General features: G+C 46.0%; 56 protein-coding genes, 1 riboswitch and 1 other annotated feature (1 of these 58 running past the window's edge). Of the genes, 21 read left to right on the top strand and 35 right to left on the bottom strand.

Annotation, left to right across the window (positions count from 1 at the left end; translation table 11 throughout):
- Positions 1-181 precede the first annotated feature (181 nt).
- Together J3A84_RS06295 and J3A84_RS06300 are read left to right on the top strand one after the other, a co-directional pair.
- Positions 182-1,156 carry a DUF1002 domain-containing protein gene (locus tag J3A84_RS06295; protein WP_207599153.1) on the top strand — a complete coding sequence of 325 codons (975 nt, stop codon included), beginning with the start codon at positions 182-184 and terminating at the stop codon, positions 1,154-1,156.
- Positions 1,157-1,366: 210 nt separating this feature from the next.
- Entirely contained in the window at positions 1,367-1,612 is a 246-nt protein-coding gene (locus J3A84_RS06300) for a hypothetical protein (RefSeq protein WP_207599154.1), read from the top strand.
- Positions 1,613-1,712: 100 nt separating this feature from the next.
- Here J3A84_RS06300 and J3A84_RS06305 read toward each other — a convergent pair whose 3' ends face one another.
- The 3 genes from J3A84_RS06305 to J3A84_RS06315 form a co-directional block, all read right to left on the bottom strand.
- On the bottom strand, positions 1,713-2,186 hold the full coding sequence (locus tag J3A84_RS06305) for a gamma-glutamylcyclotransferase family protein (RefSeq protein WP_207599155.1): 474 nt from the start codon (positions 2,184-2,186) through the stop codon (positions 1,713-1,715).
- Positions 2,187-2,352: 166 nt separating this feature from the next.
- The gene (locus J3A84_RS06310; protein WP_207599156.1) at positions 2,353-2,664 is read right to left on the bottom strand and encodes a YbjQ family protein; all 312 of its coding nucleotides are present in this window, start codon (positions 2,662-2,664) and stop codon (positions 2,353-2,355) included.
- Positions 2,645-2,878, bottom strand: a complete 234-nt coding sequence (locus tag J3A84_RS06315) for a hypothetical protein (protein WP_207599157.1) — start codon at positions 2,876-2,878, stop codon at positions 2,645-2,647. The genes J3A84_RS06310 and J3A84_RS06315 overlap by 20 nt, the downstream gene beginning before the upstream one ends.
- A 262-nt stretch (positions 2,879-3,140) precedes the next feature.
- On the opposite strand from J3A84_RS06315, the gene J3A84_RS06320 reads away from it, so the two are divergent.
- On the top strand, positions 3,141-4,025 hold the full coding sequence (locus tag J3A84_RS06320; protein ID WP_207599158.1) for a GNAT family N-acetyltransferase: 885 nt from the start codon (positions 3,141-3,143) through the stop codon (positions 4,023-4,025).
- 299 nt (positions 4,026-4,324) lie between these two features.
- Positions 4,325-5,812, top strand: a complete 1,488-nt coding sequence (locus J3A84_RS06325) for a flotillin family protein (RefSeq protein WP_242694053.1) — start codon at positions 4,325-4,327, stop codon at positions 5,810-5,812.
- A 282-nt stretch (positions 5,813-6,094) separates the two neighbouring features.
- Here the strand turns inward: J3A84_RS06325 and J3A84_RS06330 are convergent, their stop codons facing one another.
- The 9 genes from J3A84_RS06330 to groES all read right to left on the bottom strand — a co-directional run bounded on the left by J3A84_RS06330 (position 6,095) and on the right by groES (position 17,593).
- A complete protein-coding gene (locus J3A84_RS06330) occupies positions 6,095-9,004 on the bottom strand; it encodes a TrlF family AAA-like ATPase (RefSeq protein ID WP_207599159.1) in 2,910 nt (969 codons plus the stop codon).
- Positions 9,005-9,618: 614 nt separating this feature from the next.
- Positions 9,619-11,151 carry a glutamine-hydrolyzing GMP synthase gene (gene guaA / locus J3A84_RS06335; protein WP_207599160.1) on the bottom strand — a complete coding sequence of 511 codons (1,533 nt, stop codon included), beginning with the start codon at positions 11,149-11,151 and terminating at the stop codon, positions 9,619-9,621.
- An 8-nt stretch (positions 11,152-11,159) separates the two neighbouring features.
- Positions 11,160-12,617, bottom strand: a complete 1,458-nt coding sequence (gene guaB / locus J3A84_RS06340; RefSeq protein ID WP_207599161.1) for an IMP dehydrogenase — start codon at positions 12,615-12,617, stop codon at positions 11,160-11,162.
- A gap of 62 nt (positions 12,618-12,679) precedes the next feature.
- Positions 12,680-12,779, bottom strand: a riboswitch (purine riboswitch).
- Between the two features lie 109 nt (positions 12,780-12,888).
- Complete coding sequence (locus J3A84_RS06345; RefSeq protein ID WP_207599162.1) at positions 12,889-13,437, bottom strand: hypothetical protein; 549 nt, start codon at positions 13,435-13,437, stop codon at positions 12,889-12,891.
- Positions 13,438-13,441: 4 nt separating this feature from the next.
- The gene (locus tag J3A84_RS06350) at positions 13,442-13,804 is read right to left on the bottom strand and encodes a type II secretion system protein (RefSeq protein WP_207599163.1); all 363 of its coding nucleotides are present in this window, start codon (positions 13,802-13,804) and stop codon (positions 13,442-13,444) included.
- Positions 13,805-13,982: 178 nt separating this feature from the next.
- Positions 13,983-14,516, bottom strand: coding sequence for a helix-turn-helix domain-containing protein (locus tag J3A84_RS06355; protein WP_207599164.1), 534 nt, complete (start codon positions 14,514-14,516; stop codon positions 13,983-13,985).
- 92 nt (positions 14,517-14,608) lie between these two features.
- Entirely contained in the window at positions 14,609-14,851 is a 243-nt protein-coding gene (locus J3A84_RS06360; RefSeq protein ID WP_207599165.1) for a hypothetical protein, read from the bottom strand.
- Between the two features lie 827 nt (positions 14,852-15,678).
- Entirely contained in the window at positions 15,679-17,295 is a 1,617-nt protein-coding gene (groL, locus tag J3A84_RS06365) for a chaperonin GroEL (protein ID WP_207599166.1), read from the bottom strand.
- A 16-nt stretch (positions 17,296-17,311) separates the two neighbouring features.
- Positions 17,312-17,593, bottom strand: coding sequence for a co-chaperone GroES (gene groES, locus J3A84_RS06370; RefSeq protein ID WP_207599167.1), 282 nt, complete (start codon positions 17,591-17,593; stop codon positions 17,312-17,314).
- A gap of 328 nt (positions 17,594-17,921) precedes the next feature.
- Between groES and J3A84_RS06375 the strand changes: the two genes are divergently transcribed.
- The 6 genes from J3A84_RS06375 (at position 17,922) to J3A84_RS06400 (ending at position 22,553) form a co-directional block, all read left to right on the top strand.
- Positions 17,922-18,566, top strand: coding sequence for a TIGR01906 family membrane protein (locus J3A84_RS06375; protein WP_207599168.1), 645 nt, complete (start codon positions 17,922-17,924; stop codon positions 18,564-18,566).
- A gap of 73 nt (positions 18,567-18,639) precedes the next feature.
- Positions 18,640-19,053 (top strand): HutP family protein, encoded by a 414-nt coding sequence (locus tag J3A84_RS06380; RefSeq protein WP_207599169.1) that lies wholly within the window; start codon positions 18,640-18,642, stop codon positions 19,051-19,053.
- Positions 19,054-19,338: 285 nt separating this feature from the next.
- The gene (locus J3A84_RS06385; protein WP_207599170.1) at positions 19,339-20,310 is read left to right on the top strand and encodes an ABC transporter substrate-binding protein; all 972 of its coding nucleotides are present in this window, start codon (positions 19,339-19,341) and stop codon (positions 20,308-20,310) included.
- Positions 20,310-21,245: an ABC transporter permease gene (locus tag J3A84_RS06390; RefSeq protein WP_207599171.1), complete on the top strand. Its 936-nt coding sequence runs from the start codon at positions 20,310-20,312 to the stop codon at positions 21,243-21,245. Before J3A84_RS06385 ends, J3A84_RS06390 begins: the two co-directional genes overlap by 1 nt.
- Positions 21,211-22,002: an ABC transporter ATP-binding protein gene (locus tag J3A84_RS06395; protein ID WP_207599172.1), complete on the top strand. Its 792-nt coding sequence runs from the start codon at positions 21,211-21,213 to the stop codon at positions 22,000-22,002. The genes J3A84_RS06390 and J3A84_RS06395 overlap by 35 nt, the downstream gene beginning before the upstream one ends.
- 200 nt (positions 22,003-22,202) lie before the next feature.
- Entirely contained in the window at positions 22,203-22,553 is a 351-nt protein-coding gene (locus tag J3A84_RS06400) for a DUF6054 family protein (protein WP_207599173.1), read from the top strand.
- A 91-nt stretch (positions 22,554-22,644) separates the two neighbouring features.
- On the opposite strand, the gene J3A84_RS06405 is transcribed toward J3A84_RS06400, so the two are convergent.
- The 6 genes from J3A84_RS06405 to J3A84_RS06430 all read right to left on the bottom strand — a co-directional run bounded on the left by J3A84_RS06405 (position 22,645) and on the right by J3A84_RS06430 (position 28,401).
- A complete protein-coding gene (locus tag J3A84_RS06405; RefSeq protein ID WP_207599174.1) occupies positions 22,645-23,595 on the bottom strand; it encodes a DNA-3-methyladenine glycosylase family protein in 951 nt (316 codons plus the stop codon).
- Positions 23,596-23,613: 18 nt separating this feature from the next.
- A complete protein-coding gene (gene gltA / locus J3A84_RS06410; RefSeq protein WP_207599175.1) occupies positions 23,614-25,002 on the bottom strand; it encodes an NADPH-dependent glutamate synthase in 1,389 nt (462 codons plus the stop codon).
- A complete protein-coding gene (locus tag J3A84_RS06415; RefSeq protein ID WP_207599176.1) occupies positions 24,989-25,894 on the bottom strand; it encodes a sulfide/dihydroorotate dehydrogenase-like FAD/NAD-binding protein in 906 nt (301 codons plus the stop codon). Before J3A84_RS06415 ends, gltA begins: the two co-directional genes overlap by 14 nt.
- Positions 25,895-26,044: 150 nt before the next feature.
- A complete protein-coding gene (locus tag J3A84_RS06420; protein ID WP_207599177.1) occupies positions 26,045-26,680 on the bottom strand; it encodes a redox-sensing transcriptional repressor Rex in 636 nt (211 codons plus the stop codon).
- A 330-nt stretch (positions 26,681-27,010) separates the two neighbouring features.
- Complete coding sequence (locus J3A84_RS06425) at positions 27,011-27,574, bottom strand: DUF3795 domain-containing protein (protein ID WP_207599178.1); 564 nt, start codon at positions 27,572-27,574, stop codon at positions 27,011-27,013.
- An 80-nt stretch (positions 27,575-27,654) separates the two neighbouring features.
- Positions 27,655-28,401 carry an alpha/beta hydrolase gene (locus tag J3A84_RS06430; RefSeq protein WP_207599179.1) on the bottom strand — a complete coding sequence of 249 codons (747 nt, stop codon included), beginning with the start codon at positions 28,399-28,401 and terminating at the stop codon, positions 27,655-27,657.
- A gap of 205 nt (positions 28,402-28,606) precedes the next feature.
- Between J3A84_RS06430 and J3A84_RS06435 the strand changes: the two genes are divergently transcribed.
- Both J3A84_RS06435 and J3A84_RS06440 read left to right on the top strand, forming a co-directional pair.
- Positions 28,607-29,596 (top strand): hypothetical protein, encoded by a 990-nt coding sequence (locus tag J3A84_RS06435; protein WP_207599180.1) that lies wholly within the window; start codon positions 28,607-28,609, stop codon positions 29,594-29,596.
- Between the two features lie 25 nt (positions 29,597-29,621).
- Positions 29,622-30,158 (top strand): GNAT family N-acetyltransferase, encoded by a 537-nt coding sequence (locus J3A84_RS06440; RefSeq protein WP_207599181.1) that lies wholly within the window; start codon positions 29,622-29,624, stop codon positions 30,156-30,158.
- A gap of 64 nt (positions 30,159-30,222) precedes the next feature.
- On the opposite strand, the gene J3A84_RS06445 is transcribed toward J3A84_RS06440, so the two are convergent.
- Complete coding sequence (locus tag J3A84_RS06445; RefSeq protein WP_207599182.1) at positions 30,223-30,453, bottom strand: glutaredoxin family protein; 231 nt, start codon at positions 30,451-30,453, stop codon at positions 30,223-30,225.
- Positions 30,454-30,543: 90 nt separating this feature from the next.
- Entirely contained in the window at positions 30,544-30,762 is a 219-nt protein-coding gene (locus tag J3A84_RS06450) for a cysteine-rich CWC family protein (RefSeq protein ID WP_207599183.1), read from the bottom strand.
- Positions 30,763-30,878: 116 nt separating this feature from the next.
- On the opposite strand from J3A84_RS06450, the gene J3A84_RS06455 reads away from it, so the two are divergent.
- Positions 30,879-31,598, top strand: coding sequence for a pseudouridine synthase (locus J3A84_RS06455; protein ID WP_207599184.1), 720 nt, complete (start codon positions 30,879-30,881; stop codon positions 31,596-31,598).
- 423 nt (positions 31,599-32,021) lie between these two features.
- On the opposite strand, the gene J3A84_RS06460 is transcribed toward J3A84_RS06455, so the two are convergent.
- From J3A84_RS06460 to J3A84_RS06480, 5 genes are read right to left on the bottom strand one after another with little or no spacing between them, the layout of a single operon-like run.
- On the bottom strand, positions 32,022-32,597 hold the full coding sequence (locus tag J3A84_RS06460) for an Rnf-Nqr domain containing protein (protein ID WP_207599185.1): 576 nt from the start codon (positions 32,595-32,597) through the stop codon (positions 32,022-32,024).
- 1 nt (position 32,598) lies between these two features.
- Positions 32,599-33,237, bottom strand: coding sequence for an Rnf-Nqr domain containing protein (locus tag J3A84_RS06465; RefSeq protein WP_207599186.1), 639 nt, complete (start codon positions 33,235-33,237; stop codon positions 32,599-32,601).
- A 12-nt stretch (positions 33,238-33,249) separates the two neighbouring features.
- Entirely contained in the window at positions 33,250-34,194 is a 945-nt protein-coding gene (locus J3A84_RS06470; protein WP_207599187.1) for an FMN-binding protein, read from the bottom strand.
- 13 nt (positions 34,195-34,207) lie between these two features.
- Complete coding sequence (locus J3A84_RS06475) at positions 34,208-35,668, bottom strand: RnfABCDGE type electron transport complex subunit D (protein ID WP_207599188.1); 1,461 nt, start codon at positions 35,666-35,668, stop codon at positions 34,208-34,210.
- A 14-nt stretch (positions 35,669-35,682) separates the two neighbouring features.
- Positions 35,683-36,972: an RnfABCDGE type electron transport complex subunit C gene (locus tag J3A84_RS06480; protein WP_207599189.1), complete on the bottom strand. Its 1,290-nt coding sequence runs from the start codon at positions 36,970-36,972 to the stop codon at positions 35,683-35,685.
- A 494-nt stretch (positions 36,973-37,466) separates the two neighbouring features.
- Here J3A84_RS06480 and ispF point away from each other — a divergent pair, with 494 nt between their 5' ends.
- From ispF to J3A84_RS06495, 3 genes are all read left to right on the top strand, one after another.
- Positions 37,467-37,943, top strand: coding sequence for a 2-C-methyl-D-erythritol 2,4-cyclodiphosphate synthase (ispF, locus tag J3A84_RS06485; protein WP_207599190.1), 477 nt, complete (start codon positions 37,467-37,469; stop codon positions 37,941-37,943).
- A 26-nt stretch (positions 37,944-37,969) separates the two neighbouring features.
- Complete coding sequence (locus tag J3A84_RS06490) at positions 37,970-38,764, top strand: nitroreductase family protein (protein ID WP_207599191.1); 795 nt, start codon at positions 37,970-37,972, stop codon at positions 38,762-38,764.
- Between the two features lie 303 nt (positions 38,765-39,067).
- Entirely contained in the window at positions 39,068-39,631 is a 564-nt protein-coding gene (locus J3A84_RS06495; protein WP_207599192.1) for a carboxymuconolactone decarboxylase family protein, read from the top strand.
- Between the two features lie 32 nt (positions 39,632-39,663).
- Here J3A84_RS06495 and J3A84_RS06500 read toward each other — a convergent pair whose 3' ends face one another.
- The 5 genes from J3A84_RS06500 to trhA form a co-directional block, all read right to left on the bottom strand.
- Positions 39,664-39,987, bottom strand: a complete 324-nt coding sequence (locus tag J3A84_RS06500) for a hypothetical protein (RefSeq protein ID WP_207599193.1) — start codon at positions 39,985-39,987, stop codon at positions 39,664-39,666.
- A gap of 172 nt (positions 39,988-40,159) precedes the next feature.
- A complete protein-coding gene (gene proS / locus J3A84_RS06505; protein ID WP_207599194.1) occupies positions 40,160-41,605 on the bottom strand; it encodes a proline--tRNA ligase in 1,446 nt (481 codons plus the stop codon).
- A gap of 37 nt (positions 41,606-41,642) precedes the next feature.
- Positions 41,643-41,839, bottom strand: a binding site (T-box leader).
- Positions 41,840-41,965: 126 nt separating this feature from the next.
- On the bottom strand, positions 41,966-42,226 hold the full coding sequence (locus tag J3A84_RS06510; RefSeq protein WP_207599195.1) for a hypothetical protein: 261 nt from the start codon (positions 42,224-42,226) through the stop codon (positions 41,966-41,968).
- A 221-nt stretch (positions 42,227-42,447) separates the two neighbouring features.
- Positions 42,448-43,518 (bottom strand): M23 family metallopeptidase, encoded by a 1,071-nt coding sequence (locus J3A84_RS06515; RefSeq protein ID WP_207599196.1) that lies wholly within the window; start codon positions 43,516-43,518, stop codon positions 42,448-42,450.
- A 177-nt stretch (positions 43,519-43,695) separates the two neighbouring features.
- On the bottom strand, positions 43,696-44,343 hold the full coding sequence (trhA, locus tag J3A84_RS06520; RefSeq protein WP_207599197.1) for a PAQR family membrane homeostasis protein TrhA: 648 nt from the start codon (positions 44,341-44,343) through the stop codon (positions 43,696-43,698).
- A gap of 287 nt (positions 44,344-44,630) precedes the next feature.
- Between trhA and J3A84_RS06525 the strand changes: the two genes are divergently transcribed.
- Positions 44,631-45,116 (top strand): DUF1836 domain-containing protein, encoded by a 486-nt coding sequence (locus J3A84_RS06525; protein ID WP_207599198.1) that lies wholly within the window; start codon positions 44,631-44,633, stop codon positions 45,114-45,116.
- Between the two features lie 165 nt (positions 45,117-45,281).
- Positions 45,282-46,070, top strand: coding sequence for a VOC family protein (locus tag J3A84_RS06530; protein WP_207599199.1), 789 nt, complete (start codon positions 45,282-45,284; stop codon positions 46,068-46,070).
- A 119-nt stretch (positions 46,071-46,189) separates the two neighbouring features.
- Here the strand turns inward: J3A84_RS06530 and J3A84_RS06535 are convergent, their stop codons facing one another.
- Positions 46,190-48,199: a fructose-1,6-bisphosphatase gene (locus J3A84_RS06535; protein ID WP_207599200.1), complete on the bottom strand. Its 2,010-nt coding sequence runs from the start codon at positions 48,197-48,199 to the stop codon at positions 46,190-46,192.
- Positions 48,200-48,325: 126 nt separating this feature from the next.
- Positions 48,326-48,799, bottom strand: coding sequence for a YbaK/EbsC family protein (locus J3A84_RS06540; protein ID WP_207599201.1), 474 nt, complete (start codon positions 48,797-48,799; stop codon positions 48,326-48,328).
- A 166-nt stretch (positions 48,800-48,965) separates the two neighbouring features.
- Between J3A84_RS06540 and J3A84_RS06545 the strand changes: the two genes are divergently transcribed.
- The gene (locus J3A84_RS06545; RefSeq protein ID WP_207599202.1) at positions 48,966-50,174 is read left to right on the top strand and encodes an MFS transporter; all 1,209 of its coding nucleotides are present in this window, start codon (positions 48,966-48,968) and stop codon (positions 50,172-50,174) included.
- A 72-nt stretch (positions 50,175-50,246) separates the two neighbouring features.
- On the opposite strand, the gene J3A84_RS06550 is transcribed toward J3A84_RS06545, so the two are convergent.
- Entirely contained in the window at positions 50,247-51,836 is a 1,590-nt protein-coding gene (locus J3A84_RS06550) for a PucR family transcriptional regulator (RefSeq protein ID WP_207599203.1), read from the bottom strand.
- A 279-nt stretch (positions 51,837-52,115) separates the two neighbouring features.
- Here J3A84_RS06550 and J3A84_RS06555 point away from each other — a divergent pair, with 279 nt between their 5' ends.
- Both J3A84_RS06555 and J3A84_RS06560 read left to right on the top strand, forming a co-directional pair.
- Complete coding sequence (locus tag J3A84_RS06555) at positions 52,116-54,059, top strand: NAD(P)/FAD-dependent oxidoreductase (RefSeq protein ID WP_207599204.1); 1,944 nt, start codon at positions 52,116-52,118, stop codon at positions 54,057-54,059.
- An 18-nt stretch (positions 54,060-54,077) separates the two neighbouring features.
- Positions 54,078-54,932, top strand: coding sequence for an SDR family NAD(P)-dependent oxidoreductase (locus J3A84_RS06560; RefSeq protein WP_207599205.1), 855 nt, complete (start codon positions 54,078-54,080; stop codon positions 54,930-54,932).
- Between the two features lie 503 nt (positions 54,933-55,435).
- Here the strand turns inward: J3A84_RS06560 and J3A84_RS06565 are convergent.
- A complete protein-coding gene (locus tag J3A84_RS06565; RefSeq protein WP_207599206.1) occupies positions 55,436-56,329 on the bottom strand; it encodes an SGNH/GDSL hydrolase family protein in 894 nt (297 codons plus the stop codon).
- 495 nt (positions 56,330-56,824) lie between these two features.
- On the bottom strand, positions 56,825-57,528 hold the 3' portion of the coding sequence (locus tag J3A84_RS06570; protein ID WP_207599207.1) for a hypothetical protein. The gene runs 247 nt beyond the window's last position; 704 of the gene's 951 nt are visible here — the last part of the coding sequence; the start codon falls outside the window, past its right edge; the stop codon is at positions 56,825-56,827.

Here is a 57,528-nt window from a genome sequence, read left to right on the forward strand (position 1 = left end):
CGCTTCGTTCTCAAATTTCTTAAGCAGGCAAAAAAGACAGCGCAGCAGTTCTGAAAAAGGAAGCATCTGAGACTTATGAAATATTAAAGCATTCTACACCAGAACTTAAGAACTCTGTGCTATCCTTTGACCTATAAGCATAATCGCCAATCACAAAAACGATACCTAAAAGGAGTATGATATGATGAAACTAAAAATCGGAAATAAGAAGACATGGACCCCTCTCCTGGCCATCATGATGGTTATGGCCCTCTCTTTCTCCTTCCTGGCAGAAAAGAAGGCTTATGCCTCTGAGCTCACCCAGCCGGTGTTCGCCTACGGGGAAAGCCTGACGGATGCGGAAAAGGCTTCCACCGCAGATCTTCTTGATACAAGTGAGAATGCAACGGAAATCGAAGTGAGGATCGATGAGCTGAACGATATCCTGCATAACGACTATGACTACTATCAGGTCTATTCCTCCGTATATCTTGAACCTGCCGACACCAATGAAGGGGTCAACGTGGAAATCATCACCCCACAGACCATCACGAAAATCACCCCTGCCCAGTATCAGAACGCCGCCATCACAGCAGGCGCTGTGAATCTCAACATCAGAATCGCCTCCGTGAAAGCGGTGGATGGTTCCGGTGCACTGGCTGGTGTCTACAAAGCCTTCAGCGATGCCAATGTGGAGCTTCCGGAGGAGAACATCGTCGCCGCCCAGGAAGAACTGGAGGAGACCTCCGACATCAGTGAAGAAAACGAAGGAAAAGAAGGATTCTCAGATGATCTTCTGAACGCAGCCATTGCGGAAATCAAAGCCCAGATCCAGAAGGAAAAAGACGACAACAATGGTGAGATTTCAGAGACTACCATCATCAGCATCGTGAATACCGTCATCAACAACTATAATCTGGGTGATGTGCTCACAGAAGAAAACAAGCAGAGACTCATCGATCTCATGGGCAAGTTCTCCGAGCTGGAGTTCACCGATGAGCAGAAAGAAGCCATCAAGGATTTCGGAAAGAACCTCATTGAAGAAGGCGGAGACCTTCTGGAGGATGTGAAATCCACCTGGGATGGTCTGGATGATGAAGTAAAGACCGGCATCACAGGCTTCTTCAAGGACCTCATGGAATCCATCGCCGATTTCTTCAGAGGACTCTTTTCCTGACCTGAAACAGACCGATCACCCCACAGGGAGAAGCGATGCGCTTCTCCTTTTCCTTTGCCCGAAACCCTTTGGAGTCCTCTCCCCTGTCGGAACTACAGAACATGAACCCGCACAATTGAAATTCACAAGGATTTCATAATATTCACACTTAAGGCCGAGGATATTCATTTTCAGATGATACAATGAAAAAAAGGAAAGGAGCGGATGAGCATGAAAAGTGAAGCTCTTTACAAGATCATCGGAGGAATCGTCGGGTTTGTCGTCGGCATCATAGCCGGCGGTTATCTGGGCCTGGTTCTTGGCGGAACGCTTCTGGGTGGATTTGACATCTATGAATCCATCGGCATGGAAGGCTATGAACTGACCACCTACATCGGTGCGCTCATCGGTGCTGTGGCCTTTGCCCTATGGGGCATTCGCATAGCCATGAAGCTTTCCGCACCAAAAGAAAAATAACAGCGGAATCAGAATTCTCTTCTGGTTCTGCTGTTATTTTTGTCTGCACGCTCAGGATGCCCAGTGAAGTCTTGCCCATACCGGATATAGCTTCTGAACTTCATTCAATCTCCATCTTCCGGATACTCTTCTCCAGGGCTTCCAGTATATAGACCACATCGAATCCGAATCTTCTGTATCCTTCGATGACTGTCTGAAGATAATCACTGCTTGGCAGATTGTATGCACGGTTGTCCTCGTATTCCTTTCTCATGACGTAGGCCATGGCATGGACCACGCCCCCGTCTTCCGTTTTCACCGGCAGGTCCACTTTGTCATACATGAGGGGATACTCCTCATACTCATCCAGGGAGACTTCATCTTCAGGCGTGAGCCGCCATAGTCCCACCGGAACCATGGAGCCTTCTTTCCTTTCAATGGTCAGAAAAGCATTCTTCTCTTCCCCTTTGAAGAGGAGACAGTAATCCGATAGCATGCCTTTTCCTATGACTTCCCCATCCGGACATCTCTTTTTCATATCGTCCACATTCAGATTGGACCCGTAGGCCAGGCTGATGGTCCACTTTTCATTCATCTCCACACTTCTCCTTCCCTGCTCCACTGTTCCAGAAGATTTTTCATTATCATAGCACAGCTTCCTTTTCCTCTGCAATGTGGAGGAAGTGAACACTTCATGAAACTGTCTCCTTCCACAAAAATGGATGCGCCGGAGAAAGGGGCGACACAACCACCCGGACTCTTTATCTGAACTTCACCGCAGTTCCATAGGCTATGACTTCGGCCGCCCCTGTCATCACTGCAGCAGAGGAATACCGGATGTTCACCACAGCATCTGCCCCCAGTGCAGTAGCCTCTTCCACCATTCTTTTTGTCGCCAGAGCCCTGGCGTCATTCATCATTTCATTGTATGCCTTCAGTTCACCACCAACAAGAGTCTTAAACCCCTGGGAAATATCTCTCCCCAGATTTTTCGACTGAATGGTGCTTCCTTTGACGATGCCGAGCATCTCCAGCTCTTTTCCCGTGATGTAATCAGTATTTACTAAGATCATCTTCTTCTCCCCCTTTGATTTCACGAATTCTTTCCAGCAGCATATATGAGATCAACCCAATGAACCCCGCAGGAACAAGCAGCAGCAGTATTTTCAGAAGAAACGGTATTTCTTCTCTGGTAGACCAGCCCATCCACATATAGAAGATGAAATAACAGATCACGAGAACCGTGATCACGACTGGTGCGACCATTTTCTTCCTGTGTTTTTTCATGTGAATCCCCCCAATCAGTATCCTACAGAATCATTATATATCATTAGCGCATGCATGGTATAGTTTTACTTCATAATCCGAGCAATTAATTTCTGAAGTCCATGGATGACTCTACTCAGTACAAAGAAAGATTCGAAAGAGCGGAACGGATCCCACTGCTTCTGTCAGCCTCTCAGAGGAGCGAACACGGATATCATTTCCACTTTCCATATATTCACAATAGTTTTATAATAGCCTTAACAAATCAAGGAGAGTGATGTCCATGCCCCTGACTTTTCGAAATTACAGACTGCTGTCAGATTTTGAACCTGTAAGCCGATTTCTTCGGGAAAACTTCGGCCGGTATATGCGAAACGGCATTATCCCTCAACCCTACTTCGAGTATGCCCATACACATCCCTATTTCGACCATAAACTGACCCATCGCTTCGGACTCTGGGAAGATGATGAAGGAATCGCCGCTGTAGCCTGCTATGAAATGAATATAGGGGAAGCACTACTTCTCACAAGACCGGACCTCTCGCACCTGAAACCCATGCTGCTTGATTACGCGGAAGAAGAACTGGCGAAGATAGAGGAAGACGGCAAGAGGATGCTCACGGTTTATGCTTTTGGCTATGAAGAGAAGCTCACCAATGAACTGATACGCAGAGGCTATGAGAAGAGCTATGTGGAGGAAATCACGGTTTTCGACTATGCCAGGGGTTTCCGGGAAACCGCCTTGCCCGAAGGGTTTACGATCGTTTCTCTGGAAGAGGACAACGACTTCAGAAAAATCAACCATGTGCTCTGGAAGGGCTTCGACCACGGGGATGAGCCCGATGACGATCTGGATGGTCGCAGACTCATGCAGAGCGGCCCTCACTTCAGCAAGGAGCTCACCACCATCATCAAGGCACCCGATGGGGAGTACGCCTGTTATGCCGGCATGTGGGTGGATGGGGTCAATGACTTCGCCTATCTCGAGCCCCTGGCCACAGACCCGAAATACAGAAGAATGGGACTGGCCTCCATCGCCCTCACCGAAGCCATGAAAAAGACCGTGAAATACGGCGCCACCTACTGCTTTGGGGGAAACAGGGAGTTCTACCATGCCATGGGCTTCGAGACGGTGACGACTCGTGAATACTGGAAGAAGACCTGGTAAGGCTTTCTCCTGCAGGCCTTCGAAGGAGAAAGGCTGATCGTCACGTATGACCAGCTCCATGAAGTCAATATATTCTATTATGTTCTGTAAAAGATTGTATCTATATGATTATCTTGATATAATATATACAATCCGCTTAATGAATATTTTTAGAATTCAAGAAAAATACAGATCAGACAGACAAACCCAAGTCCGTATCTTTTTGGATATGGACCTGGGTTTTCACTTTCGGTATGAAATGCAGGGTCTCCGATCATGCATGCATATATAATAAGATCAAATTTGAAGGAGTGTTGTACATGCCGTTCGAACTAATTGCTGGTATCTTAGCTGCAATCGTCTTTATTCTCATCCTGATGACAGGGTATGTGAAGGCCAGTACCGATGAGATGATCATCATCTCGGGTTACAAGCGAAACCCCAAATATATCACAGGTAGAGCCACCATCAAGTTCCCCTTTCTTGAAAGAAAGGACAGACTGACCCTGCAGGTGGTCAAGATTGACGTCAAGACCGAGAAACCTGTTCCAACCAATGAATTCATTGATGTCTCCGTGGATTCCGTCGTCGTCGCTAAAATATCCGACGATCCGGAACTGGTGAAGCTGGCTTCCCAGAACTTCCTGAACAAGAACGAAGACTATATCATGAATATGGTCATGGATGTACTGGAAGGTAACATCAGAGAAATCATCGGTACCATGACCCTGCGTGACATGATTTCCGACAGACAGGCCTTTGCCGACAAGGTGCAGAAGAATGCCGTACCGGACATGCAGAAGATGGGTATCGAAATCGTATCCTTCAATGTGCAGAACTTCTGGGACGAAAACGGCATCATCGCGGATCTGGGTGTGGAGAACACCGCACGAATCAAAAGAGATGCTTCCATCGTGAGAGCGGAATCCGAAAGAGATGTGAAGATCGCTCAGGCGAAGGCCAACAAGCAGTCCAACGACGAAGAAGTAAAATCCATGCAGGAGATTGCGGAGAAGCAGCACGAACTGGACATCAAGATCGCAGAGCTGAAGCAGAGCGCGGACACAAAAAAAGCGGAAGCGGATGCAGCTTATGAGATTCAGAAAGAGAATCAGAGAAAACTCATAGAGATCGCATCGGCCAACGCGAACCTGGCCAGACAGGAAAAGGAAATCGAACTTCAGGAAAGAGAAGTACGGATCGAAGAGCAGAGACTGGATGCACAGATCAAGAAGAAGGCTGAAGCGGAAAGCTACGCCAGAGGAAAGATCGCAGATGCTGAGCTTTATGAGACAACGAACAAGGCGAAAGCCGAGATTGAAAAAGCGAAAGCGGACAGAGTCGCTAAAGAAGAAGAAGCTATCGGTATCAAGGCCATCAACCTGGCTGAAGCAGAAGGTATCAAGGCCAAGGGACTGGCTGAAGCGGAAGGTATCGACAAGAAGGCTGAAGCCATGGCTAAGATGAAGGAAGCTGCGATTCTTGAAATGTTCTTTGATGCTCTGCCTGAAATCGCAAAGAATGTAGCAAGCCCACTGAATAATGTGGACAGCATTACCATGTACGGTTCAGGAAACACCGCTAAAATGGTGGAAGACATCACGAAAGCCACCACTCAGGTCACCACCGGACTATCCGATGGTCTGGGCTTTGATGTAAGGTCCATGCTGGCAGGATTCCTGGGTGGGAACATCGGCAGCAAGTTGACCACAAAAGAGCTTAGCGAGGAGACACTGAATAAACTAAAAGAAACATCAAGCCTTGTGATTAAGGATAATGAAGTAGATGAAAATAAGGCAGAAGAATAAAAAGATTCCTTTCTTATGTAATTCATTGATAGAAAAAGAGATAATAAAACCGCTGGTTTGGCCAGCGGTTTTATTGTAATTTCATAACTAACATCAAAACAAGGGCTTTGGGAGATTACAGCAACATCATCACAAACTCATCATGTATCAACTCAACAAGTTCGTTCAAAATAATGAACTTCATTTTCGTAAAAATTAACCTCCACTACAAACATACTTTCTATCTTTACACTTCTTAGAGTAACAATAGCTGTCAAAATATCTTTTCCAAGAAATCTCAAATTAGTTATTTGATGAAAAGTGTATTCCCTTATACTTTGATGTTCGTAAATCAAATGCAGGCATTGTACCTTCCAAAACATCTACAATCTTTTCTTTAATAGACTGTTCTTCAATTGGTCCTTCAAAATATATAATCTGATTTCCAGTATTCTCACTGTGAATGATTAACTCTGAGTCACATGCAATCGCTAGATTCGGATTATGTGTGATTAGAATAACTTGTCTATTTTTTTTTGCTTCTAAGACACATGGAACCAACTTATCAAATACAGATTGATTATCCAAATTATCTTCAGGCTGATCAATTACCAAAGGCTTTTCCTCTTGATCTAATGCCAAATAAAATATCAATAATACAGAACCTTTTTCTCCAGGTGATAACTGTTCGAGTTCCTTTTCTCCCATTTTCAACGAAAATCCCACATTTAGATACGACAGAGATGTAATAAAATCATAGTATTCTTGTCTCTTCTTTACCAGCTGATCCGCTTTATCTTCTTCGATTGATATTGCATTCAATAATTCGTCAACTAACGAATATGCACCACCAAACTCTGAAATATCAAATGATCTAATTAATGATTCAACGTATTCTTTGCCTTCACTTCTACCTCTGAATTTTGACTGGATACTCTGATTGATATAGAACAATGTGTTTAAAGAAAACTCTGTATCTACAGATATTGAAGCCTTAAACCTGACCTTATCCTTGATATTTTTTAAAACAACATCCAGTTTACTTTCTATAGGCTGGTAAATTTCATCCAATATTGCTTTCTTTTCTAATAACACATTGAATAATTCTTCAATTTTTGTTTTTCTAATATTTACTAACTCATGTAGATCTTCATTAAGTTTATCAACAAGATAATTATATTCTGCTTGAGCATAAGTGAGAGATGACTGTGTCAACTCATCACCGTATATTTTATTTCTTTTTTCTGTCCATGAGTTCAATTCATCTAAGTATCTCTGATAGAGCATTTGAGGTCTACCCAGAATTTCCTTGATTCTATTGATTTGAATCTCAAGAATGTAATTCTTATGATGCAAAGATACTGCCAAATCATAGTCTGCATTAATTTCATCATCACTACTTGCTTGATAATCCTTCATATCAAATTGTTCTGTAACAAGTTTACTTTTTTCTGTTATCAATTGATTAGCGAGATCAATCCGAAGATTTAATCCATCTAACTTATTAATTAACTCAATCTCAATTTTCGGAATAATTGAATACTTCTCAGATATTTGTTGACCGGTATTTTGGAGTTCTAGAATCCTCTCTAGCTCAAAACTTATATCACTTTTATAATTAGTTAATTCTTCAATACAAACTCTCTCATCCCTTATCACGTTTTGATTGTTTCGAATCAATTCTTTGTTGTCATGTATATTAGAATTATATTTTTCTATAAGATTAATTTCATTTTGCTTATTATCATTATCTGACGGTTTAATAACAGGAACTGGCTTATTTGCATCATGCCTCTTCAGCTCATTTTTCCAAAAATCAAAATTATCTTTACATTGTTTTTTGTAGGAAGTTGCTCTTTTCCGTTCAAGATTAATAATTTCTCCATTAATTGAAGATATTTCCGTTTTTATTTGTTCTGCTCTTTTAAGAAGTGCTACTTGCTTATTATCTATTAATTCTTTTAGATTCTTTGCATTATCTCTGTTTTCTTGGTCCACATACGAAAATATTACACTATTAATTTCATTCTGAAATTTTTCATCCAAGCTATTACATGTCTCTTCGATGTATCGCTGTGGTAAATATTTTATAAGCGGTACTCCTTGTCCTTCTCTGACTAAGGAAAAGTCTGATGCTTTATTTAATTCCCCATCGACCCAAATAACCTCTCCTTCATAATCGAGATTATATTTTTTATCTTCTTTTGCAAATCTTTGTTTCGATAGAAACGAGAAGTCCTGTTGATTACTTGATTTCCCTATATACCCCAATAGATCGGCAAAAGCACTTTTACCACTTCCTTTATTTCCAATCACTGTGGTAAGTCCAACATTTAAACAGATATTGTAATTAAACCACGTATCAATATTACGAGAGTTATTCTTCTTCTTGACGGAAATTTCAGAAATATATTTCTCAGGATTTTTTCTTAAACTTGCTACTTTGGGAGGCTCTACCCCAATGAAAACTCTTTCTTTCGGATGAATGATAGCTTGCTTTAAACCATTGAAAGTAGGATTCGCTTTAATCCATAAATAATCCTTAATCGAATAATCCCTAGGGTCATGATTATCAGAGCATACGATGACGGGTCTTGCTTTGATTTTCTTAAAGACATACTCCCTGTAGTTTATTTCATCTTGCTTTTTAGAACCTTCAAAAATATCAACAGTTTCAGCATATTCTGTTTTGATAGCCATATTTATTGGTAACGCATTGCTAATTACTTCATCTAGTCCATTAGCTTTTTTACCTGTGTGAATACTAATGATTCCATCATGATTTTTCGCAAAATCAATAATATCATTATAATCCCAATATATAGTATCATTATCGCTTAGCTTTGGTTTTGATTTTTGACGTATCATTATTGATTCAAAATCTTGTGATAGTTCTTCAATATTAATACCTTCATCGAAAATTAATATTACATGGATGTTAGCTCCACCTTTATCAGTCCGTAACTCTACCCCAGGAAATATTGTAATCTTCTTTTCTGTGAGTTGTTTTAGTTTTTTTATTCTTTCCGCATCAATTTTGAAATGATCACTGATTACTACAGCTGAAAAAGCATGCTCCTCCCAAGCTTTTACAAGCAATTCATCTGAATCTGCTCCTTTGTACTTGTAGTCATAAGATGACGCAGTATGAACATGCAAGTCCCATTTCCCCCAATTAGATCCCTTATCCTTAAATTTCCTTTCGTTAATCATTATTATCAACACCCCTTTTAATAGAATTACATCCTCAAATATGAAGACTTTTTTCTTCTCTTCTAGACCTCATTTACATATATCATTATCATATGCATACTTATCATCTTAATTTCGATTATATTTAATTAAATCTCTAACTTAGGCTATATGTAGTTTGATGTTTTATCGTTCTAATTCTTTGTACAAATGTAAGGAAAAATTATTCAATCAAAAGCACTGCTTCATACACACCTAGCACTTACAGTTGAATTACATTAATTACTCAAATATATTTAATTAAGACACATGTATAAGAATCATTCTCATGAATCGATTATATACTTATCCATCATGAACATGCAATATTTTAATTATATCAAATATTTAATTTAATGCATCTTCTATTTTTCTAATATAATATCCTACTACATACCTCTTATCCTTTATCAACTTGTAGGATTGGATTAAAAATCATATTATTAAACGAATAAGCAGCTAATTTACAAACGTATAAAAGTCCAAGAATATTACATTATCCTACATAATGATAAAGTGTCTATGATATCTTATTTGAAGAAATCATAGACACTTTATTTTTCTCTTTCAATATATTACCGGGTATAATGTCTGCTTTACTCCCACTCTATGGTTGAGGGTGGCTTACTGGTAATATCATACACGATTCTATTGACCCCAGGCACTTCATTGACGATTCTTCTTGAAACGATATCCAGGACCTCATAAGGTATTCTGGACCATTCGGAAGTCATGCCGTCTGTGGAATTCACCGCACGTAGTGCAATCAGATGGGAATAGGTTCTTCCATCTCCCATGACTCCTACGCTTCTTACGTTAGGAAGTGCTGCAAAATACTGCCAGATGGTTTCATCCAGATTGTGCTTTGCAATCTCCTCTCTGAAGATATGGTCTGCTTCTCTCACGATTTCAAGCTTTTCTTCCGTCACTTCTCCCAGCACTCTGATGCCAAGACCAGGACCTGGGAATGGTTGCCTGTAGACCAGGTCATGAGGTATGCCAAGCTCTTCTCCAAGTACTCTTACCTCATCTTTGAAAAGCTCTCTTAGAGGCTCTATGAGCTCAAATTCGATATCCTCTGGAAGCCCCCCCACATTATGGTGACTCTTAATCACCTGTGAAGTGTCTGTACCGGACTCCACCACATCAGGATAAATGGTTCCCTGAACCAGATAATCGATCTTTCCAAGTTTATTGGATTCTTCCTCAAATACTCTGATGAATTCCTCGCCGATGATCTTACGCTTTCTTTCTGGGTCTTCCACCCCTTTGAGCTTTCCAAGGAATCTGTCCTTGGCATTGACGCGGATGAGATTCATCTTGAAACGCTCTCTGAAGATTCTCTCCACATCGTCTCCCTCATTCTTTCTCAGAAGACCATGGTCCACGAAGATACAGGTGAGATCATCTCCGATGGCCTTATGCACAAGCACTGCAGCCACAGAGGAGTCCACTCCGCCGGAAAGAGCGCACAGCACTTTCTTTCCGTTGGCCACTTTTCTGATCTCCTCAATCTTCTGCTCTCCAAAGTCCTTCATCTCCCAGGTTCTTTCTCCCTGGCAGACTTTATGGATGAAATTGGAAAGAATCTCTTCTCCCAGAACGGAGTGCTTCACCTCAGGATGGAACTGAAGACCATAGAGCTTTCTCTCGTTGTTCTCCATGGCAGCCACCTTGCAGTCTCTTGTGGTTGCTACTACGCTGAAGCCTTCCGGCACCGCCACCACTTCATCCTGATGACTCATCCATACGGTGGACTTCTCGTCCAGTCCCTGGAACAGGGTGCTCTGCACATCAAACTCGATGTCCGTTTTTCCATATTCCTTGATGGTGCCGGTCTTCACCTGTCCACCCAGCTTATGGGTCATGAGCTGATGTCCGTAGCAGATGCCAAGAACCGGAATACCCAGATTGAAGATTTCCTCTGAAATGGTCATGGAGTTTTCGTCATAGACGGAATTGGGTCCTCCTGTGAGAATGATCCCGATGGGATTTCTTTCTCTGATTTCAGAGATGGGTGTCTTGGATGAAATCAGTTCGCTGTAGATGCCAGCTTCTCTGACTCTTCTTGTGATCAGCTGATTGTACTGACCACCAAAATCGATGACGAGTATCATATTATCTTCCATATTCTCTCCTACGCTTCCTTATTACTATAGTTTGGTGCTTCTTTGGTGATGTAGATATCATGGGGATGACTTTCCTTCAGACCGTTGGCAGTCTGCACCACGAAAGTGGCGGTCTCATTTAATGTCTCAAGATCCTTGGATCCCAGATATCCCATACCGGAACGGATACCGCCAACCAGCTGGAAGATGGTATCTGCCACAGGTCCCTTGTAGGCTACTCTTCCTTCTACGCCTTCAGGAACCAGCTTCTTGGCATTCTCCTGGAAGTATCGGTCACTGGAACCTTTATTCATGGATGTCAGAGAGCCCATACCGCGATAGACCTTGTAGTTTCTGCCCTGATAGATTTCCATTTCTCCTGGTGATTCATGACATCCTGCAAGAATGGATCCCAGCATGGCTGCCGCTGCTCCTGCAGCAAGGGCTTTCACGATGTCTCCAGAATACTTGATGCCGCCGTCGGCAATGACCGGCACATCCATGCCTTCCAGTTCCTCCACGCAGTCCATGACTGCTGTGAGCTGAGGAACCCCCACACCGGATACTACTCTCGTGGTGCAGATGGAACCAGGTCCGATGCCCACCTTCACCGCATCCGCTCCAGCTTCCGCCAGATCTCTTGCTCCTTGGGCCGTAGCCACGTTTCCAGCAATGACCTGAAGCTCGGGATAAGCCGCCTTGATCGTTCTGACGCCTTCCATGACCCCTTCGGAGTGGCCATGGGCCGTATCCAGAACCACCACATCCACGCCTGCATCCACAAGGGCCTTCACTCTTTCCATCATGTTTCCTGTGACACCTACGCCCGCTCCGCACAGAAGTCTTCCTCTTGCATCCTTGGCAGCATTAGGGAATAGTCTGGTCTTCTCGATGTCCTTGATGGTGATGAGTCCCTTCAGGTTATTGTCCTTATCCACCAGAGGAAGCTTTTCGATCTTATGGGTCTTCAGGATTTCCTTGGCTTCGTCGATGGTGGTTCCTTCCAGTGCAGTAATGAGGTTCTCCCTGGTCATCACTTCGGATATGGATTTCTCGTAATTCGTCTCAAACACCAGGTCCCTGTTGGTCACTATGCCCACCAGCTTTCCGTCTGTGGTGATGGGCACGCCGCTGATTCTATAGCGTCTCATGAGCTCATTGGCTTCTGCTATGGTATTATCTGGTGTCAGATGGAAGGGATTCACGATGACCCCGTTTTCCTGTCTCTTTACGATATCCACTTCATGGGCCTGCTCTTCTATAGACATGTTCTTATGAATGATCCCGATGCCGCCTTCTCTTGCCATGGCGATGGCCATGGTGGATTCCGTCACCGTATCCATGCTGGCACTCATGAGCGGAATGTTGAGCATTAAGGTCTTTGTCAGTCTGGTCTTTACAGAAACATCCTTTGGGAGTACCTCCGACTTGTTCGGTACCAGCAGCACGTCATCAAAAGTATACGCTGTCTTTAGAATTTTACCCATTTTTTGTCCTCCTTCTAATAAAAAAACATACCCGAAATCACATGCGTGACAAGGGTATGCTAAAAGAGCACCTTGTCACTCATAGGCGGAAATTGCTTTGGCTTCCGGTAGAAACGCCCCTCCATATCAGAGGCTTATACGAGTAACTGTTATTTTTAAATTAAATCTAATTATAGTTATCCGAACCTCTCTTGTCAAACGCATTTTGCAGGAATTGTGTTATTCTTCACACCTTCATAAAAGATAACCTTCACAACTTAACAATCCGCATCTATATGCCGAAGATGTTATTGATTTTATCCACCTGGGAAATCAGTAAACCTAAGAACAGAAAAGGAAGAAAGTAGACTTCTTTTTTCTTTCTGACAAAAGAGAACAGAAGGCCTAGACAGGAAGCATAAAACAGCGTGTAGAACACATTCCGTCCATAGGCCATGGAAATGAAGAGAAGGATCCACAGATCCCCCTCCCCGAAATAGAACTGAAGCTTTTTGTTTCCTTTATAGAACGGAATCAGAAACATGAAGATGGCAGCAATGTAGCTTCTTGTTCCATAGAACAGATACAGCGCAGAAGGCGCCATGGCATAAAGAGAATAGTCATAGACTTCTCCGCTGTGAGCATCGGTGATGACGCCCACAAGAAAAGCGGAGTAGAAGAGAATCTCTGCAGCGGAAAACGAAAAGCAGATGGAGCTTACTGTAAGAATCAGCGCAAATGGCAATAGGAGCTGAATTCTGATTTTGACCTTATTCCGAAGGATACGGGTTCCAATAAGACATGCGAAGAGCGGAAACAGAGTACTCGCTGCGATCTGCATTTCATCAGCTTCCTGATGGCGCTTCCGGAATGGTGATGGCCTCGCCGTCAGCGAAGAGTCTGAGGGTGCCTACGGTGCACCTATGATAATCCGCATGGACTTTCGCTGATGCATCCTGAAACTCCTGCCCAAGACCAGTCACAGCGCTGAAGAGCTTGGCATCATCAATGTCAGTCTCCGCATCCAGATTATGGAGATCAATGTGGTTCAGCGCCTCTCTCACATGGGCACGCTGCTCCATGACATTGGCCTTGTCCACGATTCCTCCATACTTCGGAGCGGACATGGCCATGAGCACACCGGAGATGGCAATGACGATGAGAAGCTCAACCAGTGTAAACCCCCTTTTCTTTTTGCTTGGTTTCATACATAATCCTCCTTTTCCTTTGATACCTCTATTATGGAAAAGCAGTCAGGAATTATGCAGAAAAAGCTTCGATTATTCATAAGTTAATTTCCGATTCAATTCTGACAATTGAGGTTTTTCTTCAGAAAATCAAACCATCAAAAAAGAGGAGGCTCCCCCCCTCTTAAAAAGAACTGGTTTAATAGCTCAACGATCTCAGTCTCAGCGCCACGGTATGTTCATCCAGCAGAATGATATGATAGAGCTTGCTCACCTGATCCTTGATCTTTTCTTCCTCCTTGTTTCCACCGCTGAGCTGACGGTGAACGAAGTAGTAGAGCGATTCGATGAGTCCCACTCCTCCTCCAGTACCCAGCTCCGTTCCCATTCGGGCTGTATCCGAAAGCTGGCCTGATTTCACTTCCTTCATGATTTCTGTGAATTCACCGATTACATGAAACTCCGGCTTCCTGGCCTTCAGGGCTATCTTCAGCTCTTCCCAGTTCCTCACGATGAACACTTCATCCTTATTCTTAATTCGGATCAGAGCATCCAGTACATCTCCTGGAGAGATTCCGGTAGCCTGGGAGAGCGCTGTCAGGATCTTCCCTGAATAAGTCTCCGGATCCTTTTTGTTGGCACTGGATAAGGTCTGCTGGGAGATTCCTGTCCTTTTGTGGACATCATATCTTGTGATGCCGAATTTCTGAAGAAACACATCCATATACTGCATACTGTTTACGCCTCCTGATTGCTAAATTATTTTTTACTATAATTTATTTTACTACATAATATTTTAGTAGTCAAGGAGAATCTCTTTTTGTTCTACTGATGCTCCGATTCTTTCTCCACTTCATCCGATCTATTTGTTTTCAGAAACCCGTTCTTTCCGATGAGTTTCAAGGAGAGAAGGATCAGAAGGACCAGGATCACCGCCATGATCGGCTCCTCTGCGATGAAGGTTAACACACTTTTCACCACCGGATTATCTGATTTCTGAAGCGCTGGAATAATCAGAGCCGATGTGGCAAAGCCAAGAAATAAATAGAATACTGAACTCTTTTTCATAACAAACCTCTCATGATGACAAATAACTACTATATTCTATTATACATATATATCAGTATAAATCATATGTTATCTTCAGGAATTCTACAGCTCCCGATTTCTGAATGGAAGCTGCAAATAGAGTGACAGCTGCAGAAAAAAGCCTCGCTTTCGCATCGCCTACTACATGCCGATCTTTCTATGTTTACACAGGAATACTCCAGAATCTCACAAAATCCTTAAATTTATACTTCGAATGATGCTTATATACATCGCTTGATATTTATATTCTTGTATGCAAATAATACTTGTTATATACTGTGATTAACTTTTCATTGCATATATCTACTGAGGTTGTGTTATAGATTTTAAATAATGACAGGTTCATTCTTGTTGTATAGATTTTAGACATTGCTTAGCAGAGGACGCGCGAATATACGCTTGTATGCAGAAATACATCAGCTGGCACAAATCAATCTTATAAGGAGTGATTCATTATCAGTACGTTACTATCACCATTTTCAATATTTGCATTTATTATATTCTCCAGTATGGCAATCAATTCTATTTTACAAAGCAAGGTACCCAAAAAAACGTACATGCTTATCAACAGCATCGCGATGCTACCTGCGATACCTGCATTCTGGTTGATGTCAACTTCTCGTTTCTCATCAGAGGATAGATTTTTCCACTTCTATTTGCCTTTGATATTTACAGTGATTACAATTTTATCGCTACTATTCCGAATCATTCAGTACAAGAAAATTTAATAGCTAATATCAAAGACCGTAGACACTGAATGAACAGCATCTGCGGTCTTTTTTTGACTATTTATTATTATATTCCTGTTAGTACATACCACCCATGTCTGGCGTTGGCATTGCAGGTGTATCTTCCTTGATGTCTACAACAGCCGCTTCCGTGGTCAGGAATGTCGCAGCAACGGATGCCGCATTCTGAAGTGCGGACCTTGTCACCTTGGTAGGATCCACGATTCCAGCCTTCACCATATCCACCAGTTCCTGGGAGAGGATATTGAATCCGATTCCCTTTTCACTGTTCTTGACCTTTTCAATGACAACGGATCCTTCCACGCCACCGTTCTTTGCAATCTGTCTCAGTGGTTCTTCCAGCGCACGCTTTACAATGTTGATTCCCACCTGTACATCTGAATCTTCACTGGTAAGGTCTGCCAGACCGTTCATGACATTGATGTAGGCTGTTCCGCCACCAGGAACGATGCCTTCTTCCACAGCAGCCTTGGTTGCTGCCAGAGCATCTTCCATTCTCAGTTTCTTTTCCTTCAGCTCTGTTTCAGAAGCTGCACCCACCTTGATGACTGCAACGCCACCGGCAAGCTTCGCCAGTCTTTCCATGAGCTTTTCCTTATCAAATTCTGATGTGGTCTCTTCAATCTGGCTCTTCAGCACATTGACTCTGTTCTCGATGTCTTCCTTCTGTCCTCTTCCGCTGATGATCACTGTCTCATCTTTATTGACTCTTACAGTATCCGCATTTCCGAGCATATCAAGAGTCGCATCCTTCAGTTCTCTGCCGAGTTCTTCTGAAATCACCTGTCCACCGGTTAAGATGGCGATGTCCTGAAGCATTTCCTTTCTTCTGTCTCCGAATCCTGGTGCCTTGACCGCTACGCAGGTGAAGGTTCCTCTCAGCTTATTGACAACCAGTGTAGCCACTGCTTCACTTTCGATGTCATCGGCAATGAGGAGAAGCTTCTTGCCGGTCTGTACGATCTGTTCCAGAATCGGAAGAATTTCCTGAATGGTGGAGATCTTCTTATCTGTGATCAGGATGTAAGGGTCATCCAGAACCGCTTCCATCTTCTCTGTGTTGGTTGCCATATAGGCTGAAACATATCCTCTGTCAAACTGCATACCTTCCACTACTTCAAGCTCTGTACCGAAGCTCTTGGATTCCTCTACAGTGATGACACCTTCTGTTCCGACTTTCTCCATGGCATCGGAAATCAGCTGACCCACTTCCTCGTCTCCTGCGGAAACTGCGGCAACCTTGGCGATGTCATCTTTTCCTCTGATGGAAATGCTCTGCTCCTTGATGGCTTCCACAGCCTTGTCCACAGCCATCTTGATTCCCTGTCTGATGAACATGGGGTTGGCTCCTGCTGTGACATTCTTCAGGCCTTCCTTGATCATGGCCTGGGCAAGTACGGTGGCTGTGGTTGTTCCGTCACCGGCCACGTCATTGGTCTTTGTAGCCACTTCCTTCACCAGCTGTGCGCCCATGTTCTCATAAGCATCATCCAGTTCGATCTCTCTTGCGATGGTGACACCATCATTTGTGATCAGTGGTGCACCGAATTTCTTCTCCAGAACCACATTTCTGCCCTTGGGCCCTAAGGTCACCTTGACGGTATCCGCCAGGATGTCCACACCCTTCTGCATCGCTCTTCTTGCTTCTTCACCATATATGATTGTCTTAGCCATAATCTCTCTACTCCTCCTACTCTACAATTGCAAGGATATCACTCTGTCTGACGACGATGACCTCTTCACCTTCATGCTTCACTTCTGTTCCCGCATACTTGGAAAAGAGTACCTTGTCTCCAATCTTGACTTCCATTTCCACTTTATTGCCTTCCACAAATCCTCCTGGACCTACGGCAATGACTTCCGCTTCCTGTGGCTTTTCTTTGCTGGATCCTGTTAAAACGATTCCTGATTTTGTTGTTTCTTCTGCTTCGAGTCTCTTCAGCACGACTCTGTCCCCTAAAGGTCTGATCATTTGACATTCCTCCTAAAAGTTCGTTTTATTAGCACTCTCACTTGTCGAGTGCTAACACCTATTTCTTATTATAATTTATTTGATTCTGATTTCAAATATTATTTTACGGCCAATCTCTTAAATACGCCATAAAATCTTTTATTTCAGGCATTTAGCTGGGATTCTCTGAAAAAATCGCCCGTTCTCTTTCTCTTTTACCGTCTTATAAATCCCCTGAAATCATGATATCATTATTTAGGGACTACGACCAGTTTAGCCCATATTCTACCGTATGAAAGAGGTGAACGTACAGAAGAATCATCCAGCATCATTCTTCTGTGGCAATAGCATGCATAAAGTGAAAGAAACAGCCTATGCCATCATCAACGCACTCATGATCATTTCCGGTTCCGTTCTTCTGGGACTGAACCTTCGATTTCTCTACTATTATAACATTCCAAGGATACAGGCCATGAACCCGGAGTACGCCGGAAGGCTCATCAAGAGCAATTATGATATCCTCATCGATTATCTCAATCCCTTCTACAGGGGAGATCTTGCCCTGGATGGACTGGCCATGTCCCCTCAGGGTGAATTTCATTTCTATGAGGTGAAGGTCATCTTTGATCTCGTCTTCATCCTGTTCCTTATAACGCTTCTTCTTTCTCTCTTCATTTTCATCCGTAAAAGAAAAGAGAAGGATTTGAGATACATGAAATGCACCGCGCTTCTGACCTTCCTCATTCCGGTCATTCTAGGCATTCCCTTTGTCCTGGACTTTTCGAAATCCTTTGTGGTCTTTCACGAGATCGCCTTCAGCAATGATTACTGGATCTTCGATCCGAGGATTGACCCGGTCATAAAGATTCTTCCAGAGTGGTTCTTCATGTATGCGGCCTTTCTCATTCTGGGAATCATGGCGCTGGTAGCATTCCTCTTCTTCCTGGCCGGGAAATATGGAACAGGAAAACCGGAAAACGGCGCAAAAGCATAACCATAGGATAGAATCGTGCAAAGTACAGGAAAATCTCTGATATAATGAAAGAAACGGGTAAAGAGGTGCAGATATGATTTTGAGTCTGGATATACCAAAGGAAGCGGTTCGGCTTGCTTTGACCACAAGAGAAGAAGAAAAGGAACTCATCGCGAAGATACAGTTCATGGGCGGCCAGGCAGCCGCTGTTGATATAGGCGGCAATGTTTCCACAAGCATCCCCAAGATCCTGGAACGGGCTCTGGTGGCCTCCAAGCGAGCCGGGCTCATCCCGGAGGAATACGCTGCGGAAGGCGCCGTCATGGGTGCTGCAAGAGATGCCCTCATGCAGATTCTGGAAAGATCGAGCAATCTCAATGTGGGTGGGAAGATCGGCCTTGTGCGTATGAGCGATGATATCGCCGTATGCATCTATGTCAGCATCGGTCTTCTCCATCTCAATGAATTCGCCATAGGCATCGGACATCGTACCCTCTCTCCAAGGTAATGAATCCCATAGCAAACCATCAGCAGGTACCGTTTTTGCGGTACCTGTTTCTATTTCAGCCAAATTTCAGAATATTGAGATGTAGTTGTTTACATTTTCACCCATCATGATAATCAGTCAATGAACCTTTGCTTTCATTCTCAAAGTATCAATATAGCACCCTCAAATTTGCCAGTATTCTTGGTTTTCTCAAATTCCACCCCTTGCAAAGGAACTTTGTCCTCCTTATAATGAGGTAATTCATGAAATATTCATGAATTATTGTAGTATTAGGAGGACGGAAGAATGGTAGGAAAAAAATTAATGGCTGCAGCAGCAGTGCTCGTTGCCCTGGGGGCAGCAGGCTGTGAAAGCAAAGAAGATGTCGTAACGATCGGAATCAATCAGTTTGTCGTGCATGAGGCACTGGATGCTTCAAGACAGGGATTTCTGGATGTACTCAAGGAGAACGGTTATATTGAAGGAGAGAACATCGAAATCGACTATAAGAATGCACAGGGTGAACAGCCCACGGCACTGACCATCGCACAGGACTTCACAAACAGTAAAAAGGACCTTATTTTCGCAATCGCAACGCCAAGTGCTCAGGCATCCTATAATGCCACCAAAGAGATTCCCATCGTCATCACCGCGGTGACAGATCCCGTGGATGCGGGCATCGCAGAATCCTTTGACGCATCGGGAACCAATGTCACAGGCACATCAGATGGAGTGCCCATCGGACCGCAGCTGGAAATTCTGAAGAAAGTGCTGCCCGAAGCAAAGACCATCGGCGTGATCTATAACACTTCTGAAGCCAACTCCATCTATCAGGTGAATCAGCTGAAGGCGGAAGCTGAGAAGCAGGGATTCATTCTGAAGGAAGTAGGCATCACAAACTTAAACGATGTGAACTCCGTGCTGCCGACGGCACTGGAAGGCATCGATGTACTCTATACTCCCACAGACAACACCGTGGCCTCCGCTTATGCCATCATCGTGAAACTGGCTACGGAAAAGAATGTACCCGTATTCTGCGCGGAAGATGCAGGGGTCAATGTAGGCGGACTCATTTCAGCAGGACTGGACTACTATGAACTCGGAAGAGAAACAGGACTCATCGCCATTGATGTCATCGAAGGCAAGAATCCAAAGGACCTCCCCATTTCAATGATGAAAAATCCAGTGATCGTGGTCAATGAAGACGCAGCTTCAACCCTCGGGATCACCATTCCAGAGGAGATTTTAGCTGACGCGAAACTGGTAGGAGGTAACTGATGAATATCCTGATCAGCATTCTGGAACAGGGCATGCTTTTCGCAGTTCTGGTCATGGGCATCTATATCACCTACAAGATCATGGACTTTCCGGATCTTTCCGTGGATGGCACCTATCCGCTGGGCGCAGCGGTCTGCGCAGTGCTGCTTGTAAATGGAGTGAATCCATGGGCAGCCACACTGCTCTCCGCCCTGGTCGCCTCTCTTGGCGGGCTCATCACGGGATTCATACACACGAAGCTTTCCATCAACGGACTCATGGCAGGAATCCTTGTGATGTTCGGCCTCTACTCTGTGAATCTGAGAGTCATGGGAAAATCAAACATACCCCTGTTCAACGAGGGCAATGTATTTGAAATGAAAACACTCACCGTCTTTGGAGAAGACATCAGTACCCTGCTTCTTCTCACCGCTTTTGTGGTGCTGATCAAGGTGCTCTTCGAGCTTTTCTTCAGGACGAAAACAGGTTTCTTCTTAAGAGCCGTGGGAGACAACGAGGAAATCCTCACCTCTCTTGGGGCAGACAGTCATAAAATCAAGATTCTCGGCCTCATGGTGGCGAACTTTCTTGCCGGTCTTTCCGGTGCCCTCACCGCACAGTATCAGGGATTCTCTGATATCGGCATGGGAACAGGAAGCGCCGTGACAGCCCTTGCAGCAGTCATCATCGGATTCTCTCTGCTGAAGAAATTGAACGTCTCCATGAGCGGCATCGCCATTTCCGGAGCGATTCTCTACAAGGGCATTCTGGTCTTTGTACTTCGCTTCGGTCTGGACCCCAATGACTTCAAGCTGGCTACGGCTGTGGCCGTCATTGTGGCCATGGGATTCACCTCCGGGGCTTTCAAGTACAAGAAGAAAACCGTAAAAAAAGCGAAATTATCTGAAGGAGGTGAGTCCTATGCTGAAGATCGAAGGCTTGTCAAAAACCTTTAACCAAGACACTCCGCTGGAAAACAGGGTCATCGATGCCCTTTCCCTGAAAGTGGAGAGAAAGGACTTCATCACACTTCTTGGTTCCAACGGAGCAGGAAAATCCACCCTTTTAAACCTCATTGCAGGAACACTGGAGGAAGAGGAAGGACAGATTATTCTGGACGGACAGGAACTGACCCCCATGAAAGCCTATAAGAGAGCGAATCTCATCGGGCGCGTCCATCAGGACCCGAGACTCAGCGTATCCCCCAACATGACGCTTCTGGAGAATCTGTCCCTGGCGGATGCCAAAGGCCACAGCTTCAGCCTGAAGAAAGCCATAGACCTCAATAGAACCAGCTACTATAAAGAGCAGCTGAGCACCTTAGGCTTAGGACTTGAAACGAAGCTCCATACAAAAATCGGACTGCTCTCCGGCGGACAGCGGCAGGCTGTGGCCCTCTTCATGGCCGTGATGAAAAAGCCCAAACTGCTCCTTCTGGATGAACATACCGCAGCTCTTGATCCCAGAACCTCTGAGATCATCATGGGCGTCACGGAAAAGCTCATCAGCCAGGAAGAGATCACCACACTCATGGTCACCCATAACATGAACCATGCGCTGTCCTACGGCAATCGGCTGATCATGATGCATGAAGGCAGAATCGTGGAAGATCTTCGCGGAAAAGACAAGGCGGAGCTCACCGCACAGGATGTCATCGCCATGTTCAAGAAGAATGCGGAGGTCATAGAAGACCGGATGGTGCTCGGATTATAGCAAAGCCATTTTCATTGACATACTCCTTCAAAAGCAGTGAAGGCCACCTGAAGTAATATCAGGTGGTCTTTTCCATTGGGTTCTTTTCAGTTGGTTTCTTTGCGTCTTATCAGGACCCTTTGCCTTCTGTACCCTACCCGAACTGCTGCCAATATGTTATCATCAATATATCAGATACCTATTACACAAGGAGGCAGAAAATGGCGAAATTATCCATGCAGGGAAAAGGAAAGGGTGAAGAGATTACAGCGTTCATCATCGAGGAAATGGGCAGAAGCGGCATGACCGTGGAACTCATTGATTCCGTGACCCGTCAGATCGGAAATGCCACAGTCTATATCCTGGTTTTTGAAAAGTACTACATGCGTTCCTCCAACCGGGCAAGCCTTACAGTGGTTGTGACAGCAGAAAATGAGGACATCATCGTGGATGCCATCGGAGCAGGTGGTGGTCAGGGCGTTGTATTTAAATGGTCCTGGGGCGCAGAAGAGAGTTTTGTCTCTTCCATCGAGAATATTCTTGCGGGAAAAAGCTTCACACGTATGGAATAGAAAAGCTTCGAAAAAGGAGAGTCTCCTGAAGAAATCATCTTCAGGAGACTCTCCTTTACTATGTGAAATTCACGAAAGCATAGCCGCTTCTCTACTCCACACGGATCTTCTTTTCTCTTGCATAGTAGAAGAGATACTGCTGGGCGATGCCGGCGAGACCACCGAACTGCTTCTGTCCGAAGGCTCTGATCTTCGGAAGATTGGTCCCTTCCGCGCCATAGAAATGCATCATGGCTTTCTTCACCCACACATCCACGGGAAAGGCTTCCTTCTTCTTCATGGAGAAAAGCATCACGCAGTCCGCCACCTTGGCGCCTACACCGCTGTAACTCTGAAGCGCTTTATGACACGCCTCTTCTGGAAGTTGAGCAATCATGGAAAGATCATAAGGCAGCAGCTGTTTTTCCTCTTCCGTCAGCGCCCTGGTCTTTTCCGCCTCTTTCATAAGCTCGGCCCCTCTGACGGCCTGCGTCGTCTCATAGATGTATTTCGCGCGATACCCCACCCCAAGGCCTCTCAGCTCCTCTTCCGTGGCCTGAGAGAGCTCCTGAGGTGTAGGAAAGGCATAGAAGGTCTCCCCATGAAAGACAATCTCTTTTCCGTACTTTTCGCTGATTTTCCGGATCCCCTCCTTGATCTTGGGAATGAGATTGTTGGAGGAGAGGATGAAGGAGATCAGCGTCTCGAAGGGCTCCTGATTGAGCACTCTGATGCCGTATCCGAACTTCACCGCTTCATTGAGGAGCGGATCTTTTCTGAGCTCTTTCTTCACCTTGTCATAGTCTCTTCCAAGGTCGAAGTATTCCTTATAGAAGCTGTTAAACTCCTCCATGTTCACATTTTCCAGATGCACATCCTGTCCTCTCAGATGCACCCTTATGACCTTGCCATGAACGATGCCCTGAAAACGGGTCTCATCCTCCTCATGGATTCGATTCCAGCGGAAACACTGACCGCATTCGAAGATGTGCTTCGGGTGAAAGCTCTCCACATCCCTCAGCCTGATTTCATTCTCCAGTATTTCCACTGCCTTATAGTCCATATCGTCCCCTTTTCTTTCTCAGCTGTGCTTCTCTTCCAGATAGGCATGAATCCCGCTAGCCGCTTTCTTCCCTGCGCTCATGGCGAGAATCACCGTGGCGGAACCAGTAACCGCATCTCCCCCGGCGAAGACGCCTGGAAGAGTGGTCTCTCCGTTTTCCTCATTGATAATGATGCAGCCTCTTCTGTTGGTGTCGATGCCCTTGGTGGTGGATGCGATGAGGGGATTGGGCGAAGTGCCCAGACTCATGATGACACTGTCGCAGTCGATGACAAACTCGCTGCCGGCAATCTCCACCGGTCTTCTTCTGCCGGACTCATCCGGCTCACCCAGCTCCATCTTCACGCAGATCATGCCCTTCACAAAGCCCTTCTCATCCACAAGGATCTCTACGGGATTGGTCAGAAGATTCATGATGACGCCTTCTTCGATGGCATGATGGACTTCTTCCGCTCTCGCCGGAATTTCCTTCTCCGATCTTCTGTAGATGATTCTTGACTCCGCACCCAGCCTTACAGCCGTTCTTGCCGCATCCATGGCCACATTGCCTGCACCCACCACAGCCACTTTCCTGCCATGGCTGATGGGCGTGTCATAGTCGCTTCTAAATGCCTTCATGAGATTGGCACGGGTCAGATACTCGTTGGCGGACATGACGCCGTTGGCGTTTTCTCCCTTGATGCCCATGAACATAGGCAGGCCTGCTCCGGAGCCGATGAAGATTCCTTCGAAATCCTCCTCTTCGATGAGACTGTCTATGGTCACGGTTCTACCCACGATGACGTTGGTCTCGATCTTCACACCCAGATCCTTCAGAAGACTGATTTCTTCCCGGACCACGCTTTCCTTGGGCAACCTGAACTCAGGAATCCCATAGACAAGGACCCCACCCGGTTCGTGCAGGGCTTCGAAAATCGTCACATCATAGCCGAGCTTCGCCAGGTCTCCCGCACAGGTGAGACCCGCCGGTCCACTGCCCACCACAGCCACTTTTCGGCCGTTGCCCGGAAGCTTCTCCGTATTTCTGTATCTGTTTTCCATGGCCCAGTCCGCCACAAAGCGCTCCAGCTTCCCGATGTTCACCGGTTCGCCCTTGATGCCCACAATGCAGCTGCCTTCACACTGCTCTTCCTGGGGACAGACCCGTCCGCAGACCGCCGGCAGATTACTGGCTTCTCCGATGGTGTCTCTGGCGCCCTTGATGTCGCCGTTTCTCAGCTCCAGAATGAACTTCGGGATGTTGATGGCCACAGGACAGGCACCCACGCATCTGGGATTTCTGCACTGGATGCATCGGTCCGCTTCCAGAAGCGCTTCCTCCAGATTGTATCCATAGCTTACTTCCTTGAAATTTCTTACTCTCTCTTCCGGTTTCTGTTCTCTCACCGGCACTCTATTTTTCTTCATGCAGTATTTCCCCCAAATCACACAGGTCTGAATGCTCATGAACGCTCTTCTGCTCCATGATGATGTTCTTCTTCCCTTCTGCCGTCTTGTACATGCTCTGGCGCCTCATGGCCTCATCGAAGTTTATGAGATGGGCATTGAACTCCGGTCCATCCACGCAGGCGAATTTCACCTCGTCTCCCACGGTGACTCTGCAGGCTCCGCACATGCCGGTGCCATCCACCATGATGGGATTCAGGGACACAATGGTCTCCAGGCCGTAGCTTTTCGTCAGCTGCGACACAAACTTCATCATGATCATGGGCCCGATGGCGATGCAGAGATCGTATTCCTTCTTGTCCACTTCCATGAGTTCTTTCAGCTTGTCCGTCACAAGACCATGAAACCCGTAGCTTCCATCATCCGTGCATACATACAGGTTCTTGGCCACTTTCCTGAACTCCTCTTCCATGATCAGCGTCTTCTCTGAACGGGTTCCGATGATCACATCCACATCGATGCCTTTTTCCTTCAGCATCTTCACCTGGGGATAGACAGGTGCTGTCCCTACGCCTCCGGCCACAAAGACGATCTTCTTCTTCAGAAGATGCTCTTTCTCGTCGGTGACCACTTCAGAAGGATTCCCCAGCGGTCCGACGAAATCTCTGATTTCATCCCCTTCCGAAAGTGCTGCCAGTTTCTTTGTGGATGCACCCAGCGTCTGGAACACGATGGTGACGGTCCCTTCTTCCCGATCATAGTCGCAGATGGTCAGCGGTACTCTTTCACCCCATTCATCCACCTTGATGATGACAAACTGCCCAGGCAGTGCGGACTTGGCCACACGCCTGGCTTCAATGTCCATCAGAAATATATTTTCAACCAGTTCCCTTTTACGCGTTATTTTATACATTTTATTCCCCCAATATGTTAAGCCTCAATGACTTATTTCAATCACCATATAAGTATACGGACTCTCACCATTTATTTCAACCAGTCCACATGGAATTTAAAGAAATGGAAAGGAGACCCTATCTTCATAAGGTCTCCTGTAAGTCATTTTCTATTTATCCAGATCATTCATGAGATAGACCAGTGTCAGCAGGCTTTCACTCAGATGCACGTTCTCAATGGACACATTTTCCGGTACCTGAATATCCAGAGGAGCAAAGTTCCATATTCCCTTTACGCCGTTATCCACCAGAAGATCCGCCACTTTCTGCGCCTGAGCCTGTGGCACACAGATGATTCCGATATCCACCTTGTTCTCAGCCAGGAAAGATTCCATCTGATCCAGATCGGTTATCTCCACATCCTTGATTCTCATGCCAATAAGCTTGGGGTTCACATCGAAGATCGCCTTCAGATCAAACCCGAACTTGTCGAATCGTGAATAGTTGGCCAGCGCCTGGCCGATGTTTCCCGCACCGATGATCACGGTGGAGTACTTCTTGTCCAGACCCAGTATATGGGAGATCTCATTGTAGAGTTCCTTTACATTGTATCCGTAGCCCTGCTGCCCGAAACCGCCGAAGCAGTTGAAATCCTGTCTGATCTGGGAAGCCGTGAAACCGATCTTTTCACTCAGTTCCTTGGAAGAAACCCTGTCCACGTCATTTCTCAGAAGCTCCGCCAGATGTCTGTAGTATTTTGGCAGTCTTTTGATGACAGCCATGGAAATGTCTTTTTTCTTATCCATCATTGCACCTCATCGTTAATTAAATTTCTAACAATATAATACCATAAAAAAGAATAACTTGTGTAGGTTTTTATCAAAGAAAATGTGCATATGCAGAAAATTTATGAGATTGTTAGAAAGTCAAACAATTTACCCACCGATTTTTCCATAATTACAGTAAATTACCTATGACACAATCAATAAGATGAAATCACGGCATCAATCATCCGCCTTATTGTGAATCTTTGCTCTTACTGTTCCTCCTACCGACAGATTCTGGTGAATGCCTCTAAAAAAAAGAAACCATCTCATCTGATGGTTTCAGTCCATAATGTTTCAGCTTATCCGGCTTCAGCGATCTCTCTGCCTCTCTTTCCGGTTGAGCTTCAAAAGAATGCCTCTCTCCCGGGCTTTTCTTTCAAAGGCTTCCACGGCGACCCTAGCCTTTTCCTTCAGCGGCAGCTCCATGGCTTCTGTCTTTTCCTCAATCTCTCTCATAAGGTCATCCAGATCCTTCATCTCCAGCAGATTCACAGCCAGACAGAAGAAGCTCTTGTGCCTGCCGTCATTGTAGCCGGAAAGGAGCCTTGAAAGGAGGTTCATTTTATCCTGTTGCTCCTTCTGATAGGCTTCCAGTCCCAGGGTTTTCATCTTCTTGAGATCCTTCATCTGATTCCGATGGACGATGAAGGAATCCAGCAGCTCTATGCCCTGATACTTCGCGCAGGGATAGTCTTCGCAGTCGATGCAGTAAAGAACACCCTCATGAGCCAGGCTGCACTGGGCGATGGCACAAGCCTGATTTCCTTCTCCACCACCGCATCCAGGGCAGTACCCTCCGATATACATGATGCAGAGTCCGCAGTTCAGCCCGCAGAGTGAAAAAAGCGGGTCGGGTCTTCTGAAATGCTTCATTTTTCTCCCCTCCAGGATTTCCGAGAAAATCGACGTTCACCACTGTCTGCGCCCGTTTTCATGACCATGTCTTCATCCAGTTACTTGAAGGCGTCTCTCAGCACATCCAGCACGAAGTTCTGCTGATCGTCATAGCCGATATCCGGAAGTGTATCGCCATCCTGAACCCCGTAATTTGCGAAACTGGAGTGGTTTCCGCCACGAATATCCACATACGTCGCAGATTCCGGCAGTCTCGCCTTCGCTTCTTCCAGATTCTCCATGTCGATGACCGAGTCTTTGGTCCCTACCAGAGAATACACGTTAAAGGGAACCTCCCTCAGGTCCGTTCCGCCATCGGGATAGGCTGCCAGAAACACCAGCGCTCTGATCTTATCGGGATTCTTTTCCACAAATCTTGCGGCGGATACACCACCCAGGGAATGCCCCATGATGACCCAGTCAGAAAGCTCTTCCTCTTCCACATATTTCTCTGCGGCCTGGTTGGCTAGAATGGAAAGCTTCAGAGGCGCTTTGATGATGACGGTCTTATAGCCCATCTGGGCAATCTTGCTGGCCAGATGGCCATAGGCTTTCTCCGACACTCTGCCGCCGGGATAGAGGACGACTCCCCCTTGTGGATTCTCCGGCGTGAACACCAGATTTCCGTTCTCCACAGTGAACTCGACTCCCTGCGCAGATTCCAGTGCACTTAAAGCCGTCACCGATGGCCTGTAATAGTCGTCTGCATAGATATAGATGCCCACCGCGGCAAATATAAGAAGAATAAAGAGAATCCTCCCTATTCTGTAGATCCATTTTGATTTTCCTGATTCCTTCGTTTTCAAATCCCCACACCCTCTGTCCTTCTCTTTCAGCTTCCAATACAATATCTCTGTTATCAGTATACTTGATTCCAGCCATTCCTTTAAGCTGTTTTCGTGAATTTACTAAGAATAAGAAGTGAAAAATAGAGAAGTTTATCCTTCCTCTCCTATTCCCCACAGGTCCTATGATAGAATGAAGGTAGTGAAAGCACAGGAGTGTGTAAAAATGGGAAAAAGAGTTTTAGATAAACAGCGTTTTGTCTTTCTGGAAAAACCGGCCATGGAGGTTCTGCAGAGAGAGGAAAATGAAAATAGAGAAAATCAGATTGCAGCCTATCTGGGTGAGCTGAAAAAATACCATCTGTCCGTAAAAAAACTGTCAGAGGGCCGTCCCGACAGAAAAGTGCGAAACCTCATGCTGAATCTGGCCATGATTCTGATTTCGGAAGAGAAGCTCTGGGAAAAGACCAGAGAAAGAAAGCGCATTCCCCTGAAGGCATTTTCAAGAATGGTGGAAGTCCCTGTTTTTGAGCTGAAGGAGATGGAGGATCAGATCCTTGCCTACGCCCTGCTTCTGGAAGGAGAAAAGTATCCGCTGATCCGGCGATCCCTTCACTTTATGGAAGGCACTTCAGAAGACACCACAGAGGAAGCTTCCAAAACGAGCAGAGGCCTTTCGCTTCTGTCCAGGGGCAGATTCTCCTACATCCTCACAAGTCAGGGACAGTTTCAAAGGATCCGGGTGGAGGAAGGGTCTTCGGGTCATGTGGCCTATGGCAGACCTATAGGAAAGAGGCTGAATCTCCTGAAGCCACTCTTCGCCCTTCTTCTGGCTGCCGCTCTTCTTGGCGGTGTGTACTACACCATGTCCAGAAACATCACCCAGACCATCATCGTGAAAGCAACGGGGGAAGTGAAAATGGACTTCAATTCCTTTGGAGATATGGTCCAAGTCGTCGGCATCGAGGCCACCGGACGGAAATTCGTGGAGAAGGCGCAGTTCCAGGAGAAGGATATCGATACCGTTCTTGCGGAAATCATCGAACAGGCCTATATCACAGAAACAATAAGGGAAAGAGCGGAGATCACGATTCTCATATCCGGAGCGTTTCTGCCGGAGGATTTCTTCAAGGCAGGAAAGACCCATGACCGGATTCTTTCCTATCAGCTCAATGCGAAAATAAACAACAACGGTTCCTTCCTCTATGTGGAATAACAGGAAGGAGCGCCATGGAGGTATCATGTCAGCAATTGAAATCAGACCCTTATCAGAAGCAGAGCTTGAGATCGGACTGTTCCGCTCCTTCAACCGCTATCAGAAAGTGACCCGCTGCTACAGGAAAGTAAATGGAAGCTGGATACTGAAGGACATCCCCTTCATCGAAGACTGGGGCCAGGAGGAGTATGCCTATCTCACCAGGTGTCTGAAGAACACCGTGAAAACTGGAGGCACCGTACTGGGAGCCTTTGAGAAGGAGACCCTGGTGGGATTCGCTTCTCTGGAGAACGAATTTTTCGGCACAGGTTCGAAGTATCTTCAGCTCTCCAGCCTCCATGTCTCCTATGAGAAACGGGGCATGGGCATCGGAAGACAGCTTCTTGCCCTCATCGCAGACCATGCGAAGAACTGCGGTGCGGAAAAGCTCTATATCTCCGCCCACTCCTCTGAGGAAACCCAGCACTTCTACCGCAGCCTGGGATGCGTGGAAGCAGAGGAATACAACGAAAAACTGACAGCGGAAGAACCCTTCGACTGTCAGCTGGAATATACGCTGTAATGTGAAACAGGCAGCCTGACTTCATCCGTCAGGCTGCCTGTTTTTCTGATTTACTTTTCTGCTTCTATGCGTTGTAGAGTTCTTCGAAGGCGCCTTCGTCGAATCCCACCACGTACTGATCATCCACAAAGATGGTTGGTACACTTCTTACGCCGATGCTCAGAAGTTCTTTTCTGAACACTGGGTCGGATGTGTTCTTCTCTTCATAGGGAATGTTGTTCTCCTTGAAGTATTCCTTTGCAAGATCACAGTATGTGCATGTGTTGGATGTGTATATGACTACCTTTTTATCCATTCTTATCCCTCCAATGCTGGTAAGCTTATTTAACAGACATCTATATGCCAGTAAATCAATTGTATCCTATTCAATGCATTTTGTCCAATTCTATCTGGACGCTTCAGAAAGAAACGCAGCACCTTTTTCCCTGTATTTCTCTGCGCAGGACCTGCAGATGCAGGCCTGTCTCCTGGCCTCTTCCGGGACAAGAAGAAGGAGCCCTTCGGGAAATGTCACATCTTTGCACCAGCAGCCTCTCGGGTCTTTTCCGTTTTCCATATAACAGTCATTGGGCTGCCCGCACAGGGGGCAGATCGATCGATCCATTCCATACACCTCTCTATCTCTTGTTAGTACCATCATAATGCCTTTTCCGCTTCCTTACAATAAGACTGTTCAAAAAGGTTCCCCTTCATGTATAATAGGGTCTTAGGAGGTGCAGAATGGAAGAAAAAAGAATCAATAAAGCCATATCCGATACAGGATACTGCTCCAGAAGGGTAGCGGACAGCCTCATCGATGAGGGTCGCGTCACTGTGAACGGAGAGAAGGCCGTCATGGGACTGAAGGTCACGGAAGAGGATGAAATCCGCATCGACGGGAAAGTCATCCGCAACAAGCCGCCCATGGTCTACATCGCACTCAACAAACCCCGCGGCATCGAATGTACCACCAATCGAAAGACCCGAGGAAACATCATAGATTTTGTGAAACACAAGGAAAGGATCTTTCCTGTAGGCAGACTGGACAAGGACTCGGAAGGACTGATTCTCCTCACCAATGACGGAGACATCGTGAATAAGATCCTGCGTGCCCGGAACAATCACGAGAAAGAGTACATCGTCACCGTCAATAAGCCCATCACCGATGAATTCATCCGAAGAATGTCTGGAAGGATTCCCATCCTCGGCACCATGACTCGTGAATCCAAGGTGGAGAAGATTGACGAGCGCACGTTCCGGATCATTCTGACCCAGGGACTGAACCGGCAGATCCGCCGCATGACTGAATATCTCGGCTATCGGGTGGTCACCCTGAAAAGAATCCGCATCATGAACATCCGATTAGGAAATCTCAAGCTGGGCACATACAGAGACCTCTCTCCTCTGGAGCTGAAGACCCTGAATGAACTGGTGGATGATTCCAGCAAAACCATTGACTGACCGTCAATGGTTTTTTTCTTTACTCAGATTTAACTTCGATTTCATATTCCCGAAATATTACCCGTACAATTGTTCACTTATGCACATTGTTCACAAAACCCTGTGGATAACTTGTGGAATTCCTGTTATTTACCTCTGTATAACTTGATGTGTTAAATAATAACAGGATTTTCTCCACAAAAAGGCGCAGTTATCCACAGACTTATCCACATTCCAATGAATCTCTTGTGAGTAGTCTGTTCAAAAGCATCCAAAACCGATTCTTTTCTGTGGACGCGTTGCAAGCTCCACTCTTTTTTAATCTTACTCAAGTTCTGACCTTCCTCATTTAGATTCCAATGCAGAAAAGCAAAATAAATGGAACCCTGCCACCTGATTACTCAGATGGTAGGGTTCCTTGCTTCATGTAACTATTGGTACGGATCAGATGATCCCGTTCAGACCACTCAGCGCCATCAGCGCCAGCGCTGCATAGATGAGCAGAATCGGCAGTCCTCTGAAGGCTTTGGGTGCATCAGACACCGCCAGTCTTTCTCTCACCGCTCCATACAGAATGAAAGCAAAGAGGAGACCAATGGGTGCGCCGATGGATGTGAGAAGCATGGGCAGGAATTCCATGCCCTGATTCATCATATCCAGAATAAGATACAGAATCGCTGAGTTCACGGCAAGGAGCGGAAGAACCTTCCCTACAGCCGCATGCATTTCAGGCTTTCTGGATTTCACGAATCCTGTCACCGCCATGGTCACCAGCAGAACGAGCAGCATATAAACCAGAAGGTTCAGGACTGTCACGCCCAGTGGTTCCAGAATGAAGGTGAAGGCCACATAGGACAGAATGCTGGAAACAGCCATGATGACTGCAGCAGACAATCCAAGGGTCAGGGTCTGATCTTCATTGTCACCGAAGTTTGCCAGCTGTCCGATGGATACAAGCTTTGTCAGTGCCAGGTTGTTGATCAGTATGGTGCCAAGAAGAATCGGAAATAAATTTTCCATGCTATTTACCTCCTATTTCTACGTCTTTTTTACCCAGCGCAGCAAAGAGTGCCGCTACCATGGCAAGAGCGAAAAGCGCTCCTGCAGGCTGAGTGAAAAGACTCAGTGTATATTCCGATGGAAGCAGGCTGAAACTTGCGATTTCTGCTCCACTTAGTGGATTCGAAAGAGCTATGCCGCCTGTTCCCAGCACTTCACGCACAAAGGACACCACCAGAAGTGCAATAGCATAGGCCGCGCCAGCCTTGGCTGCATCTCCCAGTCCCTTCCCGAAGGAAGCTTCCGGCAGGAAAGCGCCTGTGGCAAAGAGAATCAGTGAATTCACTGCAAGCAGCGGAAGGAAGATTCCCACACTGGATGCAAGGGATGGTGCATAGGCGAGAACCAGAAGCTCTCCCATTTTCGCCAGGAATGCAACCAGTACGATGTTCACCGGAAGCAGCGCTTCCTTAGGCGCTACCATCTTGACGAGTCCGCCTAGAACCGCCGCCAGAAGTACCAGTGCGAAGGTGAGGATTCCCATCCCCAGAGCGCTGGTCATACTGGAAGTCACTGCAAGGGCGGTGGTAAGACCAAGAGCCAATCCAAGAACTGGATTGTTGCCGAGGAATCCGATTTTTGTGTTTTCCAATCTATTCATTCTCTACCCCTCCTACTTGCTTTCTTCTATGGCAGCCAGTACCGCATTGACAACAGATTCAGATGACACGGTGGCTGCAGAGATGGCATCGACCTCAGTCGCTTCATCTGCATAGGACAGTCCTTCAAACTGAGCCAGGAAATCCGGATGCTCAATCTTGGTGCCTAAGTTCGGTGTATCATTTGCTTCCAGCACCTCCACACTCTGTATGGTCTGGTCCTCTTTGTTCACGACGATCTTCAGGATGTTCGGCGTATCACCGTAGCCTTCCTGCTTGGCATATCCTGCCACTTCAACCGTATAGGTCACAAGATCTCCTTCTTCCACGGTATCTGTGATGATGCCGGCTTTGCTTTCAGAGACTTCTCTGTACAGAGGAATCTTCGCGCCGAACTCGATGGGCTGAACGGAAGGTTCCGCCGGTTCTGCAGGCTCTGCTGTGCCGTCATCCACGATTCCCATGGTTTCGTTGTAGATGGCCTTTGCCGCATCGATTCCATCCACAACAGCCTTGGAGCTCACTGTGGCACCGGAAATGGTGGCAAATGCATCGGTGGAGGTCTTGCCCACCACGGAGCTTACGAATGCATCATCCGTAACCTGTGTGCCGATTCCATCTGTATCATTGAGATTGATCATTTCATATCCTGTGATGTTGCCGTCTTTGTCAAAAGCCAGGGCAAAAGTGATCACGTCCGCGTAGCCCTGATTTTCGATGATGTATGCATATCCCGCATCTCCGGCTTCATAGGCTTTCTTCACCAGTCCTGTCTCATCTGTGAATTCCACAGGGGTGAATTCCGTCTGGCCTTCGAAGAGGCTTTCCAGCACCGCTTTGTCTTCTGATCCTCCAGCTGCATCGATGATGGGTCTGAGCTGGCTGTCAGCAAAAATGAGGATGCCCCCCGTAAGGAGAACAGTGACCAATAAAGCGAGTAAACTCTTTGTACTTTTCATATTCTCTTCCTCCTTACTTATTCAGTTCTTCAAATGCGATTCTGACCGCTTTGGTTACAGAAGTTGAAGAAATCGTTGCTCCACTGACTGCATCCACCGATGCATTCTGGTCATCATAAGTGATTCCTTTAAACTGGTCCAGGAAGGAAGGATCATCGATCCTGTCGCCAAGGCCCGGTGTGTCATTCACTTCAAGAACTGCAACGCTTTCCACTGTATTGGTGTCTTTGTTGATCTTCACTTCAATCTGGTTGTTGTCTCCACCTTCCTGTGCATAGTAGCCAGGTGCTGAAAGAACATAGGTCACAATGGAGCCGTCTTCTGTCTCTTCCAGAACTTCAGGAAGATCGGAAGTGGAATCGGAGAAGATCTTCAGGCCGCCATCCTCTCCCGGGAATTCGATGGCTTTTGGTTCCAGACCGTTTCCGGCGAAGAATGTAAGCACAAGTCCCAGGACAAAGGCTGAAGCGATGGATATTTTATATTTCTTCAGTGCGTAGATGGACCATCCGTCTGTGAGCTTGTCAAGCAGAGGAGATACCATATTCATCAGAAGAATTGCATATACCACACCACCTGGCAGAGAAGACTGCAGTCTGATGACTACGGTGAGCACTGCAAGCCCTATGGCATAAATGATTCTTCCTGTGATGGTCGTAGGATTGGTCACCGGGTCCGTTGCCATGAATACAGCACCGAACATGAGTCCTCCTGAAAGAACGTGGAATGCAGGATACCACATGCCTACACCATTGGCCAGCGCGATGACCGCTGTGAAGATGAAGACGGATCCCACGTAGACGACTGGAACTTTCCAGTCCAGAACTTTTCTATAGGCAAGATAGATGCCCACAAGGATGATGAGCAGTGCACTGGTTTCACCAAGTGCGCCTGGATACCATCCCAGAAGAAGGTTCGTCAGTCCGCCGAACTGGTCGAGGAACTGTTCTGTTACCGCCGCATCCTTGATCAGCCATCCTGCATTGGCCATGGAGGAGACCGGGGTTGCGCTGGTTGTGACATCTGCCACAGTGGATCCTACAAGAGAGGAGAATATGACCATTCTACCTACTCCGGCCGGATTGAAGATATTGTGACCGAATCCGCCGAACACAAGCTTACCAAAGAAGATTGCAAAGAAAGATGCTACTCCGATGGCAAAGAAGCTTGTGGAGATCGGAACGGTTAATGTTAGTATGATTGCTGTCACAAGCGGGAAGGAATTCTTGATATGATATCCCACTTTCTTCCTGGTGGCCAGTGCGAATACCGCTTCCGTCACCAGGGCCGAAATAATGGATACAGACATGAGGCCGACTCCATGAATCACATAATCCATTCCGTATTCCTGGAAATAGAACACCATAGAGAATACGAATACGACCATAAGGCCAACCGCAAGCTCCGCCATGATGCCGTGGGTGCTGTGGTCCTTGTCTCGATTGTTCGGAGACACTTTTGTAATAAATTTCATTCTATCTGTCCCCCCTACTTCTGCGTTGCAGCTCTTAGAAGAGCTTTTCCGCGTCTAACGCCTTCAGTTACTTCAATCTTGGAAGGGCACACATAGGTGCACATTCCGCACTCGATACACTGGTCCGCTCTCAGCTTCGCCAGGAGCTTCACATCACCAGCTTCTTCAGCATTATTGATTCTGACTGGAAGGATTCCTGCAGGACAGTTGTCATTGCATCTTCCGCATCTCAGACAGGCAATGGTATCCACAGGGTCTGGCTTCAGGATGGTGATGGCATTGGATGCCGTGGTGATGACCATTTCATCTGAAGTGGCTGTCTTACCCATCATAGGTCCACCCGCGATGACTCTAACTTCATCCTGTGCATATCCGCCGATCTGCGCGACGATTTCCGCCACAGATACACCCACCGGTACGCGTACGTTGCTGGGGTTTTTCACGCCATCACCGCTGACGGTGATGAGCTTCTCTATGATAGGCTTCCCCTCTTTCAGTGCTTCCGCAAAGGAGATGGCCGTGGTTGCATTATTGACGATGACTCCGATTTCTCCAGGAAGTCTGTCGTATCTCTTCTTGAAGATTTCATAGATCAGGGTTCTTTCCCAGCCCATGGGGTACATGTCTGGCACTTCCACCACTTTCATGGCGTCCTGACCTTTCAGTGCTTCGTTGACCTTGGCGATCAGATCCTTCTTCGTCGTCTTGATGGCAATGAGCGCTTCTTTTGCTCCTGACATCTTCAGCATGGCTTTTGTGCCGTAAAGAAGATCCTCCACCTGATTGTTCATGATTCTATAGTCTGCAGTGATGAATGGTTCACATTCCACCGCATTGATAACCAGTGTATGAATTCCTTTGGCTCCTCTGTATTTCACATAGGATGGGAATCCGGCTCCACCGCAACCTACGATTCCGGCATTCATCATGAAAGTCACCAGTTCCTCCACTGTGGCTTTTTCCGCATCCAGTGGTTCAAATGGCCTTTCAAAATCCTCGCATCCGTCGTTCTCCACAACGAGATGATCAATCTTCTGTCCAGGATTGTGTTTCAGTTCCACTTCCTCTATACCCAGAACCTTCCCGCATACAGAAGAGAAAATTGGCACCACAAAATGGTCATTACGTTTGGCGATCATGGTTCCCTTTTTCACATAATCTCCAGCATTGACCAGAATATCCGTGCAAGCCTGAAGAGGGATATACACCTTCTTCCCTGCAACAATATTCTTAACTTCCCCGTAGCTCGTCAATTCTTTGTGCCCATTTAAATGTAGCTTCATGGGTCCAATTAATATTGACATACTGTTCACCCGACCTTTCGAAATTTCGTTAAGATTTAAACTAAGAATGAATTTGCTCCCGATTATTTTTATCATTCTTATTAAGTTCCTGAATAATTATAACATAAAACAGAAATATTGAAACATAATACACCTTGGGATTGGCATCATTTTAACGAATATCGTGAGGAAAACCCCATTTCAATTAGCAACCTGTTAATTGAATCCTTTTCAGCTGTTTATTATAATATTATCAAAGGTTGTGTTATTTTTTAACAACCCCTCTTTTAGCTGTTAATTTGTTAACTTTTCCTGAATTTAATAACAATCCAATTGTGAAATACACATGTGTATAAGAAAAAGATAATCTTATCGGGTTTCTTGCCTGTTTTTTCCATTAAGATTTTCATAAATCGAACAAAAATATAACGAATCAGATTATTGATTTCGTTTTTATCACTGCATGCTATAATAGAAGAAAGAAATTACAGAACGTCTTGATTTAGGAGGAAAAAATGAGAGTTGGAATAGGTTATGATGTACATAGATTAGCGGAAGGAAGGGACCTCATCATAGGAGGTGTCAGAATTCCTCATGAAAAAGGACTGCTCGGTCATTCCGATGCGGATGTATTGACCCATGCCATCATGGATGCGCTTCTTGGGGCAGCGGCCCTCGGCGACATCGGCACACACTTCCCCGATACGGACGATGCATTCAAAGGATCAGATAGTCTGGATCTTTTGAGACACGTCAAGGCCATGCTGAAGGAAAGAAACTTCAAGATCATCAACATTGATGGGGTCATCATTGCTCAGGAACCCAAAATGAAGCCCCACATCCCGGAAATGAAGCGCATTCTCTGCGAGGTGCTGGGACTGGATATGGATCACCTGAACATCAAAGCCACCACAGAGGAAGGACTCGGTTTCACCGGTTCCAGAGAAGGCATCTCTTCTCAGGTGGTCGTGCTCATAGACAGACGCTATTAGAGAAAACCACTTAGGAGGAGAGGACAATGGAAGCATTATATGAGAACATCTTCAGAAGGAAATCCACAAGAAACTTCAACATGGACGCTTTAGATGAAGCTTCTCTTCTTAGGGTTTCAGACATTCTTCATCGCGCACCGAATCTCTTCGAAGGACTTGACGTGCACTTTCACATCATCCGGGATGGCAGCGGCTTCTCGGAAAAAGCCACCGGAATCATCGGCGCCTATACCAAGGTGAAAGCACCGCATTTCATTGTGGTCACGGCAAATACCCAGTCCGGTTTCAGGCAGGCAGTAGGCTACTCCATCGCCCATGTGATCTTAGCCATGAACGATCTGGGTATTGCCACCTGCATCACTTATCCCGGTGTGGATAAATCCGTCATTGAAAAGCATGCACAGCTGGAAGAGGAACAGGAGCCTGTTCTCTTCATCGCTTTCGGAAATCCCGAGAACCCTCTGGAACTCTATCCGAAGGCGGATTATTACAAGAGGCGTCCTTTGAAAGACATCATCATCCAGGGACCTGTAAAGAGAAAATACAAGTTTATTCTGGAAGCCGTAAGGCTTGCTCCCTCCTCCTTCAACACCCAGCCCTGGCGCTTCAGTGTGGATGGAAACAGAATACATCTCATGAGAGTGAAGCTGGGCTTCATCAAAAGCAAGTTCTTCACTTCGCTGAACAAGATCGACATGGGCATCGCCCTGGCCTATATGATCATCGCCATGAAGTCCAAGGGAATGAAGTTCAAACTGGTGAAACAGTCCATCCCCCATACGGATATGGAGTATATGATCACCATTGAAATACAGGAATAGAAATATGACACGGGAGGGATCCATATGAAACTGAACAAGAAGAAGCTGTTTTTCGCACTGCTCTTCGGTATCACCCTGCTTGCCATCAAAGCCAGTACAACAAAGACACCCGTCCAGTCAGAGGAACTGTAATCTTAAATTTGCATACGCAGCCATAAGGAAAAGCACGCAATTTCAATGCGTGCTTTTCCTTATGGTCTTCCATTCTAGAGCCGTATCATCCGATACCATTTGCATCCGACTTTCAAGATGATAAGATGAGCATAGAAAGACGCGTAATAACAATCCTGAGGAGCGAAAGATATGAAAGACAAAGCCTACATCAGACCCCCGGATAAGATCCCCTTCTATATAAAGCTTGGACTTATGGTCTCAAAGAAAGTGACAAAAAAGGACCTCCTGGTGCCAAAGCTTCTCGCCTGGTACCCGAAGGTCGCCATCAGTTCCGGAGTCATGGAGTCTCTAGTCGCCCATGGAAAGAAAGATCTTTCTCCTCGCATCCTCCAGCTGGTAAGGATGCAGGCATCCATTCTTCCTGCCTGTCCTTTCTGCATCGATATGAATTCCTTCGAGTATGACAGGAAAAACATCTCCGAAGAGGAAATCAGCGCCCTTGCCGGTAGAATCCCCCTGGAAGAAGTCACCACTTTCACCAGGCCAGAGCGCCTGGCCGTGGCATACACAAAGCTTATTTCAGAGACGCCTGTCATGATCCAGGAATCCTTCATGGCGGAGATCAAGTCGGCATTCACAGAACGCGAGATTGTCATCCTGGCCAGTACAGCTGCTCAGGTGAACTACTGGGCCAGGCTCATCAGCGCACTGGGGGTTCCACCTGCAGGATTCACAGACCGGTGCGATTTCTAAAAGTACTCTCTCCAAATTTCAGAGAGGATCTATCATGAATCAGCATCCTTCTGCCTGATGATCAGCCTGCTGCTGAGCTCATCGATGGTATAGTCAATGTAATGATCCCTTGCATCCAGCTCAATGAAGGACATGGCGGAAAGAAGATCTCTGTCCATGAGAAAATGGACGGAGAAAATATCCCCTTGACCGATCCGTATGAGGATGGTGGACACCTGAAAAAACTCCATCTCTATTTTATACCTTAGGATAAGAGGTTTCCCGTAGTTATCGATGAAGTAGTCCTTGTCTCCTTCTCGATCCTTCACCGAGCGCAGTTCATAATCTCCTCTCAGAATATCTTGCAGTTGAAGCATCCTTCTCTCTCCTTTCATCTTGCATGATACAATCCGTATCCATGCCTGTTGTACCTTGTATTATACGGTATCTACATTAATAATGAGTATACGCACTATGAATATAGTAGAAAAAATGCAGAGGAAGTCATTTCTGATTTCCTCTGCATTCTGTTCTATTGCTATGTTTCTTTTAGTATGCTTTACCCCAGTAAACCAGAGACTCCGCTTTTTCACCACAGCAGATGCAGGTATCGCTGAGCTCTTCCTGTTCAAAAGGCATGCATCTGGAAGAGAGTCCATACTCTTCCTTGATCTGCTCTTCACAGGAAAGCTTTCCGCACCACATGGCCTTGATGAACCCCGGTTTGTTATCCGCAGCATCTCTCATCTCTTCTGGTGTCACCGCAGTGCTTGTCATGGTGGTCATGCGCTCCAGCGCCTTCTCATAAAGCGCATCATGGATTTCATTAAGGAGTGCAGGAAGCTTCTCTTCCAGCTCATCCATGGATACGAAGATCTTCTCTCTGGTGTCTCTTCTCACCAGCACCACCTGATTGTTCTCGATGTCCTTAGGGCCCACTTCCAGTCTCACTGGAACACCCTTCATCTCATATTCGCTGAATTTCCATCCTGGCTTCTTGTCTGATGCATCCACTTTGACTCTGACCACCTTGGAAAGTCTTTCCCTCAGCTCTTCCGCTTTTTCCAGAACGCCTTCCTTGTGCTGCGCCACAGGAATGATCACAAGCTGTGTAGGTGCCACTCTTGGTGGAAGTACAAGTCCTGAATCATCTCCGTGCACCATGATGATGGCGCCGATGACTCTTGTGGACAGCCCCCAGCTGGTCTGGTGGACATGAGCAAGCTTGCCGTCTTTTCCTGTATAGGTGATGTCAAAGGCTTCTGCAAAGCCCTGACCGAAGTTATGGCTGGTCCCGGACTGAAGGGCCTTCCCGTCATGCATCAGCGCTTCAATGGTATAGGTCGCTTCTGCGCCTGCAAACTTCTCCTTGTCGGTCTTTCTTCCCTTGATTACCGGAATGGCCAGGAAGTTCTTCATCATGTCCGCATAGACATTCAGCATCTTTATGGTTTCATCCTGGGCTTCTTCTGCAGTGGCGTGAATGGTGTGTCCTTCCTGCCACAGGAACTCGGAAGTTCTGAGGAATGGTCTTGTGGTCTTCTCCCATCTGATGACGCTGCACCATTGGTTGTAGAGCTTTGGCAGGTCATTGTAGGACTGGACGATGTTTGAGAAATGCTCGCAGAAAAGCGTCTCTGAAGTCGGTCTGATGCAGAGTCTTTCCGCAAGAGGCTCAGACCCGCCATGGGTGACCCATGCCACTTCCGGTGCAAATCCTTCCACATGATCCTTCTCTTTCTGAAGTAGACTCTCTGGAATCAGCATAGGCATATAGACATTCTCGTGACCAGTCTCCTTGAACTTCTTATCCAGATATCCCTGAATGTTTTCCCATAAGGCATATCCGTAAGGTCGTAAGATCACTGCTCCCTTGACCGTGGAGTATTCGATCATCTCCGCTTTCTTGACGATATCCGTGTACCACTGGGCAAAATCCACATCCATAGGTGTGATGGCTTCAACCAGTTTTTTGTTGTTACTGTTCTTGCTCATTTGTAAACCTCCCTAGAAATAAAAAAAAAGCATCAATCAAAGGGGCCGAATCTACTCCGGCGGTACCACCCTAATTGATACTTGTGTATCCACTCTAAAGTATAACGGCTTTCCCCGCTCAGTCATTCTGAGAAACTCCAAGACAGGTTCCGAAAACTTTCCCTGAGGGCTTCCACCATTTCCCTCTCTCTGTAAAGGCAGGACTTTCGTACTGGTTCTTTTCATCGTTTATATCATTATGATTCTATAGGAAAAAGAGGCTCCGGTCAACTAGTTTTTTTCAGATGGGCCTGTTCCAATTCCGCTTAGTTTTCAAGGAAATAAGTCAAATCCCACCCTCCCGCGACCCTAACAGGTTCTCTACAGAACCCACCAGGTCTTGTATCTGGGATCCAGATACAGGGTGTATCTGTCCTTCCGTCTTTTTCTTCTTCCATCCAGATGATAGGTCCGCTCTTTCAGACCATTCTTATCCTCAATAGTGACATAATGAATCTTCTCCACATCCACGGTAAGATATCTTGCCCGGTCCACAGCATAATATCTGAATTTCAGCGGATAGACCCTGCCGTCCTTGCTGTAGGTGATCACTTCACAGGGATATTTCTTTACTGGACACATGGCATCACCCTCTTCTTCTTTCACCTTCATAATAGAACATATATTCTTTTTTGTCAATATAACCGGATTCACGCAACATTATGCCCATATATTGATTCCAATCGCGACTTACCCACAACATATTGTGGATACTGTGCATAACCTTTGTATTCCATATGAACATTGTTTCCGATTCTTTTCCAGAATGTGAAAAGAGAGCCATTTCGGCTCTCTCCTGTCGTTTACTGTATATACTTGGATGGATTGACTGCGCTTCCACCCATTCTGATTTCAAAATGAAGATGACTTCCAGTGGATCTTCCCGTGCTGCCCATCTTTCCGATGACATCTCCCTGCGTTACACTCTGCCCGACTTTTACATTGATGGAGCTTAAGTGTGCATAGGCTGTTTCAATCCCGTTTCCGTGATTCACGATGATGAGTTTTCCATACGTACCTTTATTCCCGGCAAAGGTCACTTTTCCGTTTCTGGAAGCCAGGATGCTGGTTCCTCTGGAATTGGCGATATCGATGCCTGCATGAAATGCTCTTCTTCTGGTTACAGGATGGATCCTGTTTCCATACCCGCTTGTCAGTCTTCCGCTGGCCGGTCTGATGAAGGTTGAGGCTCTCTTTCTCTCCAGTGCCTGCTGTCTCAGTTTTTCTTCTTCGACTCTGATCTCTTCTTCCACTTTGGTCTTCTCTGCACTCAATACCTCTGACTGGGTCTGCACCTCAGTGATTCTGGTACTGAGTTCGCTGTTGAAAGTGAGCAGTTCAGAAGATCTTGATTCGATGCTTCCCAGAAGCTCTTCCACAAGAAGCAGATTTTCCTGAAGCTTACTCAGCTTTTCCTGAAGGCCCTCCCTGATGGCTTCCTTGTCTTCCTTCTTCAGCTCTTTTTCCTGAACCAGTTCAAATTCCTCCACAGAAGAATGAACGGCTTTCAGAATGTCTGCCAGTTCCATTTTCGCATAACCATTGGTCAATGTCAGAATAGCTGCCTCTATGATGCTCGGATTGTCTTCACCAAGCATTTCAGTTTTCCTGCTTGTCACATCTATATTGTCTCTTAAATACTCTGCTCTGATGCGATAGATTTCTCTATCTCGATTTATTTCTTCGATTTCCTTAAGATTTGCTTCCAGTTGTGTCTCTGATTCCTGTCTGACCACACTTACTGTTTCCAGCTCGCTGTTCAGATTTCCCAGTAGTGCCTTCTTATCTTCCAGTGCATATACGTTCTGAGCTGAAAATCCGGTGATGGTCCCCGCCACCAGCAGTCCAGCGACAATTCTTCTTAAATACTTCATTTACTTCCTCCATGTCACTTTTTACGACTTCCTTATACTAAAGTCTTTTTATGAAGAAAGTATGAAGATATTTCATTTATTTTTACATTTAATTAAAGATGCTCTTTACAACTTGCGGGAAACCGCATGATATCACCTTTCTACCACTTCATCTGTTCTACATGGATTCCGAAAAATTCATGCCAGATAAAAGAATGTGAAGAAATAATGCATGAGACTGCCGCCCAATATGAACAGATGGAAGAGCTCGTGGAACCCGAAGGATTCCGATAGATTCGGTTTTTTCACCATGTAGATGAACCCGCCGATGCTGTAGAGGATTCCGCCCACAAGAAGCAGCATGAATCCGGTAAAGTCCACATTCCTGTAGACATCTCCGATGAAGAACATGACCATCCATCCCATGAACAGGTAGAAGAAGGTATACAGCACTCTTGGCATGTTGTTGATGAATACCTTGGACAGAATCCCGAACAGAGCGATGGACCAGACCACAATCAGCACCACATTTCTCTGGGTTCCTTCCAGAACACTTAGGCACATGGGTGTATAGCTTCCTGCAATCAGCACATAGATCATGCTGTGATCCAGCTTCTTCAGTCTTCTGATCCCCTTCTCACTGCCGGTATAACCATGATAGATTCCGCTGGCAAGATAAAGAAGAATCAGGCTGATGCCGAAAATCAGCGCTCCGATGATGCTCTTTAAGGAAGCCTCCACAAGAATCCTCTGGGTAAGGAGTACAATGGTACCGATGAAGAAGAGCACTGCTCCGGCAAGATGGGTGATGGAGTTGACGGGTTCTCTCAGTTTTATTCGTTTCATATGAATTTCTCCTTGATGTAGTTTTTATAACTATGTGTTGTCCTGTTCATATTATAACTCATTTCGACGTAAAATCAACATTGTAGTTTAAGAAATTTTATATTAATATGATACTATCTGGTTTTGATAACTACATGAAGCATGTATCCGTTCCCTGCAGTGCCTCAGGCACAAAGACAATGCACCGGTCCGTACCTGCTTCCTGACAGCCCCCCCGTCTCAGGATTTATTCCGCTCATGACCAGTTAAATACCATAGAACCGCTTTACGGCACGAGGAGAAATGAAATGAAGAAAGAAGAAATGCTGAAGCTACCCGAAATCTCGGAAATACCTGATTTTGGTCTGTATATGGACCAGGTCATCACCTATATGGAGAAATCCTATCCTAAGAAACCTCTGACAAAAACCATGATCAACAACTATTCCAAAGATAAGATTCTTTACCCCTCCCACAAGAAGAAATACGCCAGAGAACATCTGATGCTTTTAGCACTCATTCAGATCCTGAAGAGAACCCTGACGCTCCCTGAAATCAAGATTCTTCTGGGCCCTGTATCCAAGGAATGCGCCAATGGCCATACTGAGAGCCTTTACAGACTTTATGAAGACTTCCATGGACTTTTCAATACCACCATCTCCCATTCGGAAGAACTGCGAAACAGGGTCTCGGAGAATCTTTCAGACAGCCGCGTAAAGATTCTCGTATATTCATTAATTTCTGCCTATTTCGGCAATCTTTCAGAAGAACTTCTTGCTGAAGCCGATCAATAACGCAGATTTACTCATTTCTAGAACAATTCGCTAATTGTTCACAGTTATTTCTTATGGTTTTCATACGTCATTTTCACAAAACCTGTATCATAATGTTATGCAATCAGAGATTAATACTCAATATAATGATAAATTATGCAAATATTGGATGGAAATGAAGGCGATATGATGAAAACAATGGTGTTAGGCGCAGTACACCTTAATGTAACTGATGTGGAGGAACTCACCCTTTACTATGAAACTCTGGGATTCAGAAGCAGACAGACCGACGAAGGCATGGAGCTTCTTGCAGGAAGCAGACCCCTTCTCATTCTGCATCCTACAAAACAGACAAGACGACATGAAGTGGGACTCTATCATTTTGCTGTAAGAGTCCCTGATAGAGAAGACCTGGGCAATTTCCTCTATCACCTGGCGGTGAAGAGAATTCCTGTAACAGGATTTTCCGACCATCATGTGTCGGAAGCCATCTATCTCAGCGATCCTGAAGGAAATGGCATAGAGGTCTACTGGGACAAGCCTGAAAGCATCTGGAAAAACGGAAACGGAATCCATATGACGACAGATCCCATGGATGTGGATGGAGTCCTTGCCTCAAGAACCACCGACTCCTTTACAGGCTTTCCTGAAGGAACAGACATGGGTCACATCCACCTGCATGTACAGAATCTGGCAGACTCCCATAGTCATTACAAAGAAACACTGGGACTTGAAAAAACACTGGATTATCCCAATGCCGGTTTCTTCTCAAGAGACGGATATCACCACCACATCGGCATGAACATGTGGCTTCAGGGCAATCCCGATGTGAAGCGCGATGGTTACCCCGGTATCCACCACTTCAGCATTCATCTTGCTCCTGCTGTCTTTGACGAGATTTATGGTCCGGAGAAGACAGTGGTGGAAAACCGTGATCCCAATCATATCCTATATAAGGTTTATCGAGGCTTTTAACCAGTCTCTTTAAATAGATCTAGAACCCGCTTCCTCCTACTTGAAATATACTTTCTCTTTTTTGTATATTTCAACAAAGATGAACCCCGGAGAATTCGTTCTCCGGGGTTTTCCTGCGTCTATCTGTTTTCATAGGCTGTCTGGATGATTTCCTTGATGTATCCTTTTCTGTAGGCATTCACCAGCTGGAGAAGATCCTCCACCTGGGATTTCAGTTCCTTCCCGGTATCCGTGTCCGCAACGCGTCTGCGACTTCGGACACTTTCAAGGACCATTACTGTGGATACGATGTCCTTCTCTTCCAGAATGGCTTTCTGTGTGGATTCGAAAGGCTCATGACTGACCAGGTTCAGCCCGTGGGAATTGTAGATCAGCGTGTATCCCGCAATGCCGGTCTCCTTCTGGTACGCCTTGGCGAATCCGCCGTCAATGACCAGGAGCTTTCCGTCTGCCTTGATGGGACTTTCTCCTTTGACCACTTTCACCGGCACATGCCCGTTCACCAGGTGCCCATGCTCTTTATCCAGCCCGAACTCCTCCAGAATCATTTCGATGCGGTCCGGTCTTTCTCTGTCCCTGTAATATGGATTCTTTTCTTCCGCATGGGGCGCTTTGTCGTCAATGTAATACCGCTCGAAGGTGGCCATCTTTCTCTTTCCGAAGAGCGGAGAAGAAGGTCCGCACCAGAGATACCACATGGCATCCAGTCCCTGCTCCTTCAGCACGGGGTCATTATTGAAATAGCCCTGTCTTGCAAGGCGGTCCAGTTCGTCCAGAGCCGCTTTCCCTTTGTATCTCTCTCCGTCAATCGTGATCTCATTGAAATCCCCATCGTCATTCATGGGCATGCAGCCATGAAGCAGAAGGTTCCCGTTGAACACCTTATACATGCTGCCCTTGGAAAAGAGAAGCTGTACATGATCATTCAGTCTCATGGAGTTCATGAAGGAGCGTTTCAGCCTCTCCAGAATGTCCTTTTCCGCCTCTGTCAGAATGAAGGGATTCTTCGGATCGATGGTCGGAAATTCTGTGGAATTCAGTTCATACTCCACACCATCCACCTTGACGGTGCCTTTCTCGTAATCGATCATATCCAGCAGCATCCGATCGCTCATTCCATATTCCGGATGTCTGTAGATGATCTCCGCTTCCACCTTCATCTGGATGAGAAAAATCGCCTTGTGGATTTTGGCGATGAGCTCCAGCTCCTTCTGGTTCTTCTCTGTGACTTCCACCCCTTTGGGCATGAACTTCGAGAGCTCCCCGCTTCCGTAGTTCTCCATGGCGAAGGTGGCCAGAGGAAGAAGATTGATGCCGTAGCGGTCTTCCAGTAGCTCCAGATGATTGTATCTGGCAGTGATGCGCACAACATTTGCGATGAGCGCTTCGCTGCCGGCACAGGCCCCCATCCAGATCATATCGTGATTTCCCCACTGGATGTCCAGAGAGTGATACTCCTTCAGCATGTCCATGATGATATCCGCTCCAGGACCTCTGTCATAGATGTCTCCGATGATATGAAGCCGGTCCACGGCAAACCGCTGTATGAGATTGGATATGGCGATGATGAACGCCCTGGCCCGATCCAGATCAATGATGGTTTCAATGATCTTGTTGTAGTAATCATACTTGTTGATTCGATCTTCGTTCTCATTGAGCAGTTCATCCAGAATATAGGCGAACTCCTTCGGGAAAGCTTTTCTCACCTTGGACCTGGTGTATTTGGAAGAGACTCTCTTGCAGACTTCAATGAGTCTGAAAAGATGGATCCTGTACCAGTCGTCGATTTCCCTCTCATTGATGTCCAGCATATCCAGCTTCTCCGCCGGATAATAGATCAGTGTCGCCAGAGCCTTCTTTTCCGATTCTCTCAAGGTATTTCCGTACAGATCGTTGATCTTGTTTCGGATGACCCCTGAAGCATTCTTCAGCACATGGCGAAAAGATTCGAATTCTCCATGCACATCCGAGATGTAATGCTCTGTACCCTTCGGCAGATCCAGGATCGCCTGGAGATTGATGATTTCCGTCGTTGCAGCACTGATGGTGGGATACTGTCTTGCCAAAAGCTTCAAATAGTCTATATCTCGAACTGTCTCAACTTCCTTTCCAGTCAATTCATTCGTCATTCATAACGCCCCCAATAAAATTAACAATTCCGTTTCTATATTTCATTATACAGTAGATTCATTCATTGCCCCACACTGATTGCCAAAAATAAATGGATATTCAGCAAATAACCAGAATTCAGCCTGTCATTCTTCCCAATGCTTACAAACGTCCACCCAGCCCCTGGCTTTCGCATATCTGAAAAGCTCCTCAGGGGTCAGCTCAATGGCGCTGTTGTCACTTCCGCAGGCCGGAAAGACGCTTTCATATCTTTTCAGAGACAAATCCAGAAAAACCAAAGCATCCTCTGGCACTGCAAAGGGACAGACCCCGCCCACCGCATGACCTGTGAGCTTCTCCACATCCTCTGCCCGGAGCATCTTCGCTTTTCGTCTGAACCGCTCTTTGAATTTTCTGCTGTCCACCCTGGCGTCCCCAGCCGCCACAATCAAGACCGCTCCCTCTTCTCCATAAAAGGAAAGGGTCTTGGCGATCCTTCCGGGAATGACCCCTGCAGCTTCCGCTGCCAGCTCCACTGTGGCACTGGAGACAGGAAATTCCATCACCTGATCCTCCATGCCCAGCTTTCTGAAATATCTCTTCACATTCTCTATGGCCATGCTCTTCTTCCCCCTCATTCATTCCTTCTTTTCTTCTTCATTCTTCTATTCTATCAAAAAAAGCGTCATTAAAATCGGAAATCAGCAACCAGATTTTGTATCGTTTTTCATAATTGTTGTATTGGATGAAATTGTAAACACTGTCTGTAAGCTTTACAATAAGATTATGAGTTACAGAAAATTAAACCCGGTTATTAAAAAATTCATACTGATCGTTTTTCTTTATGGACTGACCTCCGCATCCTTCAACGGATTCTTCGGCATCTACATCAAGGAAATCGGCTATCCCGAAAGCGTCGTGGGCAGCATTCTGTCCCTCAGGAGATTATCCGTTGGGGTCTTCACCTTCCTCATCGCTTTCATCGCAGGCAAACTCGGCCACAAAAGAACGCTGATTCTGGGCCTTTTCACCGTGGGCATCACAAGTATTCTCATCGTCATAGTGGAAAACATCCGGTTTATGGAAATCATTTCGGTGCTCTTCGGGTTCGGACAGGCGGCCATGCTGACGGTGGAATCTCCCTTCATCTTCAATCAGACCGATGGAGAAGAAAGAGTCCATGCCTTCAGTCTCACCTTTGCCACCAGAAATGCGGCATTCATGTCGGGGTCTCTACTCACAGGGTTTCTGGCGGACATCTTTTCCACCAGAGTCGCAACGGATGCCATCGCCATACGCTATGCGCTGATTGCCGTGAGCATTCTGAGCCTTGTGGCCATCATTCCCTTGAGTCTTTTAAAGCCCAGGACGGCCAAGAGAGACAAGCAGCTGAACCTGAAAGAGATCCACTCCTTCTTCACGAAGCAGAACGTCGTCTTTCTAACTTATACAGGATTCATCGGCCTTGGCGCCGGACTTGTGGTTCCCTTCTTCGGCGTCTATCTGAAGTACATGCTGGAAACCACGGAAAGCCTTGTGGGACTGATTCTGAGCTTTGCTCAGCTGGGCACCGTTTTCGGTGGACTCAGTGTCCCTTACTTAAGCAGAAAGATCGGTAACTATAAAACCATTGTCATGACACAGATCTTAAGCATTCCACTGCTCCTCGCCATCGGGTTCCCTCAGGGAATCGTCATTGTGGCCATCGCCTTCTTTCTTCGAAGCTCTCTCATGAACATGGGACAGCCGCTCATAAGAAACATCGCCATGGATATAGTGGAAGAACAGCAGAGGCCCTTCATGAGCGCCATGCGTGTCATGGTCAACAACATCGCCCGTGCCTTAGGCATCTACGTAGGTGGCGGCATGATGGAGCGCATCAGCTACAATGCTCCTTATGCCTTGACCATCGTCTTCTACCTGATAGGCACCTTCCTGTTCTATCTTCTCTTCAGAGAGAGGATGAAAGAAAAATCGCTCCCCATGAGTGTATAGCTCCCATAGCTAAACTCATTAAAATTAAAACCCGCTCCTCATGAGCGGGTTTTATTATGCTTTGAGATTTCATTATACAGACCCCGAAACCCGGAGATACTGTTCCAGTTTGAATCCGCAGATGAGCCGGAAGATCTCTTCATCATCCTGAAGATCAAGGCCAGTGAGATCAAGAATCCGACTGATTCTGTATGAAAGACTGTTTCTGTGAATAGAGAGTAACTCTGCCGCTTTGATCATATGGCCACGGCATCGTGTGAATACACAAAGCGTCTCATAAAGTTCACTGTTATGTGCCTGATCATGCTCTCTAAGCGTTCTTAATGCAGGATGAGAAAACTGAAAGAGCTCTCTTTCTTTCATTTCACTGATCATGACATAGAAGCTGTACTTTTCAAAATACATGATTTCATCTTCTACACGCAGTCTCTCTCTGATTCTGTAGAGCTTTATGCATTGCCTGTAGACCTCCTTCAGGTTCATGATATTCGCACAGGGTCTACTAATTCCCATGTGCTCCACACCCTTATGAAATAAAGAAAGAAGCCTCTTCTCTTCTTCTGCTTTCAACTTTCCATCTTTCTGGATGCGGACAATAAATACCATCTGACTCTTTTCTTTCAGATAGGATGAACCTGGCAATATCCGCAGGATCTGTTCCTTGAGGAATTCGGCTGCATGAATACTGTTTAGGTATTCATTGGGTCGAACCACAAGGCACACCACCTTTTCAGGAAATTCGATCCTGCTGTTTTTCATGCGTATACGAATCAGCTCCTCCTCTCCACCATGAAGAAGTTCATAGAGCAGGTTTTCTCTCTGAGAGCCAAAAATCCCTCTATGCTTTTCCGAGCGTTGGAGCATTTCACAGACAGCACTGCCAAGATAGGGAAGAAACGCTTCTGCCAGTGCTTCTTTCGCTTTGTTCTTTTCTAGCAGAATCACATATCCTACCAGATGATTTTTCCAGAAAATCTTACTGCACAATTTCCGGTAGAGAGAAAACCGGCAGATCACTTCAAAGGTGGTGGAATTGCTCGGAAAGGGTCCTTTTTCCTCTAGTTTCTGCACTTCTCTTATAAACTCATAGGAACAGTATCCTCTTTCCAGATTCTTAATCCAGATGGGATCATCAATGGAATCTTCTGAAGACACATCCAGAATCTTGAATCCTGAATCAATAAGGATAATTGGATTATCCAGTTTCACCGAAACAGAAGCAATCATCTCCTTCAGATCATTGGCTTTCATGGTCAGTGCCATGAGCTCAGCCATTTCCGTTCCGGTTCTTTTTTCCTCATGCAGAATGTTATTTGCGGCCTGAAGAGTTTTCAGAATCTCCATTTCACTGACGACTGCATAGCTTTCAATGTTCCCTGTACTTTGAATCTCACCTCTGCATGATGAGAAGTCATCCTCATCTTCTCTTCCCTTTTTCAGTCCGAGAAGCATATTCCTTTTCTCTGGTAATTTTCCTTTCCTACTTTTCTGCCAGGAGAAAAAAGTGTCCGAAGGCGCAACGTAAAGCACCTTATCTCGAGCTTCTACCCCTGCTTCCAGAAGTGCAATTTCTTCAATCTCATCTTCCTCTCGGATCCGTGCGTCCACAAATACCAGACCGTAGTCATTTTCCAGGCGATTCTTAAGCTGACTGAATCTCATATATTCTCAGGCTCCTCTCCGTACCGGTAGCCTTTGTGCAAATAGCACAAAAGCTTTGCATTTATTCTTGCATCATTCATCTATCCCAATATCTCACCCTTTGTTATTATTATAACAGACCATTCATGAATTGTCAGTCAACACTTTACTGTTTAACAACAGACGAGCATTCCGAACGCGGATATTGCTTCAGCACTATCCTTCTACCTTTCCCGAAACGCAACAGCTATTGTTCAGAATGCCTGAACTAATCAGAATACCTACTATAAGGAGTGAATTATGAATTACGAAAAGTTATTTGAAAGAGGATCAATCGGCAACGTCCATCTGAAAAACCGTGTGGTCATGACCGCCATGGGTGTGAATCTGGCTAACTCCATGGGGGAAGCCAATGAGGTCATCACGAAATACTATGAAGAACGTGCTAAGGGAGGCGTCGGTCTCATCATAACAGAAATCGCCAGAATCGATGACGAGTTTGGGGTCGGCACACCGAATCAACTTTCTGTCACTGAAGGCAGGCATATTCCCCATCTGGAGAGGATGATCGAAACCATCCAGAAATACGGTACTAAAGTCTTCATTCAGCTGCATCACCCGGGACGAGAAACCAAAAGCCATCTACTAGGCGGAAAGCAGATTGTTGCACCATCAGCCATCATGTGTCAGGTGACTCAGGAAATGCCAAGAGCACTGACCACAGAGGAATGTGAAGGTCTCGTCAGGAAATTCATTAAAGGTGCCGTCATCGCCAAGACAGCAGGAGCGGATGGGGTGGAGCTTCACGTTGCTCACGGCTATCTGCTCAATCAGTTTGTATCTCCTTACAGCAACAAGCGAACAGACAAATACGGTGGCAGCTTCACCAACAGACTGCGTATCGTATCAGAAATCATCACAGGCATCAAATACATGTGCGGAGCGGACTTCCCTGTTTCTGTCAGAATCAGCGCAGACGAGTATGTGGATGGTGGCCTCAAGCTGGAAGACTCAGTGAAGATTGCGCGCACACTGGAAAGCTATGGCATTGATGCCATCAATGTCAGCAGCGGAACCTATGAAAGTGCAACAACGATCATCGAGCCTGGATCCTATCCCCAGGGTTGGAAAAAACATCTGGCAGAAGAAGTCCGAAATAATGTGAGGATTCCAGTCATTGCTGTAAACAACATCAAAGATCCGGAAACCGCTGAAAAGCTTCTTGAATCAGGTGTATGTGATTTTGTGGGCGTAGCAAGAGGGCATCTGGCAGATCCTTACTGGGTGAAGAAAACGAAAGAAGGAAGAAGTGATGAAATCAGAAAATGCATCGGTTGCCTGAACTGCTTTGCTGAACTGAATCAAGGCAGACACATCAAATGCAGCGTAAATGGAGCTCTTGGCAGAGAACTTGAATTTTCCTCACTGGAGAAGAATGGTCATGGTAAGACCGTTGCAGTGGTAGGCGGTGGACCTGCTGGTATGCAGGCAGCTCTGGTACTTGATCAGAAGGGTTTCCATACCATTTTATTCGACGAGAGAGAAAAACTCGGTGGCACCCTTAATGTTGCAGATAAAGCGCCCATCAAAGAAAAAGTACATCTCATGACCAATGGACTCATCCGTGAAATTGAGGAAAGCGGTGTGGAAGTGAGAAGGAATACGAAAGCCACAGTGGAACTGGTCAGAAGCCTTGATCCTGCAGGTGTGTTTGTGGCTGTAGGCGCCTCGCCTACCATCCCTCCTATTCCAGGTATTGATGGTGCAAACGTCATGAAAGCGGAGGATGTACTCACGGGAAAATCCACACCTCAGGGAAAAGTGGCTGTCATCGGTTCAGGACTGACCGGACTGGAAACTGCGGAGCTTCTGGCTGATCGAGGACATGCTGTGACACTGGTGGAGATGCAGAAGACCATCGGTCCTGGCGTCAATAGAACCATTCTTGCTGATCTCATGATGCGATTTGGCAAACATGATCCGACCATACTGTCCAATCACAGGCTGATGTCCATCTCTAAGGACAGCATCACTCTCATGAATCAGATGACATCCCAGCCATCTATGGTGGAAGCCGACACCGTTGTCCTTGCCCTTGGCGTGACGCCTAGAAGAGAAATGGTCCAGGCTTTCAGTGAATCCTTCGAAAACATCAGAGTCATTGGTGATGCTGACAAGGCAGGCCGTATACAAGAGGCCATCAAGGATGGATACACTCAGGCATTCGCCTTTACTACCTATTAGAGAAAGGAGTCTTTGAATATGAAAGAATTTAAAAATAAAGTTGCACTGATCACCGGTGCCGGCAACGGATTCGGTTTCGAAATCGCAAAAGAATGTGCAGAAAGACAGATGAAACTAGTTCTAGCAGATATTGATGAGAACGACCTTGAAGCAGCGGTTTCCTTTCTCAAAGAGAAAGGCGCAGAAGTCACAGGCGTACACTGCGATGTGACTCTTGATGCTGAAGTCCAGAAGATGGTGGATATCGCACTTGATACCTACGGGAGCATTGATTTTCTGGTCAACAATGCAGGGGTGGCGATTTCAGGTCCAGTATGGAAACTTCCTCTTCAGGACTGGGACTGGATCATCGGCGCTAACCTCATGAGTCAGGTCTATGCCATGAGAAGAGTCATTCCCATTATGCTGAAGCAGAAAACGGAATGTCACATTCTTAATGTGGCATCCGTGGCAGGGCTCATCACTTCCAACGGTATGCCCGCATACCACACCACAAAGCACGCGAGTGTTGCACTGACGGAGAGCACCAGTTATGACCTGCAGGCCATTGGCGCCAATATCAGACTGTCCGTGTTCTGTCCGGGCTTCGTCCAGACAGACCTGCACAATTATGAAAGACATCGTCCCGAAAGATTCATGGATAAAAGCGACCCTTACTATAGCAGCCCGGACTATTACAGTGGTCAGAAGAAAGCGGAATTTGTCATCAGAACCGGTATGCCCATTGACAGCATCGGCATGAGTGTGCTCAACGGCATTGAAGAAGATCAGTTCTACATTCTTACCCATCCGATCTACAGCACACTCATCGGCAGAAGAGTGAAAGATATGCTGGAGGGAAGAGGGCCAGATCTGAGTGTACTGAGAGGATAGCTGAAAAAGCTGAAAAAAGGAAAAGATAAAAAGCAGTATGCCGTTGCAGCGCTATGAAATAGAGCGAAGCAGCGGTCTTTTCCATTTCTGACTGGGCATATCACTTGTGATGCTCACGGACATAAATCTAGACGAAAGAAATGAAGCGATTCCTTATAAAATGCAGCCTGATTGCAAACCAAAAGCTGTTCAAGAAAAGAGCTATTCATTCTGAAACTATACTATAGATACAATGTGCTCTTCTTTTTCAGTTACTACGGATTATTCAACCTTTTCTATCTTTCATCATCTAGGCCCCTGTCTATAGCAACACATACCACGAAGATGTTTTCTCCTTAACAGATAAAAAACAGATACCGCCCGTGAGGGATTTACCTGTTTTTCGCCGAGTTATTCATCCTAGCCACAGCTTATCTTTGGTTTCATTGATGCATCCAGAAAAAGCGCTTGGAATTGTCTGTAGCGCATGAATTTTGATATCAAGTCAAGAAATCCTAATTACTTCAACTGTAATAATATCTGGAGTGTGCACTCCACAGTCTCAGTTTCAGCGTCCTGAAAATCACGCCATGCCCCTCATCATTGGGATGGATATCCACATTAAACGGATCGTCTGTGATATTGAACTCCACTACCTTTTTCGCTGTTATTCTGAAGGCACTGTATACATCCACCACATTGTATCTGTATCTGAACTGGTACGCTCTGATGGAGAGGTTGATGCTGTGAATGTATGGATTCAGAAGCATGGCTATGTCTGAATCCGACTCCACGGGACTGTACAGCGTACTCACATAGATTTCAGCATCTGGTGCAAGGGCTCTTATCTCTTTCAGTAGAAGCGAATAATACAGTTTAAAACTCGTGACACCCGAGGCCAGAGCCAGAGTCAGGGCCATGCTCTCAGGGGATGTGGGGTCTTTCAGCTTTTCCAGTATGGCAGCAATACGAGAGGGGTCCGCATTCACAGCTTGATTCAGTCCTTCCAGCGTACCTGGCGCTTCGGGATAAAGCTGCTTCACAAGTCCGATGACCGTGCCTAGAATGTTGTTTCCTCCAATGTTCATCGTGATGATGTCCGCACCGTGAATAAGCTCAGCGTAATTTCGGTCTTTGACCTGCCTGTACAGCTCTTCTGCAGTAAATCCTGGCACGCTAAGATTCCGATGATCCACCATGGAATATTTTGGATTGCCATCAAGATAGGTTTTGAAAAGCTCTGTGTATCCATTGCCGGCAGTAGCGCTCATCCCATAGGAGACCGAGTCGCCAAGGGCAAGATAGACAAGTTCCCCGGTATCTGCATGGACTGGATCTGGTGCGCTGATACCAGAGAATGCAAAAAGAAGTACCGCAGCCGTAAAAACAGACAGGAATCTTCTTCGCTTATTGGACATGATTTGGATCCTCCTTCAGATCTTAGAGCAACTTGATAATGAAAAACGCTGAAGCAAATTTCAAAGGCATAACCATAAAATATTAACTAGAAACTGATCTTTCACGTGACAGATTGATGCATATTCATTACAAACCACTGATTGACTTATATTTCACACTTTTATTAATCCCAGTATATACTCAACACAAGAATTTTTGATGAAATATATATAAACATATTTCAGTAATTCATTGGGCGCTTCGCGAAAACAGCATAAAAAGTGACCATAAGAAGACTTTTCAGTCCCCTTATGGTCACAGCCTTCCGAAGAAATCTTATATGGTTCACTCCATCGCATTGGTGTAATTCATCGGCATTTCTTTCTGTTACCCAGTAATCCCCAGCGTCTTTCTGGAAGAGCCCATCCTCCCTCTTTCTTGCTATGAGAGAGTCGGTTACCTATATTTTTCTGTTGCCGATCTGATTCTTCTATCCTGTACTACCCCTTATGAGCTTATTCTCTCCAGAGAATGGTGGTCATCATCTTGCTGATGATGCCGTTTTCCATTTCGTAATAGCTGGCAAAGGATTCCTCCCCCTTATTGACGATTTCCCTTTCCACGAAAGTCTTTCCATCTTCTCCGGCTTTTTCCGTCTCGATGATGAGATACTCCGCTTCCTCATTGGTTCCCATTTCCTCCGGCAGCTTTCCAGGCTCATATTCTCTTCGGATGAGCACCTGGTTGTCTGCATTCATCTCCACCACCGTGATTCTGCTTGGCGCATACATGAATGTATAGTTGATCTCGATATGAGATTCAAAAGACTTTGTCTCGCCGTTTTCCGTATAGCTCAGCGTCTGATCCGTCCGGGTGGATCCTGATGTGCCTTCTCCTGTCTCTCCTCCCATGGAGAAGCCCATGCCCCCCGGCATAGCGTAGACCACACCGTTCTCTTTCTGATAGACAGGATTCATATGCCAGGGACGTTCTGCTCTATTCTCCGAGAAGTAGATGGTCCCTGAGAGCTCGACTTTATACACATCTCCACCCGTGATGTGTGTACTCAGATCGCTGATTTCAGGATCGGCCACAGCCGAGCTGTAGGTCTCATTCTCCTCTTCATTATGGATCACAGCCACAAACATGGCATATCCTTCTACCCCTTCAAAAACGTATTTCTTTTCTTCATAGGAAGGAATGGCGTAAAGAACGCCCT

This window comes from Proteiniclasticum aestuarii (genome assembly GCF_017368455.1).
Lineage (GTDB): Bacteria > Bacillota > Clostridia > Clostridiales > Clostridiaceae > Proteiniclasticum > Proteiniclasticum aestuarii.

What these genes read in the sequence shown, in the direction of transcription:
- J3A84_RS06295 (WP_207599153.1), top strand. Translation starts at nt 182, where the DNA reads ATGATGAAACTAAAAATCGGAAATAAGAAGACATGGACCCCTCTCCTG.
- J3A84_RS06300 (WP_207599154.1), top strand. Translation starts at nt 1,367, where the DNA reads ATGAAAAGTGAAGCTCTTTACAAGATCATCGGAGGAATCGTCGGGTTT.
- J3A84_RS06305 (WP_207599155.1), bottom strand. Translation starts at nt 2,186, where the DNA reads ATGAATGAAAAGTGGACCATCAGCCTGGCCTACGGGTCCAATCTGAAT.
- J3A84_RS06310 (WP_207599156.1), bottom strand. Translation starts at nt 2,664, where the DNA reads ATGATCTTAGTAAATACTGATTACATCACGGGAAAAGAGCTGGAGATG.
- J3A84_RS06315 (WP_207599157.1), bottom strand. Translation starts at nt 2,878, where the DNA reads ATGAAAAAACACAGGAAGAAAATGGTCGCACCAGTCGTGATCACGGTT.
- J3A84_RS06320 (WP_207599158.1), top strand. Translation starts at nt 3,141, where the DNA reads ATGCCCCTGACTTTTCGAAATTACAGACTGCTGTCAGATTTTGAACCT.
- J3A84_RS06325 (WP_242694053.1), top strand. Translation starts at nt 4,325, where the DNA reads ATGCCGTTCGAACTAATTGCTGGTATCTTAGCTGCAATCGTCTTTATT.
- J3A84_RS06330 (WP_207599159.1), bottom strand. Translation starts at nt 9,004, where the DNA reads ATGATTAACGAAAGGAAATTTAAGGATAAGGGATCTAATTGGGGGAAA.
- guaA (WP_207599160.1), bottom strand. Translation starts at nt 11,151, where the DNA reads ATGGAAGATAATATGATACTCGTCATCGATTTTGGTGGTCAGTACAAT.
- guaB (WP_207599161.1), bottom strand. Translation starts at nt 12,617, where the DNA reads ATGGGTAAAATTCTAAAGACAGCGTATACTTTTGATGACGTGCTGCTG.
- J3A84_RS06345 (WP_207599162.1), bottom strand. Translation starts at nt 13,437, where the DNA reads ATGCAGATCGCAGCGAGTACTCTGTTTCCGCTCTTCGCATGTCTTATT.
- J3A84_RS06350 (WP_207599163.1), bottom strand. Translation starts at nt 13,804, where the DNA reads ATGAAACCAAGCAAAAAGAAAAGGGGGTTTACACTGGTTGAGCTTCTC.
- J3A84_RS06355 (WP_207599164.1), bottom strand. Translation starts at nt 14,516, where the DNA reads ATGCAGTATATGGATGTGTTTCTTCAGAAATTCGGCATCACAAGATAT.
- J3A84_RS06360 (WP_207599165.1), bottom strand. Translation starts at nt 14,851, where the DNA reads ATGAAAAAGAGTTCAGTATTCTATTTATTTCTTGGCTTTGCCACATCG.
- groL (WP_207599166.1), bottom strand. Translation starts at nt 17,295, where the DNA reads ATGGCTAAGACAATCATATATGGTGAAGAAGCAAGAAGAGCGATGCAG.
- groES (WP_207599167.1), bottom strand. Translation starts at nt 17,593, where the DNA reads ATGATCAGACCTTTAGGGGACAGAGTCGTGCTGAAGAGACTCGAAGCA.
- J3A84_RS06375 (WP_207599168.1), top strand. Translation starts at nt 17,922, where the DNA reads ATGCATAAAGTGAAAGAAACAGCCTATGCCATCATCAACGCACTCATG.
- J3A84_RS06380 (WP_207599169.1), top strand. Translation starts at nt 18,640, where the DNA reads ATGATTTTGAGTCTGGATATACCAAAGGAAGCGGTTCGGCTTGCTTTG.
- J3A84_RS06385 (WP_207599170.1), top strand. Translation starts at nt 19,339, where the DNA reads ATGGTAGGAAAAAAATTAATGGCTGCAGCAGCAGTGCTCGTTGCCCTG.
- J3A84_RS06390 (WP_207599171.1), top strand. Translation starts at nt 20,310, where the DNA reads ATGAATATCCTGATCAGCATTCTGGAACAGGGCATGCTTTTCGCAGTT.
- J3A84_RS06395 (WP_207599172.1), top strand. Translation starts at nt 21,211, where the DNA reads ATGCTGAAGATCGAAGGCTTGTCAAAAACCTTTAACCAAGACACTCCG.
- J3A84_RS06400 (WP_207599173.1), top strand. Translation starts at nt 22,203, where the DNA reads ATGGCGAAATTATCCATGCAGGGAAAAGGAAAGGGTGAAGAGATTACA.
- J3A84_RS06405 (WP_207599174.1), bottom strand. Translation starts at nt 23,595, where the DNA reads ATGGACTATAAGGCAGTGGAAATACTGGAGAATGAAATCAGGCTGAGG.
- gltA (WP_207599175.1), bottom strand. Translation starts at nt 25,002, where the DNA reads ATGAAGAAAAATAGAGTGCCGGTGAGAGAACAGAAACCGGAAGAGAGA.
- J3A84_RS06415 (WP_207599176.1), bottom strand. Translation starts at nt 25,894, where the DNA reads ATGTATAAAATAACGCGTAAAAGGGAACTGGTTGAAAATATATTTCTG.
- J3A84_RS06420 (WP_207599177.1), bottom strand. Translation starts at nt 26,680, where the DNA reads ATGGATAAGAAAAAAGACATTTCCATGGCTGTCATCAAAAGACTGCCA.
- J3A84_RS06425 (WP_207599178.1), bottom strand. Translation starts at nt 27,574, where the DNA reads ATGAAGCATTTCAGAAGACCCGACCCGCTTTTTTCACTCTGCGGGCTG.
- J3A84_RS06435 (WP_207599180.1), top strand. Translation starts at nt 28,607, where the DNA reads ATGGGAAAAAGAGTTTTAGATAAACAGCGTTTTGTCTTTCTGGAAAAA.
- J3A84_RS06440 (WP_207599181.1), top strand. Translation starts at nt 29,622, where the DNA reads ATGTCAGCAATTGAAATCAGACCCTTATCAGAAGCAGAGCTTGAGATC.
- J3A84_RS06445 (WP_207599182.1), bottom strand. Translation starts at nt 30,453, where the DNA reads ATGGATAAAAAGGTAGTCATATACACATCCAACACATGCACATACTGT.
- J3A84_RS06450 (WP_207599183.1), bottom strand. Translation starts at nt 30,762, where the DNA reads ATGGATCGATCGATCTGCCCCCTGTGCGGGCAGCCCAATGACTGTTAT.
- J3A84_RS06455 (WP_207599184.1), top strand. Translation starts at nt 30,879, where the DNA reads ATGGAAGAAAAAAGAATCAATAAAGCCATATCCGATACAGGATACTGC.
- J3A84_RS06460 (WP_207599185.1), bottom strand. Translation starts at nt 32,597, where the DNA reads ATGGAAAATTTATTTCCGATTCTTCTTGGCACCATACTGATCAACAAC.
- J3A84_RS06465 (WP_207599186.1), bottom strand. Translation starts at nt 33,237, where the DNA reads ATGAATAGATTGGAAAACACAAAAATCGGATTCCTCGGCAACAATCCA.
- J3A84_RS06470 (WP_207599187.1), bottom strand. Translation starts at nt 34,194, where the DNA reads ATGAAAAGTACAAAGAGTTTACTCGCTTTATTGGTCACTGTTCTCCTT.
- J3A84_RS06475 (WP_207599188.1), bottom strand. Translation starts at nt 35,668, where the DNA reads ATGAAATTTATTACAAAAGTGTCTCCGAACAATCGAGACAAGGACCAC.
- J3A84_RS06480 (WP_207599189.1), bottom strand. Translation starts at nt 36,972, where the DNA reads ATGTCAATATTAATTGGACCCATGAAGCTACATTTAAATGGGCACAAA.
- ispF (WP_207599190.1), top strand. Translation starts at nt 37,467, where the DNA reads ATGAGAGTTGGAATAGGTTATGATGTACATAGATTAGCGGAAGGAAGG.
- J3A84_RS06490 (WP_207599191.1), top strand. Translation starts at nt 37,970, where the DNA reads ATGGAAGCATTATATGAGAACATCTTCAGAAGGAAATCCACAAGAAAC.
- J3A84_RS06495 (WP_207599192.1), top strand. Translation starts at nt 39,068, where the DNA reads ATGAAAGACAAAGCCTACATCAGACCCCCGGATAAGATCCCCTTCTAT.
- J3A84_RS06500 (WP_207599193.1), bottom strand. Translation starts at nt 39,987, where the DNA reads ATGCTTCAACTGCAAGATATTCTGAGAGGAGATTATGAACTGCGCTCG.
- proS (WP_207599194.1), bottom strand. Translation starts at nt 41,605, where the DNA reads ATGAGCAAGAACAGTAACAACAAAAAACTGGTTGAAGCCATCACACCT.
- J3A84_RS06510 (WP_207599195.1), bottom strand. Translation starts at nt 42,226, where the DNA reads ATGTGTCCAGTAAAGAAATATCCCTGTGAAGTGATCACCTACAGCAAG.
- J3A84_RS06515 (WP_207599196.1), bottom strand. Translation starts at nt 43,518, where the DNA reads ATGAAGTATTTAAGAAGAATTGTCGCTGGACTGCTGGTGGCGGGGACC.
- trhA (WP_207599197.1), bottom strand. Translation starts at nt 44,343, where the DNA reads ATGAAACGAATAAAACTGAGAGAACCCGTCAACTCCATCACCCATCTT.
- J3A84_RS06525 (WP_207599198.1), top strand. Translation starts at nt 44,631, where the DNA reads ATGAAGAAAGAAGAAATGCTGAAGCTACCCGAAATCTCGGAAATACCT.
- J3A84_RS06530 (WP_207599199.1), top strand. Translation starts at nt 45,282, where the DNA reads ATGATGAAAACAATGGTGTTAGGCGCAGTACACCTTAATGTAACTGAT.
- J3A84_RS06535 (WP_207599200.1), bottom strand. Translation starts at nt 48,199, where the DNA reads ATGACGAATGAATTGACTGGAAAGGAAGTTGAGACAGTTCGAGATATA.
- J3A84_RS06540 (WP_207599201.1), bottom strand. Translation starts at nt 48,799, where the DNA reads ATGGCCATAGAGAATGTGAAGAGATATTTCAGAAAGCTGGGCATGGAG.
- J3A84_RS06545 (WP_207599202.1), top strand. Translation starts at nt 48,966, where the DNA reads ATGAGTTACAGAAAATTAAACCCGGTTATTAAAAAATTCATACTGATC.
- J3A84_RS06550 (WP_207599203.1), bottom strand. Translation starts at nt 51,836, where the DNA reads ATGAGATTCAGTCAGCTTAAGAATCGCCTGGAAAATGACTACGGTCTG.
- J3A84_RS06555 (WP_207599204.1), top strand. Translation starts at nt 52,116, where the DNA reads ATGAATTACGAAAAGTTATTTGAAAGAGGATCAATCGGCAACGTCCAT.
- J3A84_RS06560 (WP_207599205.1), top strand. Translation starts at nt 54,078, where the DNA reads ATGAAAGAATTTAAAAATAAAGTTGCACTGATCACCGGTGCCGGCAAC.
- J3A84_RS06565 (WP_207599206.1), bottom strand. Translation starts at nt 56,329, where the DNA reads ATGTCCAATAAGCGAAGAAGATTCCTGTCTGTTTTTACGGCTGCGGTA.